Genomic DNA, 56,277 nt, shown 5'->3' on the forward strand with positions numbered 1-56,277 from the left:
GCCGGCGTAGCCGACGGCCATCAGCTCGGGGGCGACCGGGCTCAGTTCGATCATGCACTCGCCGATCAGGGCGACCCGGGCGGGCCGGCCGCCGCCGGCCAGGGTGTCCAGCGCGCTCATGGCGTCCTCTCTGGGGGCGTCCGCTCTCCGGGGGCGTCCGCGATAGGGCGACAATACATCTAGACAACAAGTGATCTGATGACTAAGACTTCGGGTGTCGCTCCACCAGAGAAGGGACGTCCATGGGCAACGACCCGATGCGAGGCTACGACGCCGACGGTTACGCGATCTTCAAGAACGTTCTCGACCCCGAGCTGATCGCCGAGGCGGACGGGCACGTCCGCTGGCTGCAGGAGCGCCACCCCGACCGCACCGGCGAGGACCTGTCCACCGAGCTGGTCGCCAAGGACCCGTTCTGGGTGCGGCTGGTCTCCGACGACCGCCTGCTCGACGTCGCCGAGCGCTTCGTCGGGCCGGACATCGCCCTGTTCGCGTCCGCCTACATCTCCAAGCCGCCCTACACGGGCAAGGCCGTGCTCTGGCACCAGGACGGCGCGTTCTGGCCGCTCGACCCGATGCGCGTCGTCACGCTCTGGCTCGCCATCGACCGCTCCACGCCCGAGAACGGCTGCCTGCGCGTCATCCCCGGCAGCCACAAGGAGGACCTGCACGACGTCCGCGAGCGCGACGACGCCGGGGCGGTCTTCGGCGTGGAGAGCGCGGTCGGCGTGGACGAGTCGCAGGCCGTCGACCTCGTCCTCGAACCGGGCGACGTCGAGGTCCACCATCCGAACATCATGCACGGCAGCGACGCCAACGAGTCGCCGCACCGCCGCTGCGGCCTCACCATCCGCTACATCCCGACCTCGACGCGGATCACCGAGGAGCCGCTGCCGTTCCCGTCCGCGCTGCTGCTGCGCGGCGAGCCGGGCGTGAACGAGTACCAGCCGCGGCCCCGGTACGCGCCCGGCGAGCACTACCCGTTCCGCGGCGCGGAGAACTGGAGCTGATGGGGCGCCGGCGGCACCGGCCGTCCCGCAACTGGGGCGCCCGCGTCCACGAGATCACCCGGGCCGGGCTGGACGCCCTGGTGCTGGAGAACGAGCTGCTGCGGGTGACCGTCCTCGCGGGCAAGGGCGGCGACATCGCCGAGTTCTGCTACAAGCCGCGCGACATGGACTTCGTCTGGCTGTCGCCGGACGGCCTGCGCGACCCGCGCGACCTCGCCGGGGGAGCGGCCGACGACACCGCCGCGTTCCTCGACGGCTACGAGGGCGGCTGGCAGGAGGTCCTGCCGAACGGCGGCGCGCCGAGCACCTACCGGGGCGCGGCGTTCGCGCAGCACGGCGAGGTGGCCGGGCTGCCGTGGGACGCCGACATCGTGGCCGACGACGCCGGCGAGGTCGCCGTGCGCCTCACCGTCCGGGCCCGGCGGATGCCGCTGCGGGTGACCAAGACGCTCCGGCTCCGCTCCGGCGAGCCCGAACTCGCGATCGAGGAGGAGCTGGTCAACGAGTCGGGGGCGGCGCTGCACGCGATGTGGGGCCACCACATCGTGTTCGGCGCGCCGTTCCTGCGCCCCGGGCACCGGATCAGGCTGCCGGGCGGCGCGCGGGTCGTCCCGCACGAGACGGCGATCGCGCCGGGCGGGCGGCGGGTCCGCGCGGGCGGCCCGCACGACTGGCCGCGCGTCCCGGCCGCCGGCGGCGGGACCGTGGACCTGGACGTCGTCCCGGGCCGCGGCGAACCGAGTGAGATCGTTTACCTCACCGGCCTGGACGAGGGCCGCTACGAGGTCGTCGATCCGGACGGCGGCCTCGGCCTGCGGGTGCGCTGGGACGCGGCCGTCCTGCCGCACCTGTGGCTGTGGCAGGAGCTGGGGGCGACGACCGGGCATCCGTGGTGGGGCCGCGCGTACGTGATGGGCCTGGAGCCGTTCGCGGGCCACCCGACGGACGGGCTGGCCGCGGCGGTCGCGAACGGCACCGCGCTCGCGCTGGAACCGCACGCGCGGCGGAGCCTGTGGCTGCGCGCGGCGGTGATCGAGGGAGAGGGCACGTGAGGGAGTTCGAGGGCAAGGTCGCCGTGGTGACCGGCGGGTCGCTCGGGATCGGCCGGGCGGTGGTGGAGCGGCTCGCGCGCGACGGCGCCGCCGTGGTGTTCTGCGGCGTCGGCGAGGACGCCGTCCGGCGGGCCGAGGAGGAGCTGCGCGCCGACGGCCTGGAGGTCACTGGCGTGGAGGCCGACGTCACCGACGCCGCGCGGATGGACGCGCTGGTCGCGTCGGCGGTGTCCCGGCACGGCGGCCTGGACGTGGTCGTGACGTGCGCGGGCGTCCAGCGGTACGGGACGGTCGAGGAGACCACCGAGGAGCTGTGGGACGAGGTCCTCGACGTGAACGTCAAGGGCGTGTTCCTCGCGTGCCGGGCCGCCGTGCCGGAGCTGCGCCGCCGGGGCGGCGGGACGATCGTCACGATGTCGTCGGTGCAGGCGTTCGTCTCCCAGGACCGGGTCGCCGCCTACAGCGCGAGCAAGGCCGCGATCAACGCCCTGACCAGGGCGATGGCGCTGGACCACGCCGCCGACGGGATCCGCGCGAACGCGGTGTGCCCGGGGTCGGTCGACACGCCGATGCTGCGCTGGGCCGCCGACCTGTTCCGCGGCGGGACGAGCCAGGACGCGCAGGTCGCCGAGTGGGGGCGGGCGCATCCGCTCGGCCGGGTCGCGGCGGCGGCGGAGGTCGCCGAGGTCGTGGCCTTCCTCGCCGGGCCGCGCTCGTCGTTCGTGACCGGCGCCGAGCACCGCGTGGACGGCGGGCTCCTCGCCCGCAACCCCGCCGCTCTCCCGGACACCGGCCTGCCGGAAACCTGAAGCCGGTTCGCTAAAAGATCTAGACACCAAGTCATTTGATCACTGATGATGTTGGCGCAGCGCGCCCGAGCGGCGCGTGCCAGCGACCCCGCGGAGGTTTCCATGCAGGAGTCCGTCCCCTCCCGTCCTTACTCTCCCGATCGGCCCCCGCCGGTTCACGCGGGGCGCCGGCGGCGCGTGCTCGGAACGGGCGGGCGCGCCGCCGCCCTCGCGTCCTCCCTGCTGCTCGGCGCGGGCCTCGTGGCCGCGCCCGCCGTCCCGGCCGTGGCCGACGCGCACGGCCACGGCCCGTCCAGCGCGAACGGCCTGGGCCTCGGGCACCAGAAGGCCCGCGGCAAGGGCCACGCCGCCGCGGCCGCGGCGCCCACCTGCTCCGGGCACGCGCCGCCGACGTTCGGCACAGCCACCCAGAACACTGCGCTGAACAGCAAGTTCACCGCCTACGGCAACAGCAACACCCTGCTGGACGACTGGACCGGCGGCGACTCGACCTACTCGCTGAAGCTCACCGACGGGCGCATCGTCTACGCCTACTCCGACACCTTCCTCGGCAAGGTCAACGCGGACGGGTCGCGGTCGGTCGTCATCGAGGAGGGCGGCACGACCCCGTTCATCAACAACTCGTTCGTCGTCCAGGGGACGGGCGGCGGGACGACCACCGTGCACGGCGGGACGGCCGCCGCCCCGAAGGCCGTGATGCCGCCGCCGCAGGCGGCGCACTGGTACTGGGCGGGCGACCTCACCCAGAGCGGCGCGGAGGTCCAGCAGCTCTACCGCCAGTACTACGACCCGGACCCCGACAACGGCACCGGCTGGGACATGACGTTCAAGAGCAACGTCCTGGCCCGGTTCTCCACCGGCAACCTCTCCGCGCCCACACAGGTTACGGCGATGCCCTCGGCGTCGGGCGTCCAGTGGGGGTCGGCGCTGTTCAAGGACGGCGGCTACACCTACGTCTACGGCACCGAGGACTACATCGACCCGGACACCAAGGCCAACACCAAGTACCTGCACATCGCGCGGGTGAAGGGCAGCGACCTGCGCGCGGCCTGGGAGTACCGGACGTCCAACGGATGGTCGAGCACGGAGACCGCGTCGGCCCGGCTGATGAGCGGCGTCTCCAACGAGTTCAGCGTGGCCAGGCGCGGCTCCCACTACATCATGGTCAACCAGGACGCGAACATCGCGTTCGGCAGCGAGATCGACGTCCTGCTGTCGTGCTCGCCCGCGGGCCCGTTCACCGGCGAGCAGACCGTCTACCGCACGCCGGAGACCGGCGAGTTCGGCTCCTACGGCGACCCGGACATCTTCACCTACAACGCCCACCAGCACGTGTCGCTGTCGTCCAGCGGCAACCTGGTCATCTCCTACAACGTGAACAGCCTGGACATGACGAAGGGCCCGACCAACGACAACTACCGCGACGTCAGCATCTACCGGCCGCGCTACATCAACCTGCCGGTCTCCGGCTGACCGCCCGCAAGGGCTGACGGCCGCCCGATAAGCCGCGGCACCACCGTTCCGTCCACGGTGGGACCGCTCCCCGCGCGCCCCCGGGTGACCTCCCGCCCGGGGGCGCGCGCCCGTCCAGCCACCTGCGCGCTCGTCCACCCACCCAGCGCGCTCGTCCACCCACCAGCGTGCCCGTCCACCCACCAGCGTGCCCGTCCACCCACCAGGAGGTCCGGACCATGACCCTGGACGCCGAACTCGCCGCCGCGTTCGACGGCATGCCCTACGTCGGCCTGGCGGACCCGGCCGAGGCCCGCGCCGCGATGCGCGACCTGGTCTCCGCGCTGGCCCGTCCCACCACCGCCGAGGGGGCGGACGTCGCGGACCGGACGATCCCCGGCCCGCCCGGCGCGCCACCCGTGCCCGTCCGGATCTACCGGCCGCGCGGAGCGCAGCACCCGGCGCCGGTCCTCGTGTACTTCCACGGCGGCGGGTTCGTCACCGGCGGGCTCGACAACGAGCACGAGCGCTGCCTGGCGTTCGCCGGCGAGGACGGCATCGCCGTCGTGTCGGTCGACTACCGGCTCGCGCCCGAGCACCCGTTCCCGGCCGGGTTCGACGACTGCTACGCCGCGACAGTCTGGGCGCACGCGCACGCGGCCGAGTTCGGCGGCGACCCGCGGCGGGTCGCGGTCGGCGGCGGGAGCGCGGGCGGCGCGCTGGCCGCCGCGGTGGCGCTGCGCGCGCGGGACGAGGCCGGCCCGCCGCTGGTCTTCCAGATGCTGCTCTACCCCGTCCTGGACGACCGGATGGAGACGCCGTCGATGCGGGCGTTCACCGAACCGCCGCTGTTCAACCGGGCCGACGTCGGCCACATGTGGCGGCACTACCTCGGCGGGCGGGCGGCGGGCGGCGCGGACGTCCCCGCCTACGCGGCGCCCGCCCGCGCCGCCGACCTGGCCGGACTGCCGCGCGCCTACGTCCTCGTCGCCGAGTACGACCCGCTGCGGGACGAGGGGCTCGGCTACGCGCACCGGCTGATCGTCGCGGGCGTCCCCACCGAGCTTCACCATGTGCCGGGCGCGTGCCACGGCTTCGACGGCATCATGTCGGCGCGGCTGGGGCGGCTCGCGTTCGAGGAGCAGCGCGCGGTCCTGCGGCGATGCCTCTCCGGAGCCTCTCAGGAGCCTCTCCGGAGGGGTGGACATGGCCAGTCGCTAAGTGATTAGATGACTTTACTTCTGGGGAACGAGGTGGCGATGGCACAGGATGTGGCCCGGCCGAGCCTGGCGGACGCGCTCACCGCGCGGATGCTGGAGCTGATCAGGGCGGACGGACTGCGCCCCGGCGACCGGCTGCCGTCCGCGCGGGAGCTGTCCCAGCGCTTCGCGGTGACCACGCCGACGCTGCGCGAGGCGCTGCGCCGGCTGGAGGCGACCGGTGCGGTCCAGCTCCGGCACGGCTCGGGGATCTACGTGGGCGCCGACCTCGAACGCGTGGTCATCCCCAACCCCAACGTCGGGGAGCTGGAGGCCGACCGGCTGCTCCAGCTGCTGGACGCGCGGCTGCTCATCGAGCCGCCGCTGGCCGGCCGCGCGGCCCGGCTGGCCGGGCCCGCCGACGTCGAGCTGCTCCGCGCCATCCTCGACCAGGCGGGCGCGGATCTGCGCGGCGGCGAACCCGCCGACCGGGACGCGGCCGCAGGGCGCGGCTCGCACGGCTCGCCCGCGTCCGACGCGGAGGCCCGCCTCCACAAGGCCAACATGAGCTTCCACAGCGAGGTCGCGGGCCTCGCGGGCAACTCCGTGCTCTGCGAGGTCATCGACTCGCTGCTCACGGTGCACGCGTCCGAGCAGCGCGAGATACAGCGGATCTTCGACGACCGCGTCCGCGACTTCGAGGAGCACACCGCGATCCTCGCCGCCATCGAGGCGGGCGCCGAGCGGGACGCCGAGGCGCTCATGCGGTCCCACCTCACCGACATCAAGCACGTGATCGAGCAGCGGCTCGCCTGAGCGGGCCGCTCCACCGTCCCCACCCCCACCCCCACCCCCACCGTCCCCGACCCCCCGCCGCACGGCCCTGCGCCGTGCGGCCGGTTCACCCATCCCAGAAACCTTCGACCACCCCGATCGGGCATCGGCGCCCGATGAAGGAGGCCACCATGGTGTCCAAGCGACTGCGGGCGACCGCGCTCACCGTGGGCGCGCTCCTGCTCGCCGCCGGCTGCGGGTCCGGCGACTCCGGCGGGAGCAAGTCCGAGCTCAAGCTGTACAACGACAAGGGCGCCTGGAAGCCCTACTTCGAGCAGATGGCCGCCCTGGGCAAGCAGCAGACCGGGCTCGGCATGACACCGGTCGGCTACACCGACGAGCCGACCTACACCGCGTTCATCAAGACCTCGTTCCGCACGAACGTCAAGCCCGACCTGTTCACCTGGTCGACCGGCGGGCGCCTCGAGGAGATCGTCAAGCAGAACCAGGTGGCCGAGACCACCGACATCTGGCAGGACTCCATCAAGAACGGCGACCTCACCGAGGACCTGAAGAAGTACTACACGGTCGACGGCAAGCAGTACTGCGTCCCGCTGAACACCGCGTACTGGGGCATGTTCTACAACAAGAAGGTCTTCGCGAAGCACGGCGTGAAGCCGCCCACGACCTGGGCGGAACTGGAGAAGGCCGCCGAGACGCTGAAGTCGAAGGGGCAGGTCCCCTTCAACCACACCACCCCGACGTCGCTGTTCTCCTTCGCCTGGTTCGAGCAGATCCTCGCCGGCACCGACCCCGACCTGTACGAGCGGCTGTCGAAGGGCGAGGCGTCCTACACCGACCCCGGCGTGGTGAAGGTGATGGAGCGCTGGAAATCGATGATCGACAAGGGCTGGTTCTCCAAGCCCGGCGACAAGGCCGACCCCGCCGACCACTTCAAGTCCGGCGACGCCGCCATGGTCATCAGCGGGACCTGGTTCAACACGAGCATGACCCAGCGCGGCCTCAAGCAGGGCCAGGACTACGGGTTCTTCTTCATCCCCAACGTCGACCCGGCCCTGCCGAAGCGGTCGCTGGTCTTCGAGAGCGGCCCGCTCTGCTCGCTGCGCAAGGCCCCCGACCCGGCGGCCAGCACCAAGTACCTCAAGTGGTGGGTCACCCCCACCGCGCAGGAGAAGTGGGCGAACGCGCGCGGCGACGTGTCCGGCAACCCCAAGGTGAAGATCGCCGACCCGGAGCTGACCGCGGTCACCAAGGAGGCGGCGTCGCCGGAGAACCGGCTCGTGCTGCGCTACTTCGAGGCCGCGCCCTCACCCGTCCTCACCGAGGCGCTGAGCGGCTTCGACAAGTTCCTGAACAAGCCGGAGACCTATATGGACGTCCTCAAGAGCATCCAGAAGGCGAACGAGGCGTACTGGAAGTCGAACTGATCCGATGAGCACGCACAAGGCCACCGCCACCCGCCCGAAGACGGCGGTGGCGAAGGCGCCGGGCTCCGGCCGCCGCGCGGGGCGCGGCGGCCGGGCCGGGAAGGGCTTCGCGCTGCACGGCCGGTTCCGGCACGCGTACGTCTCCCCGGCCGTCCTGTTCGTCGCCGTCCTGCTCTACCTGCCGTTCCTGTGGACGGCGTACCTGAGCTTCACCAGCTACGACGGGCTGGCGTCACCGGAGTTCACCGGCCTGGACAACTACAAGCGGCTCCTCGAGGACGACGCGCTCGTCACGTCCATCCGCAACACGCTGCTGTGGGTCGTCGGGACCGTCGCCCTGCCGGTGGGGCTCGGGCTGCTCGTCGCGGTGCTGTCCTACGACCTCAAGGGCGGCGGCTGGTTCCGGCTGCCGTTCCTGCTCCCGTACGCGATGTCGGGCGCCGGCCTCGGCGTGATCTGGGGCTTCATCCTCCAGCCGGACGGCATGGCCAACCAGATCCTCACCCTGTTCGGGATGCCCGGCGGCGACACCGCGTTCCTGCAGGACGGCCCCCGCAACACCATCGCGATGATCGTCGTCTGGACGTGGCAGCAGCTCGGCGTCAACATGCTGCTGTTCGTCGTCGGCCTCCAGTCGATCCCGAAGGCGCCGATCGAGGCGGCCCGCATCGACGGCGCGTCCGGCTGGGCGATGTTCCGGCACGTGATCTGGCCGCTGATGCGCCCGATCACCACGGTCGTGTTCGGCCTCGCGCTCGTCGCCGGGCTGAAGAACTTCGACATCGTGTGGGTGATGACGCAGGGCGGGCCCGGACGCTCGTCGGAGACCCTCGCCGTGACCATGTACCGGGACGTGTTCGTCGCCAACGAGTACGGCTACGGCTCGGCGGTCGCGGTCCTGCTCACCACCGTCACCGGCCTCGCCTCGTACGTGTACCTGCGCAGGCAGATCGGCGGGGAGGAGAAGTCATGAGCGAAGCGAACCGGAGGGTGCGGGGGGCCGTCCCCCGCGAGGTGCGCCGATGAACCGATTGACGCTGAACCTGCGCCGTGCCGTCCTCGCGCTGCTGGGCCTGGCGTGGCTGTTCCCCACGTACCTGATCATCGCGAACGCGGTGCGGCCGGCCGGCGACTACGACCCGTCGGACGCGGTGAAGCCGCCGTCCTCGCTCGGCCTGTTCGACAACGTCTCCCAGGCATGGGACCGGACCGCCGTCGGCGACACGCTGCTCAGCACCCTGCTGTACAGCGTCGTCTCGCCCGCGGTCGCCGTCCTGCTGGGCGCGCTCGCCGGATACGCGATCGTGGTGCTGCGCCTCAAGCACGGCTTCGCCTGGTTCGTGGTGATCTTCGCCGGGACGGTGGTGCCGTTCCAGATGCTGCTCATCCCACTGTTCGTCGGCTACAGCGAGGTGTCGCTCTACGACAGCCGGCTCGGCCTGATCATCATCTACTCGGCGATCAACGTGCCACTGGCCGCGCTGGTCATGCGCAACTTCTTCGGCAACGTCGCCGTGTCGATCTTCGAGGCGGCGCGGCTGGACGGCGCGTCCACCTTCCGCATCTTCTGGCGGATCTACCTCCCGCTCTCCTCGGCGGCCCTCGCCGCCGTGTTCATCCTGGAGTTCACCTTCGTCTGGAACGACCTGCTGTTCGGCCTCACGCTCTCCCAGTCGGAGACCGTCCGTCCGGTGTGGGCCGAACTGTCCGCGCTGACCACCGACGTGTACGCCGGAACCCCCGTACCGATCGCACTGGCCGCCGGGCTAGTGGTCTCCCTCCCGACCGTCGTGCTGTTCCTGGCGACCCAACGCCTCTTCACCCGCGGCCTAACCCTGGCCCAGTTCTGATTCAGCCCAGGGGGCGACCCCCTGGAACCCCCGTTACGGGCGGGAGGCCGTTTCCCGATCCGCTCCGCGTCTCGCGAAACGGCCTCCCGCCCGGCGGGCCGGGCGACCTCCGGGCGCCAGAGCGCCCTCCGGCCTCCCGGCCCGTGACCATGAGAAGGCATCAGAGAGGATTGCGCTCCACGATGACGAGTCGTCTGCTTCAGGCGAGCCTCGGTTCGCCCGACTATGACGGGATCCGCGACGCGCTGCGCCAGGACACCTCCACCGAGGTGCTCGCCGTGCGCGGGCTGTCCGTCCGCGCCGCCGTGCTGCCGCTGTTCAAGCGCGGCGAGGACGGCGGGCTCCGGCAGGCCGTCCGGGTGACCCTCTCCGGAGATGGCGCCGTGGAGGTGGCCCTCAAGGACGGCGACGCCGACCTCGCGTCCGCCACCGGGGACGGCGGCACGCTGACGCTGCTCGTCCCCGAGGTGGACGCCCCGCGCCGCGTCACCCTGGAGGTGCGCGACGCCACCGGGCTCGTCGGCGCCGCGCCGCTCGACCTCACCCCGCAGCGCAAGTGGAACGTCTTCGTCGTCCACCACTCGCACCTGGACATCGGCTACACCGACACCCAGGGCACCGTCCTGCGGCACCACCTCGACTACCTCGACGCGGCGCTGCGGCTCGCGCGGGAGACCGACGGGCGGCCGGACGACGCGCGCTTCCGCTGGTCGGTCGAGTCGTCGATGCCGGCGCTGCGCTGGCTCGCGACCCGCTCCGCCGACCAGGTCGCCGAGTTCACCGACCGGGTCCGCGCGGGCAACATCGAGGTCACCGCGTTCCCGATGCAGCTGCACACGGAGGCGTGCTCGACGGAGGAGCTGTACCGCCAGCTCCGCTTCGTCGAGGACCTGCGGCGCGCGTACGGCATCGAGGTCCGGTCCGCGATGCACACCGACATCCCCGGCGCCGTCGTCGGGACGGTGGACGCCCTGAACGCGGCCGGCGTCCGCTACCTCGCCGCCGCGCACAACTGGGCCGGGCGGTCCGTGCCCTACATCACCGGCGGCGACAAGCTGGCGCGGCCGTTCCGGTGGCGGTCGCCGGGCGGCGGCGAGCTGATCGTCTGGTTCACCGACACCCCGCACGGCATGGCCTACATGGAGGGCAACACCGTCGGCCTCGTCGACTCCTACGACCTCGCCGAGGACCTGCTGCCCCGCTACCTCGGCTCCCTCGCCGACCGCCCCTACCCGTACGGGCCCGGCACGTTCGGCTGGTACGCGGCGCCCGGCCAGGTCGGCGCCGCCAAGGACCCCGACTTCCTGGACGCCGTCCACCTGCGCGTGCAGGGCGCGCACGCCGACAACGCCGGGCCGTCGATCGTCCCCGCCGACATCGCGCTGCGGTGGAACGAGACGTGGGCGTACCCGCGGCTGCGGATGGCGACCAACGCCGACTTCTTCGAGTACGTCGAGGAGCACCACGGCGACCGGCTCCAGACCCACGAGGGCGACTGGACGGACTGGTGGGCCGACGGCCTCGGCTCCGGCGCCCGGCCGCTCGGCTACGTCCGGCGGGCGCAGAACATCCTGCGGTCGGCGGAGACGCTGCACGCCCTCGCCGACGAGCGCGGCGACGAGCGGACCGGCGCGCCCCAGTTGATCGACGAGGCGTACGACCGGGCCGCGCTGTTCGACGAGCACACCTGGGGCGCCGCCAACCCGTGGGAGGACGCCGAGGAGGGCGGCGACTCCGGCGGCCTGCAGTGGACCCGCAAGTCGCAGGTCGGCTACCAGGCCCACGACGACGCCCTCGACCTGCTCCAGGCCGGCGCGCGGCGGCTCGGCGCGACGTTCGGGCCCTCGCCGGACGCGCTCGCCTCGTTCCTCGTCGTCAACCCGGGCACGGCCGCCCGCACCGACGTCGCCCGCGCGTTCCTGCCCCGCGACGTCGTCGCCGCGGACGTCCCCATCGCGCTCGTGGACGCCCGCACCGGCGAGCCCGTCCCGCACCGCGAGGAGGAGGTCGACCCGGACGAGTGGCCCACCCGCCCGATCGGCCGCCACCTGGAGGCCGTGCTGCCGGACGTCCCCGGCCACGGGCACGTCCGCGTCGACGTCGTCCGCGCCGGGACCGCGGCCGCCGAGCCGGTCGACCTCGGCCTGGACGGGACGATCGAGAACGAGTTCTACCGCGTCGCCTATGACCTCAAGGAAGGCCACATCGCCTCGGTCTTCGACAAGGCCGCCGGCCGGGAGCTGGTGAACACCGACGGCATCGCCGGGTTCGGGCAGTACATCTACGACCGGTACGCGACCGCGCCGCATTTCAACCACATGTCCGGGCACATGCTCGTCCATGACAAGACGATGCTCGGTGACCGGGCCGTGGCGACCCACGCGACCGTCACCAAGTGCGAGCGCACCCCCGCCGGCGAGCGCCTCGTCATCGAACTGCACGGCAAGGGCGTCGACTGGCTGCGCACCACGATCGACCTGTACGCGGGCGTGCCGCGCGTGGACGTCCGCTACCAGCTCGGCAAGCAGCCCACCGCGGCGAAGGAGGCGGTGTTCTTCTCCTTCCCGTTCGCCGTGGACGGCCCGCCCGCCGCGTGGGAGCTGACCGGCGGCGTCGGCGGCACCGGCGTCCCGAGCGTCCCGGGGTCGGCGGAGCACATGCGCCCGATCCGGCACTGGGTCGCGTTCGAGGACCCCGAGCTGACCGTCGCGTGGGCGACGCTGGAGGCCCCGCTCGTCCAGTTCGGCTCCATCCACATGCCGTACGCGCCGTTCCCGCCCACGCTCGACAACGAGGACGGCACCGTCTACTCGTGGGCGCTGAACAACATCTGGGACACCAACTTCCCGTCCCAGCAGCAGGGCGAGACGACCTTCCGGTACGCGTTCGCGTCCGGTGCCGCCGGCTCCGGCCGCCGCCTCGGCGCCCGCACCGCCGCCGGCCTCACCGACCCGTTCGTCGCCACCCTCGCCACCGGCACCGCGCCCGCGGCCGAGTCGGGGACGTTCCTGCGCGTCGACGACCCGGACGTGCTCGTCACCTCGGTGGGCCGCGCCCGCGACGGCGGCGGCCTCGCCGTCCGGCTCCAGTCGCTCGCCGCCGGCCCGGTGGAGGCGGAGCTGCACGTGCCCGGCGCGGTGAGCGCGCGGCTGAGCGGCGGTTTGGAGCGTGACCCGGCGGAACTTCCCGTCCGGGACGGCACGATGACGGTCCGGCTGCCCGCCTGCGGCATCGCCACCGTCACCGTTCGGCGTTGATCACGGATCGGGGACACATGAAGATCACAGGCATCCGCGCGACCACGGTCACCGTGCCGCTGGAGGCGCCGCTCCTGCACAGCAACGGCGCCCACTGGGGCCGCTTCGTCCGGACGATCGTCGAGGTCGAGGCCGACAACGGGCTGATCGGGCTCGGCGAGATGGGCGGCGGCGGGCAGAGCGCCGAGGCCGCCTTCCAGGCCCTCGCCCCGCACCTGGAGGGGCACGACCCCTTCGAGCTGGAGGCGCTCCGCTTCAAGATCGCCAACCCGACGGCGAGCCTCTACGACAACCGCGTGCAGATGCTCGCCGCCATCGAGTTCGCCTGCCTGGACCTCATCGGCCAGCACCTCGGCGTCCCGGTGCACGACCTGCTCGGCGGGCGCATCCGCGACTCCGTCCCGTTCGCGTCCTACCTGTTCTTCCGGCCGCCGGGGCCCGGCGGAGTCCCGGAGGTCCGCACGCCGGAGCAGCTCGTCGCGCACGCCCGCGACCTGAAGGCCCGGCACGGGTTCACCGTCCACAAGCTCAAGGGCGGCGTGTTCCCGCCGGAGCACGAGCTGGAGAGCTACCGGGCCCTCGCCGAGGCGTTCCCCGGCGACGGCCTCCGCTACGACCCGAACTCCGTGCTCAGCCTGAAGGAGGGCCTGCGCTTCGGGAAGGCCATCGAGGACCTCGACAACGACTACCTCGAAGACCCCGTCCTCGGCCTGGAGGGGCTGCGGCTCGTCCGCGAGCGCGTGGACGTCCCGCTCGCCACCAACACCGTCGTCGTGAACTTCGAGCAGCTCGCCGCGAACGTGCTGCGCCGCAGCGTGGACGTCGTCCTGCTCGACACGACGTTCTGGGGCGGCATCCGGGCCTGCGTGAAGGCGGCCGGGGTGTGCGAGACGTTCCAGATCGGCGTCGCCGTCCACTCGTCCGGGGAACTCGGCATCCAGCTCGCCACGATGCTGCACCTCGGCGCCGTCCTGCCCAACCTCACCTACGCCGCCGACGCGCACTACCACCACCTCGCCGACGACGTCATCGAGGGCGGCCTCATGAAGTACGCCGACGGCAGGATCCCCGTGCCCACCGGACCCGGCCTGGGCGTCCGCCTGGACCGTGACAAACTCGCCGAGTACGCCGAGCTGTACAAGGAACTGGGCGGCTACCCCTACGACCGCGACCCGGGCCGCCCCGGCTGGTACCCGATCATCCCGAACGACCGCTGGGCGGACCCGGCCGTCCCACTGGCGCCGCTCGAATAACCTGCCACCTGTGATTCGTTACGCGACCCCCGACGACGTCCCGGACATCCTGCGGCTGATCCGCGAACTGGCGGACTACGAGCGCGCCCTCCACGAGGTCAAGGCCACCGAGGAGCAGCTCACCGCCCGCCTCTTCGGCGACGACCCGAAGGTCTTCGCCCACGTCGTAGAGCACGAAGGGCGCGTCGTCGGGTTCGCCCTGTGGTTCCTCACGTTCTCCACGTGGAACGGCACCCACGGCATCTACCTGGAGGACCTGTTCGTCGAGCCGGACGTCCGCGGCCACGGCTACGGCAAGGCCCTGCTCACCGAACTGACCCGCATCGCCGACGAGCGCGGCTACGAACGCGTCGAGTGGGCCGTCCTCAACTGGAACACTCCGGCGATCGGCTTCTACGAGTCCCTCGGCGCCCGCCCCCAGGACGAGTGGACGGTCTACCGCCTCACCGGCGACGCCCTCACCAAGGCCGCCCGCTCCAGCTGATCCCGGACATGGCGGATGATCCCGGACATGGCAGAGGCCCGGCCAGCCGCCGGCCGGGCCTCAGCGTTCGTCCAGGTCAGTCCTGCTTGGTCAGCCCTGCTGGTCAGCCCTGCTTGGTCTCCCAGAAGATCTTGTCGATCTCCGCGATCTTGCCCAGCAGGTCATCGGCGACCTTGGGGTCCATGCTCCCCTTGGTGCCGGCCGCGCCGGCCAGCTTGGTGGCCTCGTTGAACAGCTGGTGCAGCTGCGGGTACTTCTCGAAGTGCGGCGGCTTGAAGTAGTCGGTCCAGAGCACCCACAGGTGATGCTTGACCAGCTCGGAGCGCTGCTCCTTGATCAGGATCGCCCGGGAGCGGAACTCCGGGTCCTCGTTGGCGGCGTACTTCTCACAGATCGCCTTGACCGACTCGGCTTCGATCCGGGCCTGCGCCGGGTCGTAGACGCCGCACGGCAGGTCGCAGTGCGCGGACACCGTGGTCTTCGGGCGCAGAAGCTTGAGCAACACCTGCGAATCCCTTCCCTCGTTGCGGATCATGCTCAGGTCACCGACATTACCCTTGTGCCGCGGGACGCGTCCGCCCAGGGCACTCGGTATTTCGGCCTAAGACCCGGACCGCGCGCGGCCCGGAACCTTCCCAGCAGTGTTTGTCACCGCCGCCCGCCGGAGTATGCGGCCGACCAAGGAGGATCATGCGTATCCGCGAGGGGCGCCGTGCGGTGTTGTGGGGGCTCGCTGGTGGGGTGGCGCTCGCGGTGGTCGGGGTGCGGCGGGTGCGGACGGTGGAGGTCAGCGGGGAGTCGATGCTGCCGGGGCTGCGTCCGGGGGACTGGCTCATCGTCCGGGTTGGCGCCCGCCTCACGCCCGGTGCCGTCGTTGTCGCGGAGCATCCTCAACGTCCTGGGCTTCTCATCGTGAAGCGTGCGACGCACCGCACTGATGAAGGCTGGTGGCTGGAGAGCGACAACCAGCGCGCCCCAGGGCGCAGTGACAGTTGGGACTTCGGTGCCGTCCCCGACGACCTCGTGATGGGACGCGTCCTGGCCCGCTACTGGCCCCTCCCGGTGAAGCGCGTGCCGTAGCCCTGGCGGGTACGGGGACGAACTGGCCGAAAGTACGACCGCTGCTAGGGCGAACCGTGCTTTGGGCCGGTGATCTGGGACGGTCCCGTTGACGACGATGCCGTCATGCCACATGAAGACCCCGTCCCGATGCTGCACGCCGAGGGACTGACGAAACGATATGGCCGCCGGCGCGAGGCGCTGAGCGGAGTCGACCTGCACGTCCCGGCCGGACGCATCGTGGGCCTGGTAGGTCCGAACGGCGCGGGCAAGTCGACGCTGCTGAACATGGCCTGCGGGCTGCTGGAGCCGACGTCGGGCTCGCTGCGCGTACTGGGGTCCCCACCGGCGGCGAGTGCCGCGCACCTGGCCAGGGTCGGGTTCGTCGCGCAGAACACCCCCGTCTACCCCTCGTTCAGCGTGGCCGACCATCTGCGTCTGGGGGCGCGCCTGAACCCGTCCTGGGACCAGGGCATGGCCGAGCGGCGCATCGCGCAGGTCGGACTCAACCCAGGCCAGAAGGCGGGACGGCTGTCGGGCGGTCAGCGCGCGCAGCTCGCGCTGACGATCGCCGCCGCGAAGCGTCCCGAACTGCTGGTCTTCGACGAGCCGGCCGCCGCGCTGGACCCGCTGGCGCGGCAGGGCTTCCTCGCGAACCTGATGGAGTTCGTCACCGAACTCGGTGCCAGCGCCGTGCTGTCGTCGCATCTGCTCGGCGACATCGAGCAGGTCTGCGACTACCTCATCGTGCTGTGCGACGCGCGGGTCCAGGTGGCCGGGGACGTCCGCGACCTGCTGGCCCGCCACCACCGGGTGACCGGCGATCTCGACCGGCTTCCCGCGGGCGCCGAGGTCGTCCGGGCGGAGCAGGGCGGTGCGCTCGTGCGGACGGCCCTCCCGGCGTCAGAGCTCTCGCTCCGGGCCGGACCCGTCTCGCTGGAAGAGCTGGTGCTCGCGTACATGTCGCGGGCGAACACGCCCGTCGCCGGGGTCGGCGCCGTGGCCGGGGAGGGAGCACGATGATCTGGTTGAACTGGCGGCAGTTCCGCCTCCACGCGCTCGCCGGCGCCATCGGGCTCGGGGTGATCGCCGCCTACCTGCTGTACCTCGGCATGGACATCCGGGACGCCCACGACGCCTACCAGGCCCGGTGCGCCGACACCGCCGCGTGCGCGCAGGCCGCGAGCCAGTTCTCGGGGAGCTACCGGAGCACGCTGCTGTTCCTGGCCGCCGGGCTCGGGCTGATCCCCGTCGTCCTCGGCGCGTTCTGGGGAGCGCCGCTGATCGCCAGGGAACTGGAACTCGGCACCCACCGGCTGGTGTGGAGCCAGAGCGTGACCCGCCGCCGCTGGCTGATCGCCAGGATGGCCTTCACCGCCCTCGCCGCGATGGCCGTGACGGGCCTGGCCGCCCTGCTGCTCACCTGGGCGGCCGCCCCGTACGACGAGGTCGCGTCCGACCGGTTCGGTGCGATCGAGTTCGGCGCCCGCAACATCGCCCCAGTCGGCTACGCCTTCCTCGCCTTCACTCTCGGGACCACCATCGGGCTCCTCGTCCGCCGGACGCTCCCGGCGATGGCCATCACGGGCGTCGTCTTCCTCGCCGTCCAGTTCACGGTGCCGAACATGGTGCGACCGCACCTCATGCCATCGGAGAGGGTGACCCTGCCGCTGACCACCCAGGCCATCAACGGGGCCAAGAACCTCGGCAGCATCACCGGCGCGCCGGTCATCGGCGGCCTGCAAGTACCCGGCGCACCCGACGCGTGGATCAGCGACACCAGCCCGATGCGCACCGCCGACGGTCGGACGCTCAGCGAGAAGAAGTTCAACGCGTGCCTCGACACCCCGTCCAAGACCGGTGCCGGAGGGACGTTCGGTGACGCCGCGGTCTGCCTGTCCGCCCTCGACCTGCACGTCGACATCGAGTACCAGCCCGGCGACCGCTACTGGTCGTTCCAAGTGGCCGAGACGGGCCTCTACCTGCTGACCGGCGTGCTCCTGACCGCCATAGCCCTGCGCCGCATCAGGCGGGTGTGAGCCACTGATGGAGAACAACCGCAGAAATGCCGCCGTCCGATCAGACGTACTGCTCAACATAGGTTTGGGTCTGATGTTCGCCCTAGGCATCGCTTTCACGGCGTTCATGCTCGCCGTCAGCTGGGGCGGCGCCTACTGGCTCTTCACCACCGCCGTCGCGGTCGTCGTGTGCGGGCTCACCCTGCTGCGTGGACACCGCAGAGTATGGCCCGCAGCCGCGGGCCTGACCGTGGCGGCCGGAGCAATAGCGACGTCCATGGCGACAGAACTGCCCCAGGAGCCCGCCCCCACAACGGCCTTGGCCCTGGCCGTCCTCATCGGTTCCGCCCTCAGAGCGCTGCCGGTGCCGTCTGCCGTCTGCATCGCCGCGGGCGGCGTCGCCGTGATAGCGCTCAGCTGGCTCCCCGGCCCCTCCGCAGTGACGGTGTTGGACACGGTCTTGATGGCCGGTGGGCTCGCCGTCGGGCCGCTGCTGCGCGTGCTCGCGCCCGTCCGGCCGTCCGGCACGCCGATAGCCTGGCGGACATGACCGTTCCGGCGGGATGGGTCCGGGGTGCCTCCGTGACCGGGCTCGGTGCCGCGCTCCTCACGGCGATCACCGTGCAGGCCGCCGCCATCGCGCAGAGCTGGGGAAGGTGGTACTGGGCGCCGGGCTGCGCCTTCGCGGCGGCGGTGTGCCTCACGGCCCTGGCCGGGCTGCGCCGACCGCTCTGGCCGGCCGTCGCGGGGCTCGTCCTCGCGGCGGCGGCCATCGCGACCACCCGCCTGAGCGGCTCCGACCTTCCCGCCGAACCCAGCCCGGCCATGGCCGTGGGGCTGGCGGTACTGACCGCCTCCGCCCTCCGAACCCTCCCGCCGGCACCGGCCGCCGCCATCACGGTCGCCGGACCGGCGCTGATCATCGCCGGTCAGTTGGCCGCCGGGCCGCCGTTCTCCGAACTCGCGGCGGTGACGGTGCTGGACGGCCCGATCTGGCTGGCCGCAGTCGGCGCCGGGCTCTCCCTCCGGATACTGGACGCGCGGGAGCGCGCGACCGCAGAGCAGGTCCGACGGGAGGAGCGGCTAGAGCTGGCCCGGGAACTGCACGACGTCGTGGCGCACCACATCACGGGCATGCTGCTCCAGGCGCAGGGCGCCCAGGTGGTCGCGCGGCGCAACCCGGAGCAGGTGGACGAGTACCTCAGCGAGATGGAGGCCGCGGGCACCGACGCCCTGGCCGCGATGCGGCGGGTGGTCGGCCTGCTGCGCGACACCGACGACGCGGCACCGGCGTCCCCCGGACCGGAGGGCCTCGGCGCACTCATCGATCGCTTCCGCCGCCAGGGCCCCGAGGTCACGCTGACCATGCCGGACGAGAACGAATGGCCCCCGGAGGTGACGACCACCGTGTACCGCGTCGCGCAAGAGGCGCTGACGAACGTCCTACGGCACGCGCCCAAGGCCCGATCGGTCACGGTCACCGTCGACCAGGGCACACAGGGCGTCACCATCGAGGTCGCCGACGACGCCCCGACACCCGTGGCTCGGCACCCCCACCGCGGCTATGGCCTGATCGGCATGCGCGAACGCGTCGAGTCGCTCGGCGGCTCACTGCAGGCAGGGCCGCGCCCGGGCAGCGGCTGGTCCGTGCGAGCGACGCTGCCCGCGGGGGAGCGCCGGTGACCATCTCGGTTCTCCTCGCCGACGACCAGGCGATGGTCCGCCGCGGGCTGCGCCTGATCCTGGAGGACCAGCCCGACATCAGGGTCGTGGGGGAGGCGTCCGACGGCGCCGAGGCGGTCGCTCTAGCGCGCCGGTTGCGTCCGGACGTGTGCTTGGTCGACATCAGGATGCCCCGCCTCGACGGCATCGAAGTGACCCGCGCACTGGCAGGCCCGAAGACCACCGACCCGATGCGTGTCGTCGTGGTCACCACCTTCGACCTGGACGAGTACGTCTACGGCGCGCTGCGCGGCGGCGCGGCGGGCTTCATCCTCAAGGACGCCGGACCCGCACTCCTCGTCGAGGCGGTCCGCGCCGCCCACAACGGCGAGGCATTGGTCTCGCCCTCCGTCACCGTCCGTCTGCTGCGGCACCTGGCGGCCGCCTCGGCAACATCACGCGCCGTCCAGCCGCCCCTGTCGGACCGCGAACTGGAAGTCGTCCGCGCCCTCGCACGAGGCCGCACCAACCAGGAGATCGCCGCCGAGCTGTTCATCTCGCTCAGCACCGTCAAGAGCCACCTGTCAGGCATCCAGGCCAAGCTGGGAGTGCGCAACCGCGTGGGCATCGTCACCTGGGCATGGGAGAACCGCCTGGTAGACCCGTCCTGACCCACCTGTTTCGCGCCTGGAATCTGTCGTAGGCATCGGGCGTGTGTCTCGTGGGTGGCCAGGTTGTCACAGACCGGCTGCACCCCAGTTCGGTCGGGACGGCCTTGTCGATCGCGCCAGGAACTTTTGAACTCGGTCGCGTGGTGCGGGTGGTGCAGTTCGGTGCCGTCGCGATGTTGAAGGTGGCGAAGGCAGGTCCACGCATGGCATAACGGCCCGCTCGGACGGATGGTGGCCAGGGGTTGCGGCTTGAGAAGCGAACCGGCGTCAGGTTGACCAGTGTGCGGCGCCGGGCGGGGTCGGTTCCGACGTGAGGGTGGCCGCTTCCGGGGCCTTGTCCGGCAGGACCGAGGGTGGACGTCCGGGCCAGGGCTTCATCGGCCGGTGCTGTCGACCCGCGCTCGCTCTTGCGTCACTTGGCCGCCGTTGACGGTGAGACGCCCAGTTCGGCGGCCACGGGCGTGTGGAGCGCACTCGGGCTGGGCGCATGCCGGCACAAGGCGGCACCGCAACGTATACGCCTGCGACCAGGCCGCCGCCCGCGCCCCGCGTTCCAACTCCGCCCGCTCGCCGCGGTCACCGAAAAAAGCACCTTCGATCGTCCCGCCCCCCGCTCCCGCCACCAACCCAGCACAGACTCACACCACGGATATCAAACGCAGAACACTAGGTGCCGAAAGTGGTCACTCCCTCCGGATGTGGTTGCTGGTGTTAGGGGCGTGGCGTTTGGCAGCGGCTTTGTGGGGTGCGCGGCGGGTGTGGCGGGGGCGGGCTCGGGCGTGGTGGGTGGTGGTGGTCCAAAGGTTGGTGGCGGGTGGTCTGTGGGGGGCGGGCGCAGGGGTGGTGGGTGTGTCGTCGGGTGGTAGGACGCGGTAGGCGTAGCGTCCGGTGTGGTCTTGGGTGATGGCGATCTGGTGTGGGTTGGTGTGCTTGAAGCGGTTGTGCCAGCCGCAGGTGAGTGCGAGTTGGTCGATGTCGGTGGGGCTGTGGCCGAGGGCCCAGCCGTGGACGTGGTCGACTTCGCACAGTGTCCCGGGCACTTCGCAGCCCTGCACCGCACACGTGGCGTACAGGGCCTCCAGGACCTGGCGTTGCGCGGCGGTGGCGAACCGGACCCGGTGCCCTAGATAGAGCGGGGTGTTGCCGTGTCCCAGGATCAGTGGTGAGACTCCGGCGTTCAGGGCGATGCGCCGGGCCTGCTCTGCCGGGATGGGGGTGCCGTCGGTGAGGCGGGCGGGGGCGGTGCCGCCGGTGAGGGTGTCCAGGTCGCAGATGACGGTGACCTTGGTGGCCTTGTGCCCGCCTGACAGGACTGTGGTGAGTGCGGCGGCGGTGCGTTCGGACAGGTCGCGGTGGTCGTCGGTTCCGGCGGGCTTGGCCAGCGGGGCGAGGGTGCCGTCCCAGATGGCGGCGTCTTCGGCGTTGAGCCAGCCTTTGATGTAGCGGCCGCCGTCCAGTGACCGGGTCGAGTCGATCCAGGACCGCTCGTATCCGCGTGAGACGTCTTCGGGGGCTTGCTCGTGTCCGTCGCGTTCGGCGATGAGGTCGGTGATCTTGTTGCCGAACGCGGCGACCTTGCCCGCGGAGAAGCCCTGGCCGGCCAGGTCGAGGAGGATGTGTTCGGCGGCGGCGCAATCGGTGTCGTCCAGCCGTGCGACGGCGGCGCTGATGGTGGCGGCGTATCCGTAGGACAGTTCCCCGTCGATCAGGCGGCGGGTGACCTCGGGGAGGCGGTGGCGCTGCCGGGCCAGGTGCAGACGTTCCTTGGCGCGGGCTTCGCGCATGCCCAGCCGGGTGCGCAGCCACGCCGGGGTGGAGGGCAGTCCCCACCGGCGCATCTCCCCGGAGGCGTCGACGCGGGCGATCAGAGCGGCCAGTGCGCTTTCGTGCTGGTCGGTGGCGCGGGCGAGGGTCTCGGCCTGGGCCAGGCAGGCGGCGGCCGAGGCGGGCGCTTGGCGGTGGGCGAGTTCGGCCGCGATCGCTGCCGCCGCGTCCACCAACTCTGCGGTGGACATCGACGCAACATCGACACGACTCGAACACATGACTCAATGTTATCGAACAGCCACGCAAGATCACCCTGATTTCGATAAAGAATCTTGTCGTCTTTACCGTCGAGCCGAATCGGGGAATATTTCGCCCATCCGGGCGCCGTAAACGGCCCCGATCACCCAGCCGCACTCCTTCGGGGCCGAAGGCCCCGGACCCAGGGACAGCAACCACGCACTGACCTGCAGCCGAACCACCACACCCACGCCACCGAGCCCAGCCGAAGTGACTCCAGCCCACCATGACCGCAACGTCCACACCGACCCGCAGGGGCCACCGTAACTTGGCAGCTGCGGCAACCACACTATTCCGGTAAAAACCGCCGCAACTGGGACCAGCAACAGAACGCTCGTTGGTGTTCTGCATTTGATATCCGTTGTGTGAATCTGTGCTGGCCGGGGGCGGGACGACCGAGGGTGCCTTTCGGCGACCGCGGCGAGCGGGCGCAGTTGGAGCGCGGGGTGCGGGCGGCGGCCACCGTAGCGCAAGAGGTTCATCGAGCACGGCCCGGCAGGACCGGCCGACGAGCCCCGGCCCGGACGCCCACCCTCGATCCCGCCGGACAAGGCCCCGGAAGCGGCCACCCTCATGCCGCAACAGACCCCGCCCGACGCCGCAGCCGCTCTGCGGCAACCTGGCCACCCACAAGACACACGCCCGATGCCTACAACAGATTCCAGGCGCAGAACTCTTTGAGGACGAGGCGGTCGTGGAGGAGATCCTGGCCTACGGGATCGCCTTGCCGGACGGATCCGCCGCCACTGTGCCGCTGAGCGGGCGGGGGGGTCGGGCGGTGTCTCATCCCAGAGAGCGCGTCACGGCGGACGGCCGCAGGACTGGTTTGGCTGTCGCCAGGGCAGTGAGGAGTGCGAGCAGGTCCCGGAATCTCGCGTTCCGGGGTCGGTCGCCAACGGCCCAGCGGTCGGTGGCTATTGGGACAGGGCCGCAAAGAGCAATCGATCGTGCCACTGGCCCTGCAGGTGCAGGTGGTCGCGGAGATGGCCCTCACGCCGCATGCCGATCTTGGTCAGGACGCGGGCCGACGCTTTGTTCCGGGGGTCGCAGGTGGCGGAGACCTTGTGCAGACCCAGGTCGTCGAAGCCGAAGCGGAGCAGAGCGGCGGCGGCTTCGCCTGCATACCCGCGTCCCCACCACTGGCGGTGCAGGACGTAACCCAGCTCTGCGCGCCGGTGGAACGTGCTGGTGACCTGAAGTTCGATCGATCCGATGAGCGTCCCGTGCTCCTGCTCGACCACAGCAAGTCCGAACCGGTGGCGGGGGAGGGCACCGGCGTCCTGGACGACCTCGGTCAGGAACGCGGTGGTGTCCTGCGTGCTGTTGGGACCCCAGTCGGTGTAGCGAGTCACCTCGGCGTCGCCGGCGAAGGCGTGGACGGCCGCGTGGTCTTCGGCGCGGAACTCGCGTAGCAGCAGCCGCGGGGTTCTCAGCTCCATGACCTGCAGACTGCCACGCACCGTTCGAGTAAGGACGCGAGCGGGCCCGTTACCCTCACGCGGAGGGAGTCAAGGCGACGTCCTGGCCGGTCCGGGTGACGGTGATACGGAGTCTGCGAAGTGCGTCGGGTGCGCGCTCTGCTCGGAGGACCGATTGCGGCTGCTTCTGACCCCGCAGCGGCATGAAGAAGGCGTCGCCTACCGCGTGTCCGGTCGCCGTCCCTCCCGCGATGTCCAGCACGAGGAGCGCCCCCGCGCATTCGGGGCCCGAGCAGGGGACCACGAGACGGCCGCCGTCGCGAGTCTGCTCGACCCACGTGTACGGGATCGTGCGTGCCGCCGCCGTCACGATCACGCGGTCGAAGGGCGCTCGCTCGGGTGCGCCCTGCTCGCCGTCGCGGTTGACGACGGTGACCCGGTCGGCGAACCCCGTCCGCTCCAGGGCGGCCGATGCTGCGGCGGCCACTTCCGGGTCGATCTCCACCGTGGTGACGCGGACGCCGAGGTCGGCCATGACCGCCGCGTTGTAGCCGGTGCCGGTGCCGATCTCCAGCACGTTCAGGTCTGGCACCAGCTCTGCCGCGTCGATCATCTGCCGCATGGTGTGGAGGGCCGAGGACGAGGAGGTCGGCCAGAGCATGCCGTTCGCGTCCTGGCTGACCTGAGTGACCACCGACTCCTCAGCGGCGACGTGCTCCGCCCACAATTCCGGATCGTCCGCACGGTCGAGCGGCCGTAGCTGCTCTCCTTCCGGTCGTATCCAGATCCGCTCGGGAATGAAGTCGGCCCTGTTCACGCCTGCCCCGAACCGGTGAAGGGCGGACACTTCACCTCCTCTTGCGTCCCAGTTGCCGGCCTGAGAGCTGGTGGCGGAGTACGAGCGTGAGCACGGCGAGGTTCCGCTGGAGTACGGGATGCAGGCCCGCGCGTTCATGGCGGACGCGGCCTTCTCGGCGAGGAGCCTCGGCGGGCGCTCTGACGGCCCGGCGGCCCGTGCTCGTTGGGGAGCACGGGCCGGCGGCGGGTCAGATTCGGTTGACGCCCTCGCGGCGGGCCTGGTCGGCGACCGCGGCGGTGACGGCCGGGGCGACCCGGTCGTCGAAGGGGTTCGGGATGATGTAGTCGGCGGTCAGGTCGTCGCCGACGATGTCGGCCAGGGCGTTCGCCGCGGCCAGCTTCATGCCCTCGGTGATGGTGTGGGCGCGGACGTCCAGCGCGCCGCGGAAGATGCCCGGGAACGCCAGCACGTTGTTGATCTGGTTCGGGTAGTCGCTGCGGCCGGTCGCGACGACCTTGGCGTGCCGGCGGGCGACCTCCGGGTGGACCTCGGGGGTCGGGTTGGAGAGCGCGAAGACGATCGCGTTCTCCGACATCGTGGCGACGCAGGACTCGTGGACGGTGCTGCCGGACAGGCCGATGAACACGTCGGCGCCGCGCAGCGCCTCCTCGGTGGAGCCCTTCAGGTGCGACCGGTTCGTGATCGCGGCGATGCGCTCCTTGACCGGGTTCAGGCCGTCGCGGCCCTCGTGGATGAGGCCCTTGCTGTCGGACAGCGCTATGTCGCCGATGCCGCCCTCGATCAGCATCTTGGAGACGGCTATACCGGACGCGCCGGCGCCGGCGACGACCGCGCGCAGCTCCGACAGCGGCTTGCCGACGAAGCGGGCCGCGTTCTTCAGCGCGGCGAGCGCGACGATCGCGGTGCCGTGCTGGTCGTCGTGGAAGACCGGGATGTCGAGGGCGGCGCGCAGCCGGTCCTCGATCTCGAAGCAGCGGGGGGCGCTGATGTCCTCCAGGTTGATGCCGCCGAAGCTCGGTGCCATCCGGGTCACCGTGTCGACGATCTCGTCCACGTCGGTGCAGCTCAGCGCGATCGGCACCGAGTCGACGTCGGCGAACTCCTTGAACAGCAGGGACTTGCCCTCCATGACCGGCATGGACGCGGCGGGACCGATGTCGCCGAGGCCGAGCACGGCGGTGCCGTCGGTGACGACGGCGACGACCCTGGACGTCCAGGTGTAGTCGTAGGCCAGGTCGGGGTTGTCGGCGATGGCGGTGCACACCCGGGCGACGCCCGGGGTGTAGGCCAGCGATAGGTCGTCCTTGTTGCGGACCGGGATGGTCGACCGCATCTCCAGCTTCCCGCCGCGGTGCAGCGGAAACGCCGGATCGTCCTCCAGCGAGGGCGGTTCGGTGTGAATGGGCTCAGCAGCCACAGCGACCCCTGTCAGTGAAAGTTGGCTTTCTTGCGATGCCGCCGCGGTGGTGGTGTTTGGTGGCCTCACCAGGGTGGTCATCTCGCGACGTACGGGGGTCACCCGTTGTCCGATTGTGCCACACGGGGTCCGGGCCGCCCGGTGGCCGGGGTGGGTGTTGACCGTCACGTGACGGTCGCCACATGTAGCCGTCCGATAGCACACGGTGGGTGATGTAGAGGTAGGCGCGCCTTTGCAGCACTACCTCGTTGCGTGATTGTTTCGGACCCTTTATCCAGATCAGGGAGGTTGTGCGCCAAACTGTGCACCTGACCTTCGGATCTACACGGATCCGACGCAACGATCTGAAGGGGGACCAGTGACCACCGGTTCTCTGCGCCGTCGCCTTGTCGCGGCGAGCGCGCTCGTGCTGGGCGGCGCGCTCGCCCTGTCCGCATGCGGCGACAGTGACGACTCCGGCGACTCGGGCGGTGGCGCCGCCGCGAACACGAGCGCGGACAGCAAGCTCGCGGCCATGGTCCCGGACGCGATCAAGAGCGACGGCAAGATCTCCATCGGCACCGACGCGTCCTACCCGCCCAACGAGTCGGTCGACCCCGCGTCGCAGAAGATCGTCGGCTGGGACATCCAGCTGTTCGACGCCGTCGCGGCCAAGCTCGGCCTGAAGACCGAGTACCACAACGCGGGCTTCGACACGATCATCCCCGGCGTCCAGTCCGGCAAGTACGAGGCGGGCGTCTCCTCCTTCACCGACACCAAGGAGCGCGAGCAGGCCGTCGACTTCGTCACGTACTACTCGGCGGGGACGGCCTGGGCGGCGCTCAAGGGCAACCCCAAGGGCGTCAACCCCGACGACGCCTGCGGCAAGAGCATCGGCGTCCAGCAGGGCACGGTGCAGGTCGACGACCTCACGGCGCGCAGCAAGAAGTGCACCGACGCGGGCAAGCCGGCCATCAAGCAGGTCGTCCGCAAGCAGCAGACCGAGGTCAACAACGACCTGGTCGCCGGCAAGATCGACGCGATGGCGGCGGACTCGCCGATCGTCGGCGGCGCGGCCAAGAAGACCGGCAAGCTGGAGATCATCGGCCAGGTCTACGACACCGCGCCCTACGGCTACACCTTCGGCAAGAACTCCGGCCAGTTCAAGGAGGCCGTGCAGGCCGCGCTGAAGGCGCTCATCGCCGACGGCACCTACAAGAAGATCCTCACCGATAACGGCGTGGAGAGCGGCGCGATCACCGAGCCTGCGATCAACGCAGCGCAGAGCTGATCGAATGACGGTCGACACCGACGTCGAGAAGGGACGGCCCGAGGCGATCCGGGCCGTCCCCGTCCGTCATCCCGGCCGCTGGGCCGCCGCGGCGGTCGTGCTGGTGCTGATCGCGATGTTCGTCCACTTCCTGTTCACCAGCGACGCGCTGGACTGGGCGGAGCAGCGGAAGTACATCCTCTCCATGGCGGTGCTCAAGGGCGTCCGCAACACGATCCTGCTCACCCTCGCCGCGATGCTCGGCGGAGTGCTGCTCGGCACCGTCCTCGCGCTGATGCGGCTGTCGCCCAATCCGCTGCTGCGCGGCTCGTCGTGGTTCTACCTCTGGTTCTTCCGCGGGACGCCGCTGTACACGCAGCTGCTCGTCTGGGGCGCGATCGGCTCGCTGTTCCCCACCGTCGGGATCGGCATCCCGTTCGGGCCGGAGTTCCACACCTGGCAGACGCAGTCGCTCGTCACCGCCATGATCGCGGCGGGGCTCGGGCTCATCCTCAACGAGGCCGCCTACATGGCGGAGATCATCCGGGCCGGGATCCTGTCGGTGGACGAGGGCCAGCAGGAGGCCGCGAGCGCGCTCGGCATGTCCCGCATGCAGACCATGGGGCGGATCGTGCTGCCGCAGGCGATGCGGGTCATCATCCCGCCGACCGGCAACGAGGCGCTCTCCATGATGAAGAACACCTCGCTGGTCGCGGCAATCCCGTTCTCCGAGCTGACGTTCACCGCGCAGACCATCTACGCCAGCACCTACAAGATCATTCCGATGCTGGTGATGGCGTGCCTGTGGTACCTGCTGCTGTCCTCGCTGATGATGGTGGGCCAGCACTACCTGGAGCGCCACTTCAGCCGCGGGGTCGGCAGGGGGACGACGTCCCGCGAGCCCCGGCTCCGCTTCCGGGGCGGAGGCGGCGGCCAGTGAGCGGAGGGAAGGACACCGTGAGCAACTCCCTCTCCAAGGAGCCCGCACGGGCGCCCGAGAGCGGCGGCCTGATGGTCAAGGCCGAGAGCGTGCACAAGTCCTTCGGCCGCCTGGAGGTGCTGAAGGGCATCGACCTGGAGGTACGGCAGGGCGAGGTGATGTGCGTCGTCGGGCCGTCCGGGTCCGGCAAGTCGACGTTCCTGCGCTGCATCAACCACCTGGAGAAGATCAACGCCGGGCGGTTGTGGGTGAACGGCCACCTGGTCGGCTACCGGGAGTCCGGCGGCAAGCTCTACGAGCTGCGCGACCGGGAGGTGGCCGCGCAGCGCCGCGAGATCGGCATGGTGTTCCAGCGGTTCAACCTCTTTCCCCACAAGACGGCGCTGGACAACGTCATGGGCGCGCCGATGTGGGTCAAGAAGCTTCCGAAGGAGCAGGTCAGGCGGCAGGCGCTCGAACTGCTGGAGCGCGTCGGGCTCGCCGACAAGGCGCAGAACTACCCCTCGCAGCTGTCCGGCGGGCAGCAGCAGCGGGTGGCGATCGCGCGGGCGCTGGCCATGGAGCCGGCGCTGATGCTGTTCGACGAGCCGACGTCCGCGCTGGACCCCGAGCTCGTCGGCGAGGTGCTGGAGACGATGAAGCAGCTCGCGCTCGACGGCATGACGATGGTCGTGGTCACCCACGAGATGGGGTTCGCCCGCGAGGTCGGCGACTCCCTGGTCTTCATGGACGGCGGTGTCGTCGTCGAGGAGGGCACGCCCCGCGACGTCCTGGCGAACCCGCAGCACCAGCGCACCCGGGACTTCCTCTCCAAGGTCCTGTAGGGGTCACGGCCGGTTCAGCGGCCCGCGAAGAACGACACCACTTCGCGGGTCGGCTGCTTCCCCGCGGGCTGGACGATCAGCGGGACGCGCTGCCGCCGGGGCACGAACAGCATGCCGGGGAACGGCGTGTCGTGGTCGGCGCACGCGCTGAACGTGATCGCGTGGTCGGCCTCCGCCGGGGTGCGGGCGTCGCGCGCGGCATCGCTGTAGAGCAGGCCCGCCGCTTCCCGGTACTCGGCCGGGATCGACAGCGTGGCCGTCTTCCCCGCGCGCACCACGACGCCCACCTTGTACCGGCCCTTGTTCCCGTAGCGGACGGGGTCGGCGTCCGCCCAGCCGCGCAGGCCCGGGATGAGCAGCGGCTCCACGACCAGGTCGTCCGGACCTGCCTTGACGGGACCGGAGCGTTCCTCGGGGAACCAGGCGTTGCGGTTCGCGCAGTTCATGATCCGCGGGTTGGCGAGGCTGCCCGGCGCGGCGGTGGCGGGCGCGGTGGTGGCGGGCGCGGTGGTGGCGGGCGCGGTGGTGGCGGGACGGTCCGAGGCCGCCGCGGTGGGACGGGCGCCGCCGTCGGCCTGCCCGGTGCAGGCCGACGTGAGCACCAGACTCGTGAGGAGTAACACGCGCATCCGCATGGGCGCATTGTCGTGGAGTGTCCCGCCCCGCCGGAAGGGGTGGGCCCCCGCCGACCGCGCCGGACCCCGGCACGGTTAGTGTCGGTTCATGTTCGCTGTCACGGCCACGCAGATCGACGCAGACAATCCGCTGAACGGGCTGACGCTGGGGGAGCGGCCCGATCCCGAGGTACCGGACGGCTGGACGACCGTCACGGTGAAGGCCGCCGCGCTCAACCACCACGACCTGTGGTCGCTGAAGGGCGTCGGCCTGCCCGCCGACAAGCTCCCGATGATCCTCGGCTGCGACGCCGCCGGGGTGGACGAGGACGGCAACGAGGTCATCGTCCACTCGGTGATCGGCGACCCGGACCGGGGCGGCGGCGACGAGACCCTCGACCCGAAGCGGTCGCTGCTGTCGGAGGTGCACCCGGGGACGCTCGCGGAGAAGGTCGCGGTGCCGCGCCGCAACCTCGTACCGAAGCCCGCCGAGCTGTCGTTCGCGGAGGCGGCCTGCCTGCCGACGGCCTGGCTCACCGCTTACCGGATGCTGTTCGACAAGGCGGAGCTCCAGCCCGGGGCGTCGGTGCTCGTGCAGGGCGCGGGCGGCGGCGTGGCGACGGCCGCGATCGCGCTGGCGTCGGCCGCCGGGTTCCGGGTCTACGCGACGAGCCGCAGCGAGGCCAAGCGCAAGCGGGCCGAGGAGCTCGGCGCGGACGCCGCGTTCGAGTCCGGCGCGCGGCTGCCCGAGCGGGTCGACGCCGTCATCGAGACCGTCGGGCAGGCGACCTGGTCGCACTCGCTGAAGTCGCTGCGCCCCGGCGGCCGGATCGTGGTGTCCGGCGCGACCAGCGGCCAGGTGCCGCCGGCGGAGCTGAACCGGGTGTTCTTCCTGCAGCTGTCGGTGGTCGGCTCCACCATGGGGACGCGGGCCCAGCTGGAGCGGCTCGCCCGGTTCCTAGTCAAGACCGGCACGAAACCGCTGATCGATCGGACGCTGCCGCTGAGCCAGGCCCGCGAGGGGTTCGCCGCGATGGCGGAGGGCGACCTCTTCGGCAAAATCGTTTTCACGCCGTGAGGCGGGAGCCGTGGCCGGGGGCCCGCCCCGGTCACGGCTTCTTGCGGAACACCTCGTTCCGCAGCCGCTCGCGCGCCTCGTCCAGGACGGCCTGAGCGGCGGCGAGCCCGTCGTCGTCCAGCCGGGCCTTCTGCGCCGACTTGCGGACGTCCTCGACGAACGTGCGGAGCAGGCGCTCCAGCTTGAGGCGGGCGACGTCCTCGCGGGTGCCGGTCGCCGTCTTCCAGGCGTCGTCCCAGTTCTGCCGCCACTCCTCCTTCCACGCCTGCTTCTGCTCGCGCCAGTACTCCTTCTGGCGGCGCCACTCGTCCTTCTGCCGCTCGGTGGTCTCCTTCCACGCCTCCTTGGACGTGGTCTTGCCCTGGTCGCGCATCGTCCGCGCGGCCTGCGTCAGCTCCTCGCGCAGCGTCCGGACGGTCTGCCGGACGTCCTCCTGCACGCCGCGGGCGAACTCCTGCGCCGAGGCGGAGATCTCCTCCTCCAGCTCGGCCAGCTCGTCCATCCGGCGCTCCAGCTCCTCGCGGCCCTTGTCGGTCAGCGAGTACACCTTCTTGCCCTTGACGACCTCGTGGGTGACCAGGCCCTCGGACTCCAGCCGGGCCAGCCGCGGGTAGATCGTGCCGGGGGAGGGCGAGTAGACCCCGAGGAAGCGGTCCTGCAGCAGCCGGATCACCTCGTAGCCGTGCCGCGGGCTCTCCTCCAGCAGCTTCAGCAGGTACAGCCGCAGCCTGCCGTGGCCGAAAACGGGGCTCACGTCTCACTTCTCCATTCGGGGGCCGGTGGTGATCTCCGGGTCGTCGCGGCCGAGCAGGGTGACGGCGCCGGACACGGTGTTGACCGTGAGCCGGCCGGCGCCGTCGCCGAGCTTGCCGGTCACGCTCTGCGCGATCGTGCGGTCCTGCCGGCCGAGCTCGGGGAACGACGTCTCGATCCGCCCGGCGGCGGAGCTGAGCGTGACCTGCGCGCCGGCGGACTCGGGGACGCGCAGCGCCACCTCCCCGGACACCGTGTTCACGTCGACCGCGCTGTCGGCGCCGAGGGCGAGGTCGGCGGCGACGCGGCCGCTGACCGTGCGGGCGCCGAGCCGGTCGACGGTGGCGCCGGCGAGGGCGAGGTCGCCGGAGACGGAGGTGAAGGAGACCGTCCCGTCCAGGCCCTGCGCCTCGATCGCGCCGGACACGGTGTTGGCGTCGATCGCGCCGGCCACCCCGTCCAGCGTCACGTCGCCGGAGGCGCTCTTGATGGACGTGCGGGTCGTCATGCCGGTCACCACGGCGTCCGCCGACACGAGGTTCAGCGAGACCGGGCAGTCGTGCGGGACGGTCACCGTGATCGCGGCGCGCGCCTTGTGGGTGCGCAGCCAGGTCAGCACGCCCTCCCACAGCTTCTCGTGGGTGACGGTCAGCATCCCGGCCTCGTGCGTGACCACCAGCGGCGGGCCCTCGACGTCGCCGACCATGATGGACGGGCGCTCGTCGGAGGCGAGCACCGAGACGCTGCCCGCGATCAGCGTGATGCGCAGCGCGACCACGCCGTCGAAGTCCAGGGTGGTCGGTTCCTCGATCGTCCAGCGCGACATCGCGATGCCCTTCGTCCGGCTCCACCGTCAGTAAACACGATATGTCGCGTCACGGAAAAGTCAAGACATATCGCGTATTACGCGAGAGTCAGTCGTCGTCATCGTCGTCCAGCCGGGCCAGCCAGGTGGCGAGGCGGTCCACCGGGGTCTCGAACTCCGGGTTCAGGTCGACGAACTCGCGGAGCCGCTCGGCCAGCCACGTCAGGCTGACCTCCTCCGCGCCGCGCCGGTCCGTCAGCTCCTCGATGCCGCGATCGGTGAAGTACATGGGCAGGTGGTCTTCTTTCTGCGCGTTCCGCCATCGGGACGCCGAGGGCTCCGGCGCGGTGCACCGGAGCCCTCGGATCTGCGTCCTTCCGCCTACTTCTGCTCGCCGAACAGCCGCGCCAGCAGCGCCTCCTGCTCGGCCTGGTGCAGCTTCGCCGACCCCACGGCCGGGGACGAGGACGCCGGGCGCGACACCCGCGACATCCTCAGCCCCTCGATGTGGTGCGGCAGCTTCAGCGCCATGAACGGCCAGGCGCCCATGTTCGCGGGCTCGTCCTGCACCCACACGACCTCGGCGTCCGCCGGGTACTTGGCCAGCTCCGCCTTGATCTCGTCGACCGGCGGCGGGTACAGCCGCTCGACCCGCACGACCGCGGTGTCGTTCGCGCCCGCCGACTGCCGGGCCTTCACCACGTCGTAGTAGATCTTGCCGGTGGTGAGCAGCACCCGCCGCACGCCCGCCGGGTCGATCGCCGGGTCGCTCTCCGGGATCACCGGCTGGAACGCGCCGCCGGTGATCTCCTCGACCGGGGAGGTCGCCGCCTTCAGCCGCAGCAGCGACTTCGGCGTGAACACGACCAGCGGCTTGTTCCGGCCCGACAGCACCTGCCAGCGCAGCAGGTGGAAGTAGTTCGCCGGCGTGGTCGGGTACACCACGGTCATGTTGTCCTGCGCGCACAGCTGCAGGTACCGCTCGATCCGCGCGGACGAGTGGTCGGGCCCCTGGCCCTCGTAGCCGTGCGGCAGCAGCAGCACGACGCCCGAGTGCTGGCCCCACTTCTGCTCACCGGAGGAGATGTACTCGTCCACCACCGACTGGGCGCCGTTGGCGAAGTCGCCGAACTGGGCCTCCCAGCAGACCAGCGCGTCCGGGCGGGTCATCGAGTAGCCGTACTCGAAGCCCATCGCCGCGTACTCGCTGAGCAGCGAGTCGTGCACGTAGAACTTCGACACGCCCTGGCCGAACTGCTTGAGCGGCGTGTACTCCTCGCCGGTCCTGCGGTCGACGAGCACCGCGTGCCGCTGGCCGAACGTGCCGCGCCGGGTGTCCTGGCCGACGAGCCGCACCGGGCGGCCGTCGATCAGCAGCGAGCCCATCGCCAGCAGCTCGCCGGTCGCCCAGTCGATCGCGTCGTCCTCGATCATCTGGGCGCGGCGCTGCAGGATCGGCTGGAGCCGCGGGTGCGGGGTGAAGCCCTCCGGCAGGCTGACCTGCGTCTCGATGATCCGCTTGACGGTCTCCTGCGGGATCGCCGTCCCGGCCTTGCCGTGGTCTATCGGGATGCGCTCCTCGACGTCCGGCTTCACGACCGAACCCGGCTCCAGGGGCTTCTTCGCCGCCTCGCGGGTCTCGGTGAAGGCCCGCTCCAGCTGCTCCTGGTAGTCGCGGAGCGCCTGCTCGGCCTCCTCCACCGTGATGTCGCCGCGGCCGATCAGCGCCTCGGTGTAGAGCTTGCGCACCGAGCGCTTCGCGTCGATCAGGTCGTACATCAGCGGCTGCGTGAACGAGGGGTTCTCGCCCTCGTTGTGGCCGCGCCGCCGGTAGCAGACCATGTCGATGACGACGTCCTTCTTGAACGTCTGCCGGTACTCGAACGCCAGCCGCGCCACCCGCGCGCACGCCTCCGGGTCGTCCCCGTTGACGTGGAAGATCGGCGCCTGGATCATCCGCGCGACGTCGGTCGCGTAGACGCTGGAGCGCGAGTACTCCGGCGCGGTGGTGAAGCCGACCTGGTTGTTGATGATGACGTGCACGGTGCCGCCGGTGCGGTAGCCGCGCAGCTGCGACAGGTTCAGCGTCTCGGCCACCACGCCCTGCCCGGCGAACGCGGCGTCGCCGTGGATCAGCACCGGCAGCACGGTGAAGCCGGCCTCGCCGACGTCCAGCACGTCCTGCTTGGCGCGGACGACGCCCTCCAGCACCGGGTCGACCGTCTCCAGGTGCGACGGGTTCGCGACCAGCTCGCAGTGGATCTTGGAGCCGTCACTGGCCGTGAAGTCGCCGGACGCGCCGAGGTGGTACTTCACGTCGCCGGAGCCCTGCGCGCTGCGCGGGTCGAGGTTGCCCTCGAACTCGCCGAAGATCTGCCCGTAGGACTTGCCGACGATGTTCGCGAGGACGTTCAGCCGGCCGCGGTGCGCCATGCCGATGACGACCTCGTCCAGGCTGTCCTTCGCCGCCGCCGAGATCACCGAGTCCAGCAGCGGTATGACCGACTCGCCGCCCTCCAGCGAGAAGCGCTTCTGCCCGACGAACTTCGTCTGCAGGAACGTCTCGAACGCCTCGGCGCTGTTCAGCCGGCGCAGCACGTGCAGCTGCTCCTCGCGCGACGGCTTGTCGTGCGGGACCTCCACGCGCTCCTGGATCCAGGCGCGCTCCTCCGGGTCCTGGATGTGCATGTACTCGATGCCGACCGTCCGGCAGTACGCCATCCGCAGCACGCCGAGGATGTCGCGCAGCTTCATCGTCGGCTTGCCGCCGAACCCGCCCGTCGCGAACTCGCGCTCCAGGTCCCACAGGGTGAGGCCGTGCTTGAGGATGTCGAGGTCGGGGTGCCGGCGCTGCTTGTACTCCAGCGGGTCGGTGTCGGCCATCAGGTGGCCGCGGACCCGGTAGGCGTGGATCAGCTCGTGCACGCGGGCGACCTTGGCGACGTCGTCCTCGTGGGTGGCGGAGATGTCCTTGACCCAGCGCACCGGCTCGTACGGGATGCGCAGCGCCTCGAAGATCTCGTCGTAGAAGCCGTCCTCGCCGAGCAGCAGCTCGTGGATCCGGCGCAGGAAGTCGCCGGACTGCGCGCCCTGGATGATCCGGTGGTCGTAGGTGGAGGTCAGCGTCATGACCTTGCTGATCCCCATGCGCGACAGCGTCTCGCCGGACGCGCCCGCGAACTCCGCCGGGTACTCCATCGCGCCCACGCCGATGATCGTGCCCTGGCCCGGCATCAGCCGCGGCACCGAGTGGACGGTGCCGATCGTGCCCGGGTTCGTCAGGCTGATCGTGGTGCCCTGGAAGTCCTCCAGGGTGAGCTTGCCGCCGCGGGCCTTGCGGACGATCTCCTCGTAGGCGGCCCAGAACTGGCGGAAGTCCAGCGTCTCGGCGGCCTTGATGCTCGGCACCACGAGCTGCCGGGAGCCGTCGCCCTTCTGCAGGTCGATCGCCAGCCCGAAGTTCACGTGCTCCGGCCGGACGAGCACCGGCTTGCCGTCCACCTCGGTGAACGCGGCGTTCATCTCCGGCATCGCCGCGAGCGCCTTGACGATCGCGTACCCGATCAGGTGCGTGAACGAGACCTTGCCGCCGCGCCCGCGCTTCAGGTGGTTGTTGATGACGATGCGGTTGTCGATCAGCAGCTTCGCCGGGACGGCCCGCACGCTCGTCGCCGTCGGCACGCCGAGGCTGGCCTCCATGTTGGTGGCCGTCCGGGCCGCGACACCGCGCAGCCGGACCTCCTCCGCGCCCGCCGGCACCGGCGGGGGCGCGGGCTTCTCCGCCGCCTTCGGCGCCGGCTTCGCGGGAGCCGTCGGCGGAGCCACCGGGCGCTGCGGTGTCGGCGGAGCGGCCGCTGTGCCGTTCACGGCCGCGCGGGCCGCGCTCTCGGTCGGCGCCTGGGGGGACGCGGGGGTCGCGGACGACGGCCGGCTGTCCGGCTGGTAGTCCGCGAAGAAGTTCCACCAGGCTTCGTCAACGGAGTTCGGGTCTTCGAGGTACTTCTGGTACAGCTCGTCGACCAGCCACTCGTTGGCGCCGAAATCTGTGATCTTTGGGTCGGCACTTGTTTGCGACGACTCTGTCGACACGGCGGAGATCGCCCTCTTCCGCAGCTCGCAGGTGAGTTCTGAGACGCACCCCAGGCTACCGTGTTTATTGCATTGCCCTCGGCGGTCGGGCCTGGCGGCCCTTCCTTCCACGGGCACTGCGGCGATCGCTGCATCGCTCCGGCTCGCCTGGCGGCTCGCTTCGCGATCAGGTTCTCGCTTCGCTCGAACCTGGCTTCGCACGCGATCGCAACGCTCCGGTCGCTGCGGCCCTCGGCTTACGGACGATCTTCTTGCGGTCTGCTCGTGGTGCTGGGGTGGCTGGGGTGGCTCTGAGGCTGCTGGTTGTTGGTTTCGGCTTGCTCAGTGGGTGTGGGGGGCCACCGTGGGGCCCTCGCTGGCCTGGATCAGGACGAAGCCCTGGCCCTGGTAGGCGAGCTGCATCGCCTCGCCGCTGCCCCGGCCGATGAGGGCGCCGGCCTTGAAGGTGCGGTTGACGCCCACCTGGAGGCTGGTGCTCCACGCGACCGCGGACTGGCCGTCGGCGAACGTGGGGGCGCGGCCGCAGTCGAGCATGACGGGCGTGCCGTGCGTGGTCAGGGCCACCCAGCCGGTGCCCTGGAGGGTGGTGTTGAACAGGCCGCCCGCGGCGATGCCCGCGCCCTGGACGCGCTGGATGTCGGACTGCAGGTGCGAGTCGTAGGCGAGGATGTTCTTGCCGTTGACGGTGATGCCCTCGTTCTCCAGGTAGAACAGGTGGATGTCGTCGGCGTCGTTCGCGACGAACAGCAGGCCCTGGCCCTTGACGCGCATCAGCGGGACGCCCTCGCCGGTCAGGGCCTTCTTCATGAACTTGCCGATGCCGCCTGCGCCCTCGTAGTCGAACTCCATCTGGCCCTGGAAGGCGACCATGGAGCCCTGCCGGGCCAGGACGTCCCCGTTCAGGTGGACCCGGAGCATCTTGGAGTTCTGGAGGGCGAAGTGGCCGGGAAGCTGCTGGCCCTGGTCGAGGTTGCCGAAGAACTGGCTGCGCATGGTCGGGCATGCCTTTCGTGCGGATTGGTGGAGATCCGCCAGCATAACGAGGTGATGGGGTCAGCGGTTCCGGTCGTGGGGAGCGGTCCAGTCGATGGCCGGGCCCTTGGGGACGACGCCGGACGGGTTGATGTTGCGCTGCGTCACGTAGTAGTGGCGCTTGATGTGGTCGAAGTTCGTCGTCTCGCCGAACGCGGGGATCGAGTACAGGTCGCGCGCGTAGCCCCACAGGTTCGGGTAGTCGGCGATGCGGCGCAGGTTGCACTTGAAGTGGCCGTGGTAGACGGCGTCGAACCGGGCCAGGGTCGGGTACAGGCGGACGTCGGCCTCGGTCACGTCGTCGCCGAACAGGTAGCGGCTCGTGGAGAGGCGCTCTTCGAGCTGGTCGAGGGTGGCGAAGAGGGCGTCGAACGCCTCCTCGTAGGCGTCCTGGGAGGTGGCGAAGCCCGCCTTGTAGACGCCGTTGTTGACCGTCCTGTAGACGAGGTCGTTCAGCTCGTCGATCCGCGGGCGGAGCGCCTCGGGGTACAGGTCCGGCGCGCCGGGGCGGTGCAGGGCGGTGAACTCGGTCTCGAACGTGGTGGTGATGTTCGGGAAGTCGTTGGTGACCAGGCGCCCGGTCTCGGTGTCCCAGACGCAGGGGACGGTGTAGCGGCCCTGGAACGACGGGTCGCGGGCCAGGTACAGCTCGGAGAGGAACACCGCGCCGGTGACGGGGTCGCGGTCGGGGAACCGCCAGCCGCGCTCGTCCCGGATGGGGTCGACGACGGCGACGCTGATCGCCTCCTCCAGGCCGAGCAGGCGCCGGACGATCAGGGTGCGCTGCGCCCACGGGCACGCGTAGGAGACGAACAGCCGGTACCGGCCGGGCTCGGCGGGGTATCCGGACGAGCCGTCCGCGGTGATCCGGTCGGTGAACCGGTTGGCCTGCCGGACGAACCGGCCTCCCTCGACCTCCTGCACGCTCACGGCGCCTCCTCCGCACAGCCGACGGGCCGGTCCGGATCTCGTCCTCGCGGCCGGTTCGGGGACGGGTCCCCGCGGCTACCATAACCGTCGGTGGCCGAAGCGAAACGGCCGCGACCTGTCCAGGCGCAGACGAGATGGCGGGGGTCCATGCTCGAACACTTCAACGCCCTGGTGGACGGGCTGCCGCCCGCGACGATCTACCTGATCATCGCGGCGCTGGTGTTCGCCGAGGCGGCGCTGTTCGTCGGGTTCGTGTTCCCCGGCGAGACCGCGATCGTCGTCGGCGGGGTGCTCGCGAGCCAGGACGTGCTGTCGCTGCCGGTGCTGCTCGCCATCGCGGTGGTCGCGGCGGTCGCGGGCGACTCGGTCGGCTACGAGATCGGCCGCCGGTACGGGCCGCGGCTGCTGGACGTCAAGGTCATGCGAAAACACCGGGCCAAGGTCCACGGCGCGCAGGGGCTGATCCGCCGCCGGGGGGCGTTCGCGGTGTTCATCGGGCGGTTCACCGCGCTGCTGCGGGCGCTGATGCCGGCGCTGGCGGGCAGCTCGCGGCTGCCGTATCCGAAGTTCCTGCTGTTCAACGTCATCGGCGGCGTGACCTGGGTGGTGACGTTCACGCTCGGCGGCTACTTCGCGGGCGCGGCGTTCGAGCACGCGGCGAAGCAGGCGGGCAGGGGCCTCGCGATCGGGCTCGCGGTGGCGGCCGTCGTGGGGCTGGCGGTGTGGAGCGTCCGCAAGCGCCGCAAGGAGGCGCGCGAGGAGGCCGAGGCCGAGGCGGCGGAGTCCGAGGCGGCGGAGGCAGGGCCCGTGGAGCCCGACGCGGCGGAGTCCGAGCCCGCGCGGACGCTTCCGTAGGGCTCGGAAGTCCGTAGGGCTCGGAAATCCGCAGGGCTCGGAAGTCCGCAGGGTTCAGAATTCTGTAGGGCTCAGATGTGCATCCGGCCGCTGATCATCGGCAGGTCGAGGTAGGTGCGGATCCCGGGCTCGGCGGCGCACACGGCCGGGACGGAGTTCAGCGCGTGCGCGGACGCGGCGGAGATCACGTCGGACGCCCAGTCCTGGTCGACCGCGAGTGTCAGCGCGGGGCGGCCGTCCACGCGCAGCGAGTAGCCGGGGCGGCCCCACTCGTCCGACATCCGGTCGGCGTCGGCCTTGTGCACCACCTCGACGGTGATCACGGGGCGGCCGCCGGCGAGGCCGCTGAACGTCCAGCGGGCCGCGGCGACGGTGCCGTGCGGGATCGGCCCGGCGGCGGTGGCGAGGTCGGTGCCGGCGAGCCGGTAGTCGACGTCCACGTCGATCTCGTCGAGGTCGACGCCGAGCCCGGCCGCGACGAGGTGCAGGCTCTCGGCGAACTGCGCGCGCATCGCCGCCCGGTTCGGCCGCAGCGCGCGCCGGTACTCCTCCTCGGTCTTGCCGAAGCCGAGCATCTCGTGGACCATCCGCCAGGACGGGTGCCGGGCGAAGTCGGAGCACTCGCGGGCGTAGACGTGCGTGATGCGCCGCGACAGCCGCGACAGCACGAGCGGCATGACGTCGGCCATGAAACCGCCGCTGACGCCGCTGCCGTGCACGGACGTCCCGCCCCGCTTGCACGCCTGCTCCAGCTCGCCGGCGAACTGCGGGCCGTGCGCGCGGGGGTAGACCAGGCCGCTGAGGGAGATCAGGTTCTTGCCGGACGCCAGCAGCGCGCAGATCGTGCCGAGCTCGGTGAACCGGTCGTGCACGGGGCTCGGGGCGTAGATCACGCAGTCGGCGTCGAGCGCGAGGATGTCGGCGATGTCGCGGGTCGCGGCGATCCCGACGGGGGCGCGCCCGGCGAGGGCCCCGGCGTCGGCGCCGTCCTTGGCGGGGCTGTGCACCCAGACGCCGGCGAGCTCCATGTCGTCGCGGTCGAGGACGCCCCTGATGGCGCTGCGTCCGATGGCGCCCGTCGCCCATTGCACGACGCGGTAGGGGCGGCGGCCGGTGCCCGGCGCGGCGGCGGCGATCATCGGGACGGGACCTCCGTTGCTCCTCGCGGCTTCGCTGGAGACTACGCGGAGACTCCGGCGAATTGCGGCATTCAGCGCAACTTCCCTCTCGGGCCATCGTACGCGGGGAGGACCCCGGTGCGGCGCGGCCGAGCGAGATTCGGTTTAGTGGTACCACTCGGTGGCCCCGGATGGTTGTCTGGTGGCCAGGTCTCGATGTGAGGGAGATGCGAATGTCGGAACTGCGCTACGACGGCCGGGTCGCGGTCGTGACCGGGGCCGGCCACGGCCTCGGCCGCCAGCACGCCCTGGAACTCGCCGCGCGCGGCGCCAAGGTCGTCGTCAACGACCTCGGCGGCGACCGGTCCGGGGTGGGCGCCTCCGCGGGCCCCGCCCAGGAGGTCGTGGACGAGATCAAGAAGAACGGCGGCGAGGCCGTCGCGAACCCCGACAACGTCGCGACCCCCGAGGGCGCGCAGGCCGTGATCCAGAGCGCGCTGGACGCGTTCGGCAAGGTCGACATCGTCGTCAACAACGCCGGCATCCTGCGCGACAAGTCGTTCAAGAACATGTCCGTCGAGGAGTTCGACGCGGTCATCGCCGTCCACCTGCGCGGCTCGTTCCTGGTGTCCAGCGCCGCCTGGTCGCACCTGCGCGAGCAGGGCTACGGCCGGATCGTGAACACCTCGTCCCCGGCGGGCCTGTTCGGCAACTTCGGCCAGGCCAACTACTCCACCGCCAAGATGGGCCTGGTCGGGTTCACCAAGACCCTCGCCCAGGAGGGCGCGAAGTACAACATCAAGGCCAACGCGATCGCCCCGGTCGCGTGGACCCGGATGACCGAGGACCTGCTGCCCGCCGACTTCGCCGGCAAGCTCGGCGTCGACCAGGTGACGCCGCTCGTCGCGTGGCTGGTGCACGAGTCCAACGAGGACTCCGGCGAGGTCTACACCGTCGGCGGCGGCCGGATCGCGAAGATCTTCGTCGCGGAGGGCCCCGGCTACGGCCAGAACACCACGCTGTCGGTGGAGGACGTCCGGGACAACTGGGCCGCGATCAGCGCGAACGAGCCGCTGACCGTGTTCAGGAACGTGGGCGAGCAGATGGGCCCCCTGATCCAGCAGCTCTCCTCCTGAGCCGTTGGGCGGGATCAAGCTCGACCGGCGGGACGGGGTGGTCACCATCACCCTGTCCCGGCCGGAGCGCCTGAACGCCGTCGACGGCGCCCTGACCGAGGAGATGCTCGACGCCCTCAACGAGCTGGCGCGCGACGCGTCCACCCACGTGGTCGTGCTCACCGGCGAGGGCCGCGGGTTCTGCTCGGGCATGGACATCCAGGGCGGCGACCCGGGCGGGGAGGCCGCCGAGGGCCGCGTCCAGCGGCTCTACCGGGGCATCGCGCGCGGCGCCGAGGTCACCGCGCGGCTGCGGGAGATCCCGCAGCCGGTGATCGCGGCGCTGCACGGCCCGGTCGCGGGCATGGGCGTGTCCTGGGCGCTCGCCAGCGACCTGCGGGTCGCCGACCCGACCACCCGGTTCGTCATCCCGTTCACGGACCTCGGCCTGTCGGCCGGCGACTGCGGCCTGTCCTGGCTGCTGCCCCGGATGATCGGCCCGGCCAAGGCCGCGGAGCTGTCCTACCGCGCCCGGCGCCTGGACGTGACCCGCGCCGACGAGCTCGGCCTGATCACCGAGATCACGCCCGAGGGCGGGGATCGGGCGGCCGCGCAGGCGCTCGCCGACGAACTGCTCACCAAGTCCCCGTACGGCCTGCGCCGCACGAAGGAACTGCTCAACGCGTCCCTGGACGCCCCCGGCCTGCGCCGCCAGCTCATGGCGGAGACGGCCGTCCAGACGCTCGCCTTCTTCAGCGAGGACCTCGCGGAGGGCATGACGGCCACGCTCCAGAAGCGCCCGCCCGAGTTCAAGAACCGCTGACCGGCGCGTCCGGCCAGGCCCGCGGGCCTGGCCGGACGGCTCAGCCTGAGAGTGCGGTGGAGAGGGCTTCCACGTAGCGGAGGGCGGTCAGCCGGGCGAGGGCGGGGTGCGCGCCCAGGGGAGCGGAGTGGGCGGCGCCCACGCTCGCGGCGGCGGGGGCGGCGAGGGCCGCCTCCGGCTCGGTGCCGATCAGGTGCGGGGCGAGGGCGATCGACGTGGCGCCCGCCATGCGCAGCTGGTCGGCCGCGGCCTTGACCGACGCCTCGTCGTTCAGGGAGGCGGTGAAGACCGGCGCGGCCAGCCGGGAGGCGAGCAGCACGCTCGTGACCTCGGCCTGCCGGACGGCGGTCGCGTCGCCCGGCGTCGCGACGATGACGCCGGACGCGGCGGTCACCATCGTCATCAGCCGGATGCGGTCGGCGCGGGCGAGGCCCGCGTCGGCGAGCCGGTCGTGCAGCGCCTCGGCGATGAGCGGGTGCGGGCCGAGCGGCTCGGCGGCGACGGCGCGCACCGGCGCGGCCGCGACGGCGGCGTGCACGGCGCGGTCGAGCGCCGGGTCGGGGCCGGTGGACAGCGGGACGACGACGGCCGCCAGCTCGTCCTGCTCCTGGCGCAGCCCGGCGAGGACGCCGTGCAGCGGGGCCTCGGCACCGTCCAGGTGCCCGACGTAGGCGGGCTGGCCGGTGTGCTCTATCTCGACGAGCCGGGCCAACTCGGCGCCGACCTCGGCGCCGGCCTGCCGGGCGTGCCCGGGCACGGCCAGGACCAGCGTGGGGGAACCGGGGGGCAGCAGGAAGGACTCGTCGCCGCGGTGCCGGCCGCCGCGGGGGGTGCGGCGCCGTCGCGACGGCAGTGCCTCGGATGCCTGGCTTTCGGGACTCACGGCGGGCATCGTAACGCCCTCCGGCCCCGGAGCCGTCCTCCCGTCCCGGCCTCCGTCGTTGCCTGTATGGATCGCGGATCTCCTTTCCGTGCCGGCGCGACGCGAACGGCGGTGGCGCGAGCGTGGCGGCGCGTGCGGTGATGAAGAAGCAGAGTATGGCGCAATGTCCGCGAGCAACAGGGGGAAATGAAGTAAATTGTCCGGATTTGCCGCTATCTCCTTGCGGAAGCCGCGACAAGATCACTCCGGCAGCGGGCATCGCCGCAGGTGACACGGAATGGTGCCAATGCGTCCGAAAGGCGCCAAAGGGGTTGCGGTCTCGTCGCGGGCCGCCTTTATGATCCAGGGACCCTCCACGACGGAACGGTCGAGGTCCCATGAAATCCCCCCGTACGCGCTCGATCCGCTCGAAGGTGACGGCGCTGCTGCTCGTGCCGCTGCTCTCGCTGGTGGCGCTGTGGGGGTACGCGGCGAGCGTCACCGGACGGGACGCGCTCGCCCAGCGCAAGTACCACACGCTCGACCGCGTGTTCGGCGCGAGCGGCCAGGGCCTCCTGGTGGAGTTGGGCAAGGAGCGCCAGTCCTCGGCCGTCTTCCTCAGCACTCCGCGCTCCGCTCCCGGCGGCGTGCCCGTCACGCTCGTCGCCCAGCGCACGCGCGTCGACAAGGCCGTCGAGCACTTCCGCCGCGAGGCGACGTCGGACGCGGCGCGCGGCGCCACCACCGAGGAGATGAAAGGCCGCGTCACCGACGTCCTGCGGGCGCTCGGCGGGCTGGGCGGCCTGCGCTCCGCGGTCGACGGGCGGCTCGTCGACCGGCTGACCGCCGTCAACGGCTACAGCACGATGGTCGACGACCTGCACCGGCTGTACGACGGCCTGGTCGTCATCGACCACTCCGACCTCTACAACTGGATGCTGGCCACCCGGCACGCCGCCCGCGGCATGGAACTGCTGCAGCGCGAGAACGCGCTGATCGCGTCCGCCCTCGTCACCCGGGGCCGGATGACCCCCGCCGAGCACCGGCTGTTCGTCGAGATGATCGGCGAGCAGCGCTGGCAGTGGATCAAGCAGCGCACGCTGCTCGACCCGGTCGTCTACCGCACCGGGACCGCGCCGGTCTTCGCGTCCCGCCGCTACCAGGACTTCAAGGCCATCGAGGACCGCATCGCCGCCGCCGACCCGCGCAAGCCGCTGCCGGTGGGGGAGGCGGAGTGGCGCCGGACCGCCGACCCGCTGGTGGCCGCGGTGAGCGCGATGGTGCTCGACACCTCCAAGGGCGCCGCCCAGCGGGCCGACCGGCTCGGCCGCGACGCCTACGTGCGGCTCGGCGCCGTCGGCGGCCTCGGCCTGCTGGCGATCGCCGCCTCGGTGCTGCTGTCGCTGCGGTTCGCGCGCGGGTTCGTCCGCGAGCTGGTCGGCCTGCACGGCTCCGCCGAGGAACTGGCCGAGCGGCGGCTGCCCGGCGTCGTCGCGCGGCTCAGCCGCAACGAGAGCGTGGACGTCGCCGCCGAGGCGCCCGCCCTGCGCGCCGGCGGCACCACCGAGATCGCCCGGCTCGCCGACGCGTTCGCCAAGGTGCAGCGGACCGCCGTGGACGCCGCCGTCGGCCAGGCCGAGCTCCGCGCCGGCGTCAGCCGCATCTTCCTCAACATCGCCCGCCGCAACCAGTCGCTCCTGCACCGCCAGCTCACGATGCTGGACGGCCTGGAGAGCCGCGCCGAGGCCGACGACCTGGAAGACCTGTTCCGCATCGACCACCTCACCACCCGCATGCGGCGGCACGCGGAGAGCCTGATCATCCTGTCCGGCGCCACCCCCGGCCGCGGCTGGCGGCAGCCGGTCCGGTTCGCGGACGTGCTGCGCGCCGCCGTCTCGGAGATCGAGGACTACACCCGCGCCACCGTGCTCACCGACTCCGAGGACGGCCTGGTCGGCGCCGCCGTCACCGACGTCGTCCACCTGCTCGCCGAGCTGATCGAGAACGCGGCGGCCTTCTCCCCGCCCACCACCGAGGTGCGGGTCAAGGCCGAGCGGGTCGGCACCGGCTTCGCCGTCGAGATCGAGGACCGCGGCCTCGGCGTCCGGCCCGAGCTGCTCGCCGAGGCCAACCGGCGGCTCGCCGAACCGCCCGAGTTCGACCTCGTCGACACCGACCAGCTGGGGCTGTTCGTCGTCGCGCGGCTCGCCGCCCGGCACGGCATCGCCGTGACGCTGCAGCGGTCCCCGTACGGCGGCGTGACGGCGATCGTGCTGCTGCCGCACGAGCTGGTCGTCCCGGCGGAGCAGCTGGAGGCGGGCCTGCCGGAGGCCGACTCGCCGCTCGACACCGTCACCGACACCGTCACCGACAGCGCGGCGGGCGCGGCCCTGGTGCCGGCGCCCCGGTCCGAGGCCGTCGTCCCGCTGCGGGAGCCGCCGGCGGCGGACGCCGCGCCCGTGGAGGCGCCGCCCGCGCTGCCCCGGCTCACCGGCCCGTGGGGCGACCCGGGCCGGCCGGTGCTCGCGGCCCCGCCGCGCCCCGCCCCGAACCCCTGGGCGGACGAGGCCGCCCCGAACGATGGCGCGGCCGACGGCGCGGACGACGGCACAGCCAGCGGCACAGCCAGCGGCACAGCCGGTGGCGCGCAGACCGACGCGGACGCCGGCGACGACGACTGGCGGCCCGCGGGGACCCACGCGGGGCTGCCCCGCCGGGTCCGGCAGAAGAACCTGGCACCGCAGCTGCGCAGGCGCCCCGCGCCGCGGCCCGCGGTGCAGGCAGGGGCGGGCGCGTCCGGGGGCGTCGCACGCTCCCCGGAGGAGGCGCGCTCGCTGATGGCATCGATTCAGCAGGGTTGGCGGCGCGGCCGCGCGACGGATGTGGGGGATGAGGAAACCCGATGATGCACAACACCGCGACCGGTGAACTGAACTGGCTGCTCAACGACTTCGCCGAGCGGGTGACGACGGTGCGGCAGGCGGTGATCCTGTCCCGCGACGGGCTGGCCGTGGCCGCCTCGAACGAGTTGGCCCGCGAGGACGCCGAGCACCTGTCCGCGCTGGCGTCCGGGGTGCAGAGCCTCGCGCGGGGCGCGGGCCGGCACTTCGCGGGCGGCAACGTCCGGCAGACCATCATCGAGATGGACGCGCTGCTGCTGTTCGTGACCGCCGCGGGCGACGGCACCTGCCTCGCCGTGATCGCCGAGGCCGAGGCCGACGCCGGCCTCGTCGCCTACGAGATGGCGGTGCTGGTCAAGCGGGTCGGCCAGCACCTGCAGGCGGGCCCGCGGTTCGGCACGGACACGTCCGGCGCGGACTTCGGCGGCGCCGGGGGGCCCGCGCCACGGGCCTACTGAGGGGCTGCCGACCGATGGACCCGTCGGCAGAGCGGTGGCTGGACCGGGACGCCGGCCCGGTCGTGCGCCCGTACGCGCGGACCCGGGGCCGGACCCGCCCGGCCGGCCCCGGCTTCGAGCTGATCGCGGTGGTCGCCGCCACCGGCGTCCCGGCCGGGGACCGGCTGCGCTACAGCCCCGACCACGCGCGGGTGCTGCGCCGCTGCGCGGCGCCCGTCCCGGTCGTCGACCTCGCCAGCGACCTCGGGCTGCCGATCGGCGTCGTCCGGGTGCTGCTCGGCGACCTGCGGGACGAGGGACTCGTCGCGGTGGTCGCCGAGGCGCGGTCCCCCGCGGGCCGCCGCCCGCCGAGCGGGGTCTTGAGGGAGGTGCTCAATGGCCTCCGCGCACTCTGAGAGCGTGCCCGTCGAGGGGACGGTCCCGGCGGTCCGCCCGCCGATCACCACCAAGATCCTCATCGCCGGCGGGTTCGGCGCCGGCAAGACCACCATGGTCGGCTCGATCAGCGAGATCCGTCCGCTGCACACCGAGGAGCCGCTGACCGACCGCGGCGCCGGGGTGGACGACGTGTCCGGCGTCGGCGCCAAGGCGACCACGACCGTCGCCATGGACTTCGGCCGCATCACGCTCTCCGACCAGCTGCTGCTCTACCTGTTCGGCACGCCCGGACAGGAGCGGTTCTGGTTCATGTGGGACGAGCTGGCCGCCGGCGCGATCGGCGCCGTGGTGATCGCCGACACCCGCCGGCTGGCCGGGAGCTTCCCCGCCGTCGACTACTTCGAGCGGCGCGGCATCCCGTTCGTCGTCGCGGTGAACTGCTTCGGCGGCATCCGCACGCACCGCGCCGAGGACATCGCGATCGCGCTCGACCTCGACCCCGGCGTCCCGGTGCTGCTGTGCGACGTCCGCCGCCGCGAGTCGTCGAAGGAGGTGCTCGTCGCGCTGATGGAGCACGTGCTGACCTGGCCGGACTTCGAGGAGCCCGCGGAGGGTGATCGGTTGCCCGATCATCGTGAACCCGCGACGTAGTAGGCTCCCGCACACCCCCGTACTCCACGCATCGGGAGGTTTCCCCCGCATGTACCGCCCCGCCCCCCAATGCCAAGCCCCCCAAGCCCGGACGATCCAGTGCAGGAGGACGAGCCAGTGAGCAGGGTCCGCCAGCGGTGAAGGCCCGCGGTTTCTCCTCCATCCGGGCGAGGATCATCCTGCTGGTCCTCGTGCCGCTGCTGGCGCTCGCCTCGCTGTGGGGCTTCCTCACCGGCATCACCTACGGCGACGCGCACCAGCTCCTGCAGAGCCGGGAGTTCCAGCAGAAGACGGTGCTGCCCACGCAGCGGCTCATCAACGCGCTGCAGAAGGAGCGCCGGCTGTCGATGACCGAGCTGGGCGGCGCGCGCGTGGAGCCGGGCGCGATGCAGACCCAGCGCAAGTCGACCGACGAGGCGGGCGACGACTTCCGCGCCGGCGCCCGCGACGGCGGGCTGCGGGGCGCGATCCAGCCCGAGGTCGTCCGGCGCATGGACGAGCTCGCCGCCAAGCTCGCCGCGCTGCCGTCGCTGCGCCGCGGCGTGGACGAGCGCACCGGCGGCCGCGCGCACGTCCTGCGCGAGTACAGCGAGCTCATCGACGCCTGCTACGCCATCTACAGCTCGACCACGCCGGGGGACGGGTCCATCACCGCGAGCGTCCGCACGCTGACCTCGTTCGGCATGGCCCGCGAGTTCATGTCCCGCGAGGACGCCCTGCTGACGGGGGCGCTCGCCGCGGGCCGCGTCACGGCCGCCGAGCGCACCCAGTTCGCCAAGCTCGTCGGGGCGCACCACACGATGCACGAGGTCAACGCCCGCGACCTGCCCGCCGCCGGCCGGGCCCGCTACGAGAAGCTGATGGCGTCCCCGGCCTTCATGCAGATGATGAGGCTGGAGGACCAGGTCATCGCGGGCGCCGAGCCGCCGCAGGCCGCCGCGCGCCGGACCCGCACGTCCACCGCCCGGGGGACCGGGGCCCAGGGCACGCCCGCCCGCGGCACCGCCGGGACGTCCGCGACGCAGGCGCACGGGCGGCAGCAGCCGGCCCGGACCGCGCGGGGCGTCACCGTCATCGAGCCGTCCGTGTGGCGGTCGGTGGCCGACACCGCCGACGGCGAGCTGTTCCGGCTGGAGAACCAGATCCTGGACGAGGTCGTCGCCCGCGGCCGGCACATCGCGATCGGCGCGTTCACCCGGCTCGGCCTCGCCGGCGGCCTCGGCCTCGCCGCGATCGTGGTGTCGCTGGTCATCGCGATCCGCGTGTCCCGGCGGCTGGTGCGCGAGTGCCGCACCCTCGCCGGCGGCGTCGTGAACTTCACCACCGAGCGGCTGCCCAAGCTCGCCGCGCAGATCATCGCCGGGCGCCCCGCCGAACCGGAGCCCGAACCGGACATCGACTACCGGATCACCGAGATCCGGCAGATCGCCGAGTCGTTCGACCGCGCCCGCGCGGCCGTGCTGGAGGCCGCCGAGGGCGAGGTCGCGGCGCGGCGCGGCATCAGCGAGGTGTTCGTCAACCTCGCGCGCCGCAACCAGGCGCTGCTGCACCGCCAGCTCAGCCTGCTCGACAGCATGGAGCGGCGCACCGAGGACCCGTCGGAGCTGTCGGACCTGTTCCGCCTCGACCACCTCGCGACCCGCATGCGGCGGCACGCCGAGGGCCTGGTCATCCTGGCCGGCAAGTCCGCCGGGCGCGGCTGGCGCCGGCCCGTCCCGCTGGTGGACGTGGTGCGCGGCGCGGTCGCCGAGGTCGAGGACTACCCGCGCGTCCGGGTGCAGCCGCTGCCGCGCATCGCGCTGCTCGGCTCCGCCGTCGCCGACGTCATCCACCTGCTCGCCGAGGTGGTGGAGAACGCCACCACGTTCTCGCCGCCGCAGTCGCCGGTGCGGGTCAGCGGGCAGCCGGTGCCGAGCGGGTTCGCGATCGAGATCGAGGACCGCGGGCTCGGCATGACCGAGGAGGCGCTGCGCGCCGCCAACGAGCGGCTCGCGAACCCGCCGGAGTTCGACCCGTCCGACAGCGCGCAGCTCGGCCTGTTCGTCGTGGCGCGGCTGGCGCAGCGGCACGACATCACGGTCACGCTCCGCCCGTCCCCGTACGGCGGGACGACCGCGATCGCGCTGATCCCCGGCTCCCTCATCGTCGAGCACGCCGACGCGGAGCCGCCCGCGCGCCGCCCCACCGGGCCGATGCGGGCGCTGCCGGACCGGCCGGCCGCGCTGTCGGCGTCGGCGCGCCCGGCGGTCGAGGCCGGCGGCGTCGTGCGGCTGGTCGCCGAGCCGGAGCCGCCCGTGCGGCGGCCCGCGCCGCCGCGGCCCGAGCCGCCGGTGGCACCACCGCCGGCGGCACCGCCGCCGCCCGCGCCCGCCGAGGCGCCGCCGAAGGACGGCGAGCTGCCCAAGCGCAGGCGGCAGACCCATCTGGCCCCCCAGCTCAAGCAGCGGGTGGACGCGCATCTCGCCGCCCAGGGCCAGGCGCCGCCTCCGGGGCCCGCGGGGCCCGCGGAGCCGCCGCCCGGGCCCGAGCCGGCCGGGATGCCGCTCGCCGCGCCCGTCCCCGTGGACGAGCCGCCGCCGCCCCGCGGCGGGACCGTTCCGCAAGACGACGACGCGGCGCGCTCACCCGAGGCGATGCGATCGATGATGTCCGCCATGCAGGCCGGATGGCGGCGTGGCAGGCAGGACGCGGCCGACGCGGAGGCAGCGCAGGCCGAGCCCAACCCAGGCGAGCAGGAGGACGACACCCCATGACACGAGCCCAGCACTCCGGCGCGGAGGTCCCGGGCGGAGCCGGCGGTGACCTGAACTGGCTGCTCGACAGCCTGGTCCAGCGGGTCGCCGCGGTGCAGAACGCGGTGGTGCTGTCCAGCGACGGGCTGAAGATGGCCGCGTCCCGGGGCCTCGCCGGCGAGGAGTCCGACCACCTCGCCGCGGTGGCCGCCAGCTTCCAGAGCCTCGCGCGCGGGGCCGGGGAGTCGTTCGGCGGCGGCCCCGTCCGGCAGACCATCGTGGAGATGGAGTCGTCGTTCCTGTTCGTCACCGCCGCCGGGCGCGGCGCGTGCCTGGCCGTGCTGGCCTCCGCCGACGCCGACCTCGGGATCATCGCCTACGAGATGGCGATGCTGGTCACCCGGGTCGGGCAGCACCTGTCCGCGGATCCGCGGGTGGCCGCGGCCGAGCCGGGCGGCGTGTGAGGTGGGCGGCACGGCCTGGTACGACGACGCTGCGGGGCCCGTGGTCCGCCCGTACGCGGTCACCGGAGGCCGGACGCACTACGACGGCGACGACTTCGACCTCGTCGCGCTGATCGCCGTCGCGGACCCGCCGGAGCCCGCGGACGGCGCGCTGCCCGCGGCGCCGTGGGCGCCGGAGCCCGAACATGACATGATCCTGGAGCTTTGCCGCACCCCGTTGTCGGTCGCCGAGATAGCGTCGGATCTGGAACTCCCCCTCGGGGTGGTCCGTGTCCTGCTCGGTGACCTGCTCGACCACTCGCTGATTCAGGTCCGGCGTCCCGCGCCGGTGGCGCAGTTCCCCAGCGAGCGCGTACTCAAGGAAGTGATCGATGGAATCCGTGCGCTCTGACGCGGCGGCCCAGCAGGGCGAGTCCGCGCTGACGGTGAAGATCCTCGTGGCCGGTGGTTTCGGCGTCGGCAAGACCACCCTGGTGAGCGCGGTCAGCGAGATCCGTCCGCTGCGCACCGAGGAGGCACTGACCGAGAAGAGCATCGGGATCGACGACACCACCGCCGTCGCGTCCAAGACGACGACGACCGTGGCGATGGACTTCGGCCGCATCACGCTGCCCAACGGCCTCGTGCTGTTCGTCTTCGGCACCCCCGGCCAGGACCGCTTCTGGTTCATGTGGGACGAGCTGGCCAAGGGCGCCCTCGGCGCCGTCGTCCTGGTCGACACCCGCCGGCTGGCCGACTGCTTCGCCTCGGTCGACTACTTCGAACGGCGCGGCGTGCCGTTCATCATCGGCGTCAACCGCTTCGACGGCGCCGGCGCCCACTCGCCCGACCAGGTCCGCGACGCGCTCGACCTCCCCGCCGACGTGCCCGTCATCAACTGTGACGTGCGCGACCGCGAGGACGCCAAGCGCGTGCTCATCACCCTGGTCGAGCACATCATGCGCACGATGAGCGGCAGGCAGTACGCGTAGCCGCACCGCTGTAGCACGTCACTGACGGCCCGTGCTCTCCGCGCTTCGCGCGGGGGGTGCGGGCCGTTGCTTTCCGTGACTTTGTCCTCTGAGTGGAGAAAGTTTGGATGATCTAGTGAAAAGGTCTTCTCAAAGCGGCGAAAGCGGGTTACGGTCTCGGCCATGAGACCGGGGTCACACCGCCCCGGGGGATCCCGAGAGGACGGCGTGATGCGCATGTCGGCTCGCCCGCAGAACGTGCATCAGGCACGGCTGCTGCGGCTGCTGCGGGACGAGGGGCCGCGGTCGCGCGCCGAGCTCGGCGACGTCGTCCGGCTGTCCCGGTCGAAGCTCGCCGTGGAGCTGGACCGGCTCGTCGAGCTCGGGCTCGTCGAGGGCGCCGGGCTCGCCGCCTCGCGCGGCGGGCGGCGGTCCGGGATCGTGCGGCTGGCGCCGAGCCTGCGGTTCGTCGCCTTCGACATCGGCGCCACCTCGATCGACGTCGCCGTCACCGACGGGACGCTGGAGGTGCTCGGCCACGTCAGCGAGCAGTGCGACGTCCGGCAGGGCGCCACCGTGGTGCTGGACCGGGCGCTCGACCTGCTCGGCAAGCTGCGGGACGAGGGCCTCATCCCGCAGGTGCACGGGACGGGCATCGGCGTGCCCGGCCCGGTCAGCTTCCGCGACGGCATGCCGGTCGTCCCGCCGATCATGCCGGGCTGGGACCGGTTCCCGGTGCGGGACGCGATCGGCCAGGAGCTCGGCTGCCCGGTGCTCGTCGACAACGACGTGAACCTGATGGCGCTCGGCGAGCTGCACGCCGGGCTCGCCCGGTCGGTGGACGACTTCCTGCTCGTCAAGATCGGCACCGGCATCGGCTGCGGCATCGTGGTGGACGGCGCCATCTACCGGGGCGTGTCCGGCAGCGCCGGGGACATCGGGCACATCCGCGTCGACGACGACGGGCCGATGTGCGCGTGCGGGAACGCGGGCTGCCTGGAGGCGTACTTCGGCGGCGCCGCCCTCGCCCGGGACGCCGAGGCCGCGGCCCGGTCGGGGGACTCGCCCGCGCTCGCGGCGCTGCTGGAGGCGCACGGCGGGCTGACCGCCGAGCACGTCGGCGAGGCCGCCGCCGCGGGCGACCCGGCCGCGGTGCGCATCATCCGGGAGGGCGGCCGGCACGTCGGGCAGGTCCTCGCCGGCCTGGTCAGCTTCTTCAACCCCGGCCTGGTGATCATCGCGGGCGGCGTCGCCGGCCTCGGCCACACGCTGCTCGCCGAGATCCGCAGCGTCGTCTACCGCCGGTCCGCGCCGCTCGCGACCGGCAACCTGCCGATCGTGCTGTCCGAACTCGCCGGCGCGGCCGGCGTGGTCGGCGGCGCGCGGCTCATCAGCGACCACGTCTTCTCCGCGTCCTGAGGAGGCCCCCCAAATGGAACCGCTGCTGCTCATGCGCGGCATCGTCAAGCAGTTCCCCGGCGTCCGCGCGCTGGACGGCGTCGACCTCGACGTCCGCCCCGGCGAGGTGCACTGCCTGCTCGGGCAGAACGGCGCCGGGAAGTCCACCCTGATCAAGGTGCTGGCCGGCGCGCACCAGCCGAACGAGGGCGAGATCGTCTTCGCCGGCGAGCCGGTGCGGCTCGCCGGGCCGACCGCCGCGATGCGGGCCGGCATCGCGACCATCTACCAGGAGCTCGACCTGGTCGACGGGCTGTCGGTCGCCGAGAACATCTTCCTCGGGCACGAGAAGGCCCGCTTCGGCTTCACCCGGCGCGGGGACGCCGAGCGGGCGGCGCGCGAGCTGCTCGGCCGGCTCGGGCACGGCGAGATCCCGCCGCGCCGCGAGGTCGGGCGGCTGCCCGCGGCGGGCAAGCAGGTCGTCAGCATGGCCCGCGCCCTCTCCCACGAGGCGCGGCTCATCGTGATGGACGAGCCGTCCGCCGCGCTGGCGCACGACGAGGTCGGCAACCTGTTCCGCATCATCCGCGAGCTGACCGCCGCCGGCGTCGCCGTCGTCTACATCTCCCACCGGCTGGAGGAGATCCGCGAGATCGGCGACCGGGTGACCGTCCTCAAGGACGGCAAGGCCGTGGCGGTCGGCCTGCCCGCCAAGACCACCGCGACCGACCGGATCGTCTCGCTGATGACCGGCCGGGACGTCGAGTACGTCTTCCCGGAGCGGCCCGAGCCCGGCGGCGAGCGGGCCGAGGTGCTGCGCGTCGAGGGGCTCACGCTGCCCGGCGCGTTCGAGGACGTCTCGCTCACCGTGCACGCCGGCGAGATCGTCGGGCTGGCCGGGCTCGTCGGGTCCGGGCGCTCGGAGATCCTGGAGACCGTCTACGGCGCCCGGCGGCCCGCGCGCGGGCGGGTGCTCGTGGACGGCCGGCCCGTCCGCCCCGGCGACACCGGCGCGGCGGTGCGGCGCGGCATGGGCATGGCGCCGGAGGAGCGCAAGAGCCAGGCGCTGCTGCTGAACGAGTCCGTCGCCGGGAACGTCAGCGTCGCCGGGCTGTCGCGGTACGCCTCGTTCGGCTGGCTCAACCGCCGCCGCGAGCTGGCGGACGTCCGCCGCCAGATCGAGTCGCTCGACATCCGGCCGCCCGACCCGCGGCGGCCCGTGGTGACGCTGTCGGGCGGCAACCAGCAGAAGGTCGTCCTCGCCCGCTGGCTGCTCGGCGCGACGGGGCTGCGGCTGCTGATCCTGGACGAGCCGACCCGCGGCGTCGACGTCGGCGCCCGCGCCGAGCTGTACGCGGTGATCCGCGAGCTGGCCGGCCGCGGGATCGGGGTGCTGCTGGTGTCCAGCGAGGTCCCCGAGGTGCTGGGGCTCGCCGACCGGGTCCTCGTCGTCCGGGAGGGGCGGGTCGTGCACACCGGCGACGCCCGCGACCTCGACGAGGCCGCCGTGCTCAACATGATCATGGAAGGGAGCGCCCTGTGACCGAAACGGCTCACTCTGGCGGGACGACCCCCCAGACCCCCCGGAACGACCCCGGTCACTCTGGGGGGACGACCCCCCAGACCCCCCGGACCGACCCGGGAGTGGACGAGCGCGGCTCGGCGCCCGTCGCGAAGAAGCCGGGCGGCGGCGGGCCGTGGCGGCCGTTCGCGCGCGGCGGCGGCGCCGGGACCCGGGAGATGCACCATCTCGGGCTCGTGGCCGCGCTGGTGCTGCTCGCGGTCGTCGGCCTGGTGACCGAGCCCGACAACTTCGCCACGTCCGGGAACGTCGTCGGCATCCTGGCGCTCGCCGCCACCATCGGCGTGATCACCGTCGGCCAGACCTTCGTGATCATCGGCGGCGGGATCGACCTGTCCGTCGGGTCGGTGATGGCGCTCGCCTCGGTGTGGGCGACCACGGTCGCGACGCAGTCCTACGGGCCGGCCGTGATGGCGCTGTGCGCGATCCTCGTCGGGACGGGCTCGGGCGTCGTGACCGGGCTGCTGATCTCCTACGGGCGGATGGTCCCGTTCATCGCGACGCTCGCGATGCTCGTCGCCGCGCGGGGCCTCGCGCAGCGGATGTCGGACCGCAAGACCCAGCTCGTCCGGCCCGAGAACGACGCCATCGAGGCGCTGTCCACCACCAAGGTGCTCGGGCTGCCCCTCGTCGTCTACATCTTCGCGGCCGTCGCGGTCGCCGGGTGGCTGCTGCTCAACCGCACCACGTTCGGCCGCCGGACGTTCGCGGTCGGCGGCAACCCGGAGGCGGCGCGGCTCGCCGGCATCGACGTCCGGCGGCACACCCTGCTGCTGTACGCGCTGTCCGGTTTCTGCTGCGGCATCGCGGCGCTCATCATCATGGCGCGCACCACCACCGGCTCCAGCACCCACGGCGACCTCTACGAGCTCGACGCGATCGCCGCCGTCATCATCGGCGGGACGCTGCTCACCGGTGGCCGCGGCACCGTCGTCGGGTCGATCCTCGGCGTGCTGATCTTCACCGTCATCACCAACCTGTTCATCCTGAACGGCCTGCAGACCAGCGACCAGCTCATCGCCAAGGGCGTGATCATCGTGATCGCCGTGCTGCTGCAGCGCCGCGGGCTCCGCTCGCCCACCTGACCCCCGTCCACCACCCCCCATGTCCAGCGCCGCGCGCCGCGGGGAGGCGCGCGGCGGGGGACGCCCCATCCCTTCACCAGGAGCACGTCATGCGTGATCAGAGCCCTCGTCCCACCCGCAGAGGCGTCCTGTTCTCCGGCGCCGTCGTCGCGGCCGGCGGCCTCGCCGCCGCCTGCACCGGCAACAGCGAGAAGAGCGACGCGGCGCCCGCGGCGCAGGCCGGGTCGCTCGCCGGCGACAACGACAAGCCGGGCAAGCAGGTCACCGTCGGGTTCTCCGCGCCGGCCGCCGACCACGGCTGGATCGCGGCGATCGCCAAGAACGCCGAGGCGCAGGCCAAGAAGTACAAGGACGTGACGTTCAAGCCGGTCGAGCCGACCAACGACATCAACCAGCAGATCTCCGCCGTCGAGTCGCTGATCCGGGCGAAGGTGAACGTCCTGGTGATCCTGCCGAACGACGGCGAGCAGCTGAACCAGGTCGCGCGCAAGGCGATGGACGCCGGCATCCCGGTCGTCAACCTCGACCGCGTCTTCCCCGACAAGCTGTCCTACCGGACGTGGATCGGCGGCGACAACTACGGCATGGGCGTCTCCGCCGGCCACTACATCGGCAAGAAGCTCAAGGACAAGGGCGTCTCCAACCCGGTGATCCTGGAGATCCAGGGCATCGCGACGCTGCCGCTGACGCAGGACCGCAGCAAGGGCTTCGCGGACGCGCTCAAGTCCTACGGCTTCACCGTCACCGCGAAGCAGGACGCCAAGTTCACCGTCGAGTCCGGCAACCAGGTCGCCTCCAACCTGCTGCAGGCGCACAAGAAGATCGACGCGCTGTGGAACCACGACGACGACCAGGGCGTCGGCGTGCTCGCCGCG

At 72.0% G+C, this 56,277-nt stretch carries 52 protein-coding genes (2 of these 52 cut by a window edge); 37 read left to right on the forward strand and 15 right to left on the reverse strand.

What is annotated here, in order from left to right; translation table 11 throughout:
* Window positions 1-120, reverse strand: the beginning of a protein-coding gene (locus tag ACGFI1_RS09780; RefSeq protein WP_386867723.1) for a sugar kinase. 891 nt of this gene lie to the left of the window's left edge; 120 of the gene's 1,011 nt are visible here — the first part of the coding sequence; it begins with the start codon at window positions 118-120; the stop codon falls past the left edge of the window.
* A 122-nt stretch (window positions 121-242) separates the two neighbouring features.
* Between ACGFI1_RS09780 and ACGFI1_RS09785 the strand changes: the two genes are divergently transcribed.
* From ACGFI1_RS09785 to ACGFI1_RS09840, 12 genes are all read left to right on the forward strand, one after another.
* Window positions 243-1,010 (forward strand): phytanoyl-CoA dioxygenase family protein, encoded by a 768-nt coding sequence (locus tag ACGFI1_RS09785; protein WP_392784408.1) that lies wholly within the window; start codon window positions 243-245, stop codon window positions 1,008-1,010.
* Window positions 1,010-2,062: a DUF4432 family protein gene (locus ACGFI1_RS09790; RefSeq protein WP_392784410.1), complete on the forward strand. Its 1,053-nt coding sequence runs from the start codon at window positions 1,010-1,012 to the stop codon at window positions 2,060-2,062. Before ACGFI1_RS09785 ends, ACGFI1_RS09790 begins: the two co-directional genes overlap by 1 nt.
* Window positions 2,059-2,871, forward strand: coding sequence for an SDR family NAD(P)-dependent oxidoreductase (locus ACGFI1_RS09795; RefSeq protein ID WP_392784412.1), 813 nt, complete (start codon window positions 2,059-2,061; stop codon window positions 2,869-2,871). The genes ACGFI1_RS09790 and ACGFI1_RS09795 overlap by 4 nt, the downstream gene beginning before the upstream one ends.
* Before the next feature lie 177 nt (window positions 2,872-3,048).
* Window positions 3,049-4,344: a DUF5005 domain-containing protein gene (locus ACGFI1_RS09800; protein WP_392784414.1), complete on the forward strand. Its 1,296-nt coding sequence runs from the start codon at window positions 3,049-3,051 to the stop codon at window positions 4,342-4,344.
* 218 nt (window positions 4,345-4,562) lie between these two features.
* Window positions 4,563-5,552, forward strand: coding sequence for an alpha/beta hydrolase (locus ACGFI1_RS09805; protein WP_392784416.1), 990 nt, complete (start codon window positions 4,563-4,565; stop codon window positions 5,550-5,552).
* 30 nt (window positions 5,553-5,582) lie between these two features.
* Window positions 5,583-6,338 carry a FadR/GntR family transcriptional regulator gene (locus ACGFI1_RS09810; protein WP_392784418.1) on the forward strand — a complete coding sequence of 252 codons (756 nt, stop codon included), beginning with the start codon at window positions 5,583-5,585 and terminating at the stop codon, window positions 6,336-6,338.
* 149 nt (window positions 6,339-6,487) lie between these two features.
* Complete coding sequence (locus ACGFI1_RS09815; RefSeq protein WP_138639562.1) at window positions 6,488-7,744, forward strand: ABC transporter substrate-binding protein; 1,257 nt, start codon at window positions 6,488-6,490, stop codon at window positions 7,742-7,744.
* Window positions 7,745-7,748: 4 nt separating this feature from the next.
* A complete protein-coding gene (locus ACGFI1_RS09820; protein WP_138639563.1) occupies window positions 7,749-8,717 on the forward strand; it encodes a carbohydrate ABC transporter permease in 969 nt (322 codons plus the stop codon).
* 49 nt (window positions 8,718-8,766) lie between these two features.
* Window positions 8,767-9,594, forward strand: coding sequence for a carbohydrate ABC transporter permease (locus tag ACGFI1_RS09825; protein WP_138639564.1), 828 nt, complete (start codon window positions 8,767-8,769; stop codon window positions 9,592-9,594).
* Window positions 9,595-9,776: 182 nt separating this feature from the next.
* On the forward strand, window positions 9,777-12,851 hold the full coding sequence (locus ACGFI1_RS09830) for a glycoside hydrolase family 38 N-terminal domain-containing protein (protein WP_392784421.1): 3,075 nt from the start codon (window positions 9,777-9,779) through the stop codon (window positions 12,849-12,851).
* 17 nt (window positions 12,852-12,868) lie between these two features.
* Window positions 12,869-14,104 carry an enolase C-terminal domain-like protein gene (locus ACGFI1_RS09835; protein WP_301174128.1) on the forward strand — a complete coding sequence of 412 codons (1,236 nt, stop codon included), beginning with the start codon at window positions 12,869-12,871 and terminating at the stop codon, window positions 14,102-14,104.
* 10 nt (window positions 14,105-14,114) lie between these two features.
* Window positions 14,115-14,588: a GNAT family N-acetyltransferase gene (locus ACGFI1_RS09840; RefSeq protein ID WP_138639567.1), complete on the forward strand. Its 474-nt coding sequence runs from the start codon at window positions 14,115-14,117 to the stop codon at window positions 14,586-14,588.
* Window positions 14,589-14,691: 103 nt separating this feature from the next.
* Here ACGFI1_RS09840 and sodN read toward each other — a convergent pair whose 3' ends face one another.
* Window positions 14,692-15,093 (reverse strand): superoxide dismutase, Ni, encoded by a 402-nt coding sequence (gene sodN / locus ACGFI1_RS09845; protein ID WP_205719495.1) that lies wholly within the window; start codon window positions 15,091-15,093, stop codon window positions 14,692-14,694.
* 185 nt (window positions 15,094-15,278) lie between these two features.
* Between sodN and sodX the strand changes: the two genes are divergently transcribed.
* The 6 genes from sodX (at window position 15,279) to ACGFI1_RS09875 (ending at window position 19,998) form a co-directional block, all read left to right on the forward strand.
* The gene (sodX, locus tag ACGFI1_RS09850) at window positions 15,279-15,668 is read left to right on the forward strand and encodes a nickel-type superoxide dismutase maturation protease (RefSeq protein ID WP_392784423.1); all 390 of its coding nucleotides are present in this window, start codon (window positions 15,279-15,281) and stop codon (window positions 15,666-15,668) included.
* A gap of 105 nt (window positions 15,669-15,773) precedes the next feature.
* The gene (locus tag ACGFI1_RS09855) at window positions 15,774-16,670 is read left to right on the forward strand and encodes an ABC transporter ATP-binding protein (protein WP_392784425.1); all 897 of its coding nucleotides are present in this window, start codon (window positions 15,774-15,776) and stop codon (window positions 16,668-16,670) included.
* A complete protein-coding gene (locus ACGFI1_RS09860; protein ID WP_392784427.1) occupies window positions 16,667-17,686 on the forward strand; it encodes an ABC transporter permease subunit in 1,020 nt (339 codons plus the stop codon). The genes ACGFI1_RS09855 and ACGFI1_RS09860 overlap by 4 nt, the downstream gene beginning before the upstream one ends.
* 73 nt (window positions 17,687-17,759) lie before the next feature.
* Window positions 17,760-18,215 (forward strand): hypothetical protein, encoded by a 456-nt coding sequence (locus ACGFI1_RS09865; protein WP_392784429.1) that lies wholly within the window; start codon window positions 17,760-17,762, stop codon window positions 18,213-18,215.
* Window positions 18,212-19,348 (forward strand): sensor histidine kinase, encoded by a 1,137-nt coding sequence (locus tag ACGFI1_RS09870; RefSeq protein WP_392784431.1) that lies wholly within the window; start codon window positions 18,212-18,214, stop codon window positions 19,346-19,348. Before ACGFI1_RS09865 ends, ACGFI1_RS09870 begins: the two co-directional genes overlap by 4 nt.
* Entirely contained in the window at window positions 19,345-19,998 is a 654-nt protein-coding gene (locus ACGFI1_RS09875; protein ID WP_392784434.1) for a response regulator, read from the forward strand. The genes ACGFI1_RS09870 and ACGFI1_RS09875 overlap by 4 nt, the downstream gene beginning before the upstream one ends.
* 683 nt (window positions 19,999-20,681) lie before the next feature.
* Here ACGFI1_RS09875 and ACGFI1_RS09880 read toward each other — a convergent pair.
* The 4 genes from ACGFI1_RS09880 to ACGFI1_RS09895 form a co-directional block, all read right to left on the reverse strand.
* The gene (locus ACGFI1_RS09880; RefSeq protein WP_392784436.1) at window positions 20,682-22,013 is read right to left on the reverse strand and encodes an HNH endonuclease signature motif containing protein; all 1,332 of its coding nucleotides are present in this window, start codon (window positions 22,011-22,013) and stop codon (window positions 20,682-20,684) included.
* Window positions 22,014-22,976: 963 nt separating this feature from the next.
* Window positions 22,977-23,501, reverse strand: coding sequence for a GNAT family N-acetyltransferase (locus ACGFI1_RS09885; RefSeq protein ID WP_392784438.1), 525 nt, complete (start codon window positions 23,499-23,501; stop codon window positions 22,977-22,979).
* Between the two features lie 55 nt (window positions 23,502-23,556).
* Window positions 23,557-24,435, reverse strand: coding sequence for a protein-L-isoaspartate O-methyltransferase family protein (locus ACGFI1_RS09890; protein ID WP_392784440.1), 879 nt, complete (start codon window positions 24,433-24,435; stop codon window positions 23,557-23,559).
* 91 nt (window positions 24,436-24,526) lie between these two features.
* Complete coding sequence (locus ACGFI1_RS09895) at window positions 24,527-25,717, reverse strand: NAD(P)-dependent malic enzyme (protein ID WP_138638055.1); 1,191 nt, start codon at window positions 25,715-25,717, stop codon at window positions 24,527-24,529.
* A gap of 358 nt (window positions 25,718-26,075) precedes the next feature.
* Here ACGFI1_RS09895 and ACGFI1_RS09900 point away from each other — a divergent pair, with 358 nt between their 5' ends.
* The 3 genes from ACGFI1_RS09900 (at window position 26,076) to ACGFI1_RS09910 (ending at window position 28,730) form a co-directional block, all read left to right on the forward strand.
* Complete coding sequence (locus tag ACGFI1_RS09900) at window positions 26,076-26,987, forward strand: ABC transporter substrate-binding protein (RefSeq protein ID WP_301174116.1); 912 nt, start codon at window positions 26,076-26,078, stop codon at window positions 26,985-26,987.
* A 4-nt stretch (window positions 26,988-26,991) separates the two neighbouring features.
* Window positions 26,992-27,906: an amino acid ABC transporter permease gene (locus tag ACGFI1_RS09905; protein WP_301174115.1), complete on the forward strand. Its 915-nt coding sequence runs from the start codon at window positions 26,992-26,994 to the stop codon at window positions 27,904-27,906.
* A 71-nt stretch (window positions 27,907-27,977) separates the two neighbouring features.
* A complete protein-coding gene (locus ACGFI1_RS09910; RefSeq protein WP_301174180.1) occupies window positions 27,978-28,730 on the forward strand; it encodes an amino acid ABC transporter ATP-binding protein in 753 nt (250 codons plus the stop codon).
* A gap of 14 nt (window positions 28,731-28,744) precedes the next feature.
* Here ACGFI1_RS09910 and ACGFI1_RS09915 read toward each other — a convergent pair whose 3' ends face one another.
* Complete coding sequence (locus tag ACGFI1_RS09915; RefSeq protein WP_392784443.1) at window positions 28,745-29,365, reverse strand: hypothetical protein; 621 nt, start codon at window positions 29,363-29,365, stop codon at window positions 28,745-28,747.
* 88 nt (window positions 29,366-29,453) lie between these two features.
* Here ACGFI1_RS09915 and ACGFI1_RS09920 point away from each other — a divergent pair, with 88 nt between their 5' ends.
* Window positions 29,454-30,422 carry a zinc-binding dehydrogenase gene (locus tag ACGFI1_RS09920; protein ID WP_386867678.1) on the forward strand — a complete coding sequence of 323 codons (969 nt, stop codon included), beginning with the start codon at window positions 29,454-29,456 and terminating at the stop codon, window positions 30,420-30,422.
* 31 nt (window positions 30,423-30,453) lie between these two features.
* On the opposite strand, the gene ACGFI1_RS09925 is transcribed toward ACGFI1_RS09920, so the two are convergent.
* The 6 genes from ACGFI1_RS09925 to ACGFI1_RS09950 form a co-directional block, all read right to left on the reverse strand.
* Window positions 30,454-31,176 carry a PadR family transcriptional regulator gene (locus ACGFI1_RS09925; RefSeq protein WP_138638059.1) on the reverse strand — a complete coding sequence of 241 codons (723 nt, stop codon included), beginning with the start codon at window positions 31,174-31,176 and terminating at the stop codon, window positions 30,454-30,456.
* A 3-nt stretch (window positions 31,177-31,179) separates the two neighbouring features.
* Complete coding sequence (locus tag ACGFI1_RS09930) at window positions 31,180-32,001, reverse strand: DUF4097 family beta strand repeat-containing protein (protein ID WP_386867674.1); 822 nt, start codon at window positions 31,999-32,001, stop codon at window positions 31,180-31,182.
* Window positions 32,002-32,089: 88 nt separating this feature from the next.
* Complete coding sequence (locus ACGFI1_RS09935) at window positions 32,090-32,269, reverse strand: DUF6104 family protein (protein WP_138638061.1); 180 nt, start codon at window positions 32,267-32,269, stop codon at window positions 32,090-32,092.
* Between the two features lie 92 nt (window positions 32,270-32,361).
* Window positions 32,362-36,069 carry a multifunctional oxoglutarate decarboxylase/oxoglutarate dehydrogenase thiamine pyrophosphate-binding subunit/dihydrolipoyllysine-residue succinyltransferase subunit gene (locus ACGFI1_RS09940; RefSeq protein ID WP_392784447.1) on the reverse strand — a complete coding sequence of 1,236 codons (3,708 nt, stop codon included), beginning with the start codon at window positions 36,067-36,069 and terminating at the stop codon, window positions 32,362-32,364.
* A gap of 321 nt (window positions 36,070-36,390) precedes the next feature.
* On the reverse strand, window positions 36,391-37,062 hold the full coding sequence (locus tag ACGFI1_RS09945; RefSeq protein WP_089328104.1) for an AIM24 family protein: 672 nt from the start codon (window positions 37,060-37,062) through the stop codon (window positions 36,391-36,393).
* A 60-nt stretch (window positions 37,063-37,122) separates the two neighbouring features.
* A complete protein-coding gene (locus ACGFI1_RS09950) occupies window positions 37,123-38,031 on the reverse strand; it encodes a glutathione S-transferase family protein (RefSeq protein ID WP_392784449.1) in 909 nt (302 codons plus the stop codon).
* A gap of 147 nt (window positions 38,032-38,178) precedes the next feature.
* Between ACGFI1_RS09950 and ACGFI1_RS09955 the strand changes: the two genes are divergently transcribed.
* A complete protein-coding gene (locus ACGFI1_RS09955; protein ID WP_392784451.1) occupies window positions 38,179-38,886 on the forward strand; it encodes a DedA family protein in 708 nt (235 codons plus the stop codon).
* Between the two features lie 71 nt (window positions 38,887-38,957).
* Here the strand turns inward: ACGFI1_RS09955 and ACGFI1_RS09960 are convergent, their stop codons facing one another.
* Complete coding sequence (locus ACGFI1_RS09960) at window positions 38,958-40,025, reverse strand: NAD(P)H-dependent amine dehydrogenase family protein (RefSeq protein ID WP_392740295.1); 1,068 nt, start codon at window positions 40,023-40,025, stop codon at window positions 38,958-38,960.
* 212 nt (window positions 40,026-40,237) lie between these two features.
* On the opposite strand from ACGFI1_RS09960, the gene ACGFI1_RS09965 reads away from it, so the two are divergent.
* Window positions 40,238-41,140: an SDR family oxidoreductase gene (locus tag ACGFI1_RS09965; protein WP_386867664.1), complete on the forward strand. Its 903-nt coding sequence runs from the start codon at window positions 40,238-40,240 to the stop codon at window positions 41,138-41,140.
* 4 nt (window positions 41,141-41,144) lie between these two features.
* The gene (locus ACGFI1_RS09970) at window positions 41,145-41,942 is read left to right on the forward strand and encodes an enoyl-CoA hydratase/isomerase family protein (protein WP_386867662.1); all 798 of its coding nucleotides are present in this window, start codon (window positions 41,145-41,147) and stop codon (window positions 41,940-41,942) included.
* A 40-nt stretch (window positions 41,943-41,982) separates the two neighbouring features.
* Here ACGFI1_RS09970 and ACGFI1_RS09975 read toward each other — a convergent pair whose 3' ends face one another.
* Window positions 41,983-42,825: a sirohydrochlorin chelatase gene (locus ACGFI1_RS09975; RefSeq protein WP_301174107.1), complete on the reverse strand. Its 843-nt coding sequence runs from the start codon at window positions 42,823-42,825 to the stop codon at window positions 41,983-41,985.
* A 377-nt stretch (window positions 42,826-43,202) separates the two neighbouring features.
* On the opposite strand from ACGFI1_RS09975, the gene ACGFI1_RS09980 reads away from it, so the two are divergent.
* The 12 genes from ACGFI1_RS09980 to ACGFI1_RS10035 all read left to right on the forward strand — a co-directional run.
* Window positions 43,203-45,710: a sensor histidine kinase gene (locus ACGFI1_RS09980; protein WP_392784452.1), complete on the forward strand. Its 2,508-nt coding sequence runs from the start codon at window positions 43,203-43,205 to the stop codon at window positions 45,708-45,710.
* Window positions 45,707-46,162 carry a roadblock/LC7 domain-containing protein gene (locus ACGFI1_RS09985; RefSeq protein ID WP_387071720.1) on the forward strand — a complete coding sequence of 152 codons (456 nt, stop codon included), beginning with the start codon at window positions 45,707-45,709 and terminating at the stop codon, window positions 46,160-46,162. Before ACGFI1_RS09980 ends, ACGFI1_RS09985 begins: the two co-directional genes overlap by 4 nt.
* Window positions 46,163-46,176: 14 nt before the next feature.
* On the forward strand, window positions 46,177-46,557 hold the full coding sequence (locus tag ACGFI1_RS09990; RefSeq protein ID WP_301178260.1) for a DUF742 domain-containing protein: 381 nt from the start codon (window positions 46,177-46,179) through the stop codon (window positions 46,555-46,557).
* Window positions 46,538-47,191, forward strand: coding sequence for a GTP-binding protein (locus ACGFI1_RS09995; RefSeq protein ID WP_392784454.1), 654 nt, complete (start codon window positions 46,538-46,540; stop codon window positions 47,189-47,191). The genes ACGFI1_RS09990 and ACGFI1_RS09995 overlap by 20 nt, the downstream gene beginning before the upstream one ends.
* A gap of 137 nt (window positions 47,192-47,328) precedes the next feature.
* Window positions 47,329-49,944: a sensor histidine kinase gene (locus ACGFI1_RS10000; protein ID WP_392784456.1), complete on the forward strand. Its 2,616-nt coding sequence runs from the start codon at window positions 47,329-47,331 to the stop codon at window positions 49,942-49,944.
* A complete protein-coding gene (locus tag ACGFI1_RS10005) occupies window positions 49,941-50,387 on the forward strand; it encodes a roadblock/LC7 domain-containing protein (protein ID WP_138641009.1) in 447 nt (148 codons plus the stop codon). The genes ACGFI1_RS10000 and ACGFI1_RS10005 overlap by 4 nt, the downstream gene beginning before the upstream one ends.
* A 1-nt stretch (window position 50,388) precedes the next feature.
* Window positions 50,389-50,778 (forward strand): DUF742 domain-containing protein, encoded by a 390-nt coding sequence (locus ACGFI1_RS10010; protein ID WP_205719616.1) that lies wholly within the window; start codon window positions 50,389-50,391, stop codon window positions 50,776-50,778.
* Window positions 50,759-51,358, forward strand: a complete 600-nt coding sequence (locus ACGFI1_RS10015; protein WP_138641007.1) for a GTP-binding protein — start codon at window positions 50,759-50,761, stop codon at window positions 51,356-51,358. The genes ACGFI1_RS10010 and ACGFI1_RS10015 overlap by 20 nt, the downstream gene beginning before the upstream one ends.
* 210 nt (window positions 51,359-51,568) lie before the next feature.
* Window positions 51,569-52,756, forward strand: a complete 1,188-nt coding sequence (locus ACGFI1_RS10020) for an ROK family transcriptional regulator (protein WP_364554740.1) — start codon at window positions 51,569-51,571, stop codon at window positions 52,754-52,756.
* 13 nt (window positions 52,757-52,769) lie between these two features.
* On the forward strand, window positions 52,770-54,278 hold the full coding sequence (locus ACGFI1_RS10025) for a sugar ABC transporter ATP-binding protein (RefSeq protein WP_392784457.1): 1,509 nt from the start codon (window positions 52,770-52,772) through the stop codon (window positions 54,276-54,278).
* A 101-nt stretch (window positions 54,279-54,379) separates the two neighbouring features.
* Window positions 54,380-55,402 (forward strand): ABC transporter permease, encoded by a 1,023-nt coding sequence (locus ACGFI1_RS10030; RefSeq protein WP_392784459.1) that lies wholly within the window; start codon window positions 54,380-54,382, stop codon window positions 55,400-55,402.
* An 89-nt stretch (window positions 55,403-55,491) separates the two neighbouring features.
* Window positions 55,492-56,277 carry the 5' portion of an ABC transporter substrate-binding protein gene (locus ACGFI1_RS10035; RefSeq protein WP_392784461.1) on the forward strand. It continues 279 nt past the right edge of the window, so the window shows 786 of its 1,065 coding nt (coding positions 1-786); it begins with the start codon at window positions 55,492-55,494; its stop codon lies beyond the right edge, outside the window.

Source organism: Actinomadura geliboluensis (genome assembly GCF_043197915.1).
Classification (GTDB): domain Bacteria; phylum Actinomycetota; class Actinomycetes; order Streptosporangiales; family Streptosporangiaceae; genus Spirillospora; species Spirillospora geliboluensis.

Bases quoted from the DNA above. Each gene is read 5' to 3' on its own strand.
- ACGFI1_RS09785 (WP_392784408.1), top strand. From the start codon at position 243: ATGGGCAACGACCCGATGCGAGGCTACGACGCCGACGGTTACGCGATC.
- ACGFI1_RS09790 (WP_392784410.1), top strand. From the start codon at position 1,010: ATGGGGCGCCGGCGGCACCGGCCGTCCCGCAACTGGGGCGCCCGCGTC.
- ACGFI1_RS09805 (WP_392784416.1), top strand. From the start codon at position 4,563: ATGACCCTGGACGCCGAACTCGCCGCCGCGTTCGACGGCATGCCCTAC.
- ACGFI1_RS09810 (WP_392784418.1), top strand. From the start codon at position 5,583: ATGGCACAGGATGTGGCCCGGCCGAGCCTGGCGGACGCGCTCACCGCG.
- ACGFI1_RS09815 (WP_138639562.1), top strand. From the start codon at position 6,488: ATGGTGTCCAAGCGACTGCGGGCGACCGCGCTCACCGTGGGCGCGCTC.
- ACGFI1_RS09820 (WP_138639563.1), top strand. From the start codon at position 7,749: ATGAGCACGCACAAGGCCACCGCCACCCGCCCGAAGACGGCGGTGGCG.
- ACGFI1_RS09825 (WP_138639564.1), top strand. From the start codon at position 8,767: ATGAACCGATTGACGCTGAACCTGCGCCGTGCCGTCCTCGCGCTGCTG.
- ACGFI1_RS09830 (WP_392784421.1), top strand. From the start codon at position 9,777: ATGACGAGTCGTCTGCTTCAGGCGAGCCTCGGTTCGCCCGACTATGAC.
- ACGFI1_RS09835 (WP_301174128.1), top strand. From the start codon at position 12,869: ATGAAGATCACAGGCATCCGCGCGACCACGGTCACCGTGCCGCTGGAG.
- sodX (WP_392784423.1), top strand. From the start codon at position 15,279: ATGCGTATCCGCGAGGGGCGCCGTGCGGTGTTGTGGGGGCTCGCTGGT.
- ACGFI1_RS09855 (WP_392784425.1), top strand. From the start codon at position 15,774: ATGCCACATGAAGACCCCGTCCCGATGCTGCACGCCGAGGGACTGACG.
- ACGFI1_RS09860 (WP_392784427.1), top strand. From the start codon at position 16,667: ATGATCTGGTTGAACTGGCGGCAGTTCCGCCTCCACGCGCTCGCCGGC.
- ACGFI1_RS09865 (WP_392784429.1), top strand. From the start codon at position 17,760: ATGTTCGCCCTAGGCATCGCTTTCACGGCGTTCATGCTCGCCGTCAGC.
- ACGFI1_RS09870 (WP_392784431.1), top strand. From the start codon at position 18,212: ATGACCGTTCCGGCGGGATGGGTCCGGGGTGCCTCCGTGACCGGGCTC.
- ACGFI1_RS09880 (WP_392784436.1), bottom strand. From the start codon at position 22,013: ATGTCCACCGCAGAGTTGGTGGACGCGGCGGCAGCGATCGCGGCCGAA.
- ACGFI1_RS09885 (WP_392784438.1), bottom strand. From the start codon at position 23,501: ATGGAGCTGAGAACCCCGCGGCTGCTGCTACGCGAGTTCCGCGCCGAA.
- ACGFI1_RS09890 (WP_392784440.1), bottom strand. From the start codon at position 24,435: ATGAACGCGCGGGCCTGCATCCCGTACTCCAGCGGAACCTCGCCGTGC.
- ACGFI1_RS09905 (WP_301174115.1), top strand. From the start codon at position 26,992: ATGACGGTCGACACCGACGTCGAGAAGGGACGGCCCGAGGCGATCCGG.
- ACGFI1_RS09910 (WP_301174180.1), top strand. From the start codon at position 27,978: ATGGTCAAGGCCGAGAGCGTGCACAAGTCCTTCGGCCGCCTGGAGGTG.
- ACGFI1_RS09915 (WP_392784443.1), bottom strand. From the start codon at position 29,365: ATGCGGATGCGCGTGTTACTCCTCACGAGTCTGGTGCTCACGTCGGCC.
- ACGFI1_RS09920 (WP_386867678.1), top strand. From the start codon at position 29,454: ATGTTCGCTGTCACGGCCACGCAGATCGACGCAGACAATCCGCTGAAC.
- ACGFI1_RS09930 (WP_386867674.1), bottom strand. From the start codon at position 32,001: ATGTCGCGCTGGACGATCGAGGAACCGACCACCCTGGACTTCGACGGC.
- ACGFI1_RS09935 (WP_138638061.1), bottom strand. From the start codon at position 32,269: ATGTACTTCACCGATCGCGGCATCGAGGAGCTGACGGACCGGCGCGGC.
- ACGFI1_RS09945 (WP_089328104.1), bottom strand. From the start codon at position 37,062: ATGCGCAGCCAGTTCTTCGGCAACCTCGACCAGGGCCAGCAGCTTCCC.
- ACGFI1_RS09955 (WP_392784451.1), top strand. From the start codon at position 38,179: ATGCTCGAACACTTCAACGCCCTGGTGGACGGGCTGCCGCCCGCGACG.
- ACGFI1_RS09960 (WP_392740295.1), bottom strand. From the start codon at position 40,025: ATGATCGCCGCCGCCGCGCCGGGCACCGGCCGCCGCCCCTACCGCGTC.
- ACGFI1_RS09965 (WP_386867664.1), top strand. From the start codon at position 40,238: ATGTCGGAACTGCGCTACGACGGCCGGGTCGCGGTCGTGACCGGGGCC.
- ACGFI1_RS09980 (WP_392784452.1), top strand. From the start codon at position 43,203: ATGAAATCCCCCCGTACGCGCTCGATCCGCTCGAAGGTGACGGCGCTG.
- ACGFI1_RS09985 (WP_387071720.1), top strand. From the start codon at position 45,707: ATGATGCACAACACCGCGACCGGTGAACTGAACTGGCTGCTCAACGAC.
- ACGFI1_RS09990 (WP_301178260.1), top strand. From the start codon at position 46,177: ATGGACCCGTCGGCAGAGCGGTGGCTGGACCGGGACGCCGGCCCGGTC.
- ACGFI1_RS09995 (WP_392784454.1), top strand. From the start codon at position 46,538: ATGGCCTCCGCGCACTCTGAGAGCGTGCCCGTCGAGGGGACGGTCCCG.
- ACGFI1_RS10005 (WP_138641009.1), top strand. From the start codon at position 49,941: ATGACACGAGCCCAGCACTCCGGCGCGGAGGTCCCGGGCGGAGCCGGC.
- ACGFI1_RS10015 (WP_138641007.1), top strand. From the start codon at position 50,759: ATGGAATCCGTGCGCTCTGACGCGGCGGCCCAGCAGGGCGAGTCCGCG.
- ACGFI1_RS10020 (WP_364554740.1), top strand. From the start codon at position 51,569: ATGCGCATGTCGGCTCGCCCGCAGAACGTGCATCAGGCACGGCTGCTG.
- ACGFI1_RS10025 (WP_392784457.1), top strand. From the start codon at position 52,770: ATGGAACCGCTGCTGCTCATGCGCGGCATCGTCAAGCAGTTCCCCGGC.